This is a genomic window from Lysinibacillus sp. 2017, assembly GCF_003073375.1.
Taxonomy (GTDB): Bacteria; Bacillota; Bacilli; order Bacillales_A; family Planococcaceae; genus Solibacillus.
The window spans coordinates 576,715-634,385 of the sequence record NZ_CP029002.1 but is presented as its reverse complement, the minus strand read 5'-3'; the positions used below and the strand labels follow the sequence as shown (position 1 = coordinate 634,385).

The following is a 57,671-nucleotide window of genomic DNA, read 5'->3' as shown; positions in this document are numbered from 1 at the left end:
CTATATGATTGGTGAACATGATCATATTCAAAAAGCCAATGATGATGGGGAACCTAGTGGCACTGCTGGCGTCCCTATGTTAGAAGTTTTAAAGAAACAAGGGTTAAAAGACACAGTAGTTGTTGTTACCCGTTATTTCGGGGGCATCAAACTTGGTGGAGGCGGATTAGTCCGTGCTTACGGAAAAGCCACAACAGAAGGCATTGCCGCTGCACAAGTTGTCGAACGCAAATTACATTATGTAATGAAAGTGAAGATTGATTATATTTGGCTCGGAAAATTAGAAAATGAAATTCGCGCTTCTGAATTTACATTACGCAGCATTGAATACGCAGAAAATGTTGAAATTTTTGTTTCCGTTTTAAAGGAAAAAGAAACAGAATTCGTCTCATGGATAACAGAATTAACGAATGGTCAAGCGATTACTACGAACGAAGAAGCGCTATTTATCGAATTTCTACGCAAATAGCATTTTTCAATTTACGACATAAGTAGATAGTAGTATAATAAATAAGATTGCAAACTTATCTTAAAATTCATGATAAACAGATAGACAATTCCTAACTTAGAGGAGAATTTTAATGGAAAATAAAAAAGCAAAGAAGAAGGGATCTTCGAAGTTTAAGCTGTTTTTAAAGGTAGTATTATTACTCGCTGCTTCCGTAATGATATGCGCAACTGCTTATGGCGTTTATTTAACGAAAAAAGCCGAACACGCTGCGGGTGTCGCTTATGAAGAAATCGAAGAACGAGAAATCTCCGAACAACGTGATGTAAAAGCCGAGGCAGCTACTGACAATGTTTCCATTCTATTTGTCGGTGTTGACGATAGCGAAAAACGTGGTCAAGGTGCCGACAATTCGCGTTCTGATGCATTATTACTTGCAACATTAAACAATAAAACAAAAACAGTAAAACTAGTAAGTATTCCTCGTGATTCATATGTTTACATTCCTTACATTAGGGACGAAGACAAAATCACGCATGCTCATGCTTTCGGTGGTACATTAGCAACAATCGAAACCGTTGAAGAATTATTTGAAATTCCAGTAGACTATTATTTCCGTTTAAACTTTGAAGCATTTATCGATATTGTTGATGCTCTTGGCGGTGTTGAAGTAGATGTCCCTTACAAGTTAAATGAATTAGATGAAAACGATAAACGTACGGTTAAATTAGACCCAGGCTTCCAAGAATTAAATGGACGTGAAGCACTTGCATTCGCACGTACACGTAAGCAAGATAGTGACATTGAACGTGGTAAACGTCAGCAAGAAGTTATTAAAGCCATTGCCAGCAAAGCTTCTTCATTCACATCGATTACCAAATACGATGATATTCTTGAAGCAGTCGGTAATAACATGAAAACAGATATGTCTTTCAAAGAAATGAAATCATTCTTCAGTTATTTAACAAACGGTATGCCTCGTATCGATACGCTTTCATTAAAAGGCTATAACGATATGTCAACAGGCACATATTATTACAAATTAGATAACGGAGATTTAGAAGAAATGAAACAAGTATTACAAAGTCACTTAGGCTTAATTCCAGATTCAACAGATCTTTCAAGCACAGACTCTTCATCAAGCTCAGCATCAAATGCTAGTGATGATGAGGATAGCGTGCAATAGATTTTAGTGATTGATGGCTATCGCGTTTTAAAAACCATAAATTTGACCTCAGTCAAATTTGTGGTTTTTTGTTGTACAATGGAATTGATTTCCGTTTCGGCGGACGCGTTTCGCGGGCACGGCTCCAACTAACTTATTTCAGGACGTGTCCTGAAATAAGTGGATTTTCCGCCCGCGCTGTTCCCGCAGAAGTCGCCGCCTACACTACAATCAATTCACAAAGCATATTATTCGCGTATAGATTTTATTTGTTGATAAAGACTAATATCAAAAGACATTTATCGTCTTGTATGAATTCTTAAATAAATGTTCTACTGAATCTTCACTTCATTCATAGAGAAACTAATTTAAAACTCAAAGTCGTCTCAATAATATATTGAGAATGTTTATTTTTCACTGAGATATCCATTGATTTAGATTGAGTTGATTGGAATGAAGAGGTGGCGACTCCTACGGGAAAAGCGGGACAGCCGATACACCGCAGGAGCATAGCGACGAGGAGGATTGGCCCCGCCCGTGGAAAGCGTCCCCCTCGTAATGGAAATCAACGGACTTTATTATAGAGAAATTCAAAATAATATATATTTCTTTAATCCACCATGATTAATCCAAAAACCAAAAAATAAAACCGCCCACCATATTCGCGGTGGGCGGTGAATGTTAATCGTTATGATTTCTTGTTAATAAGTTGAGTAGTGGCTTATAGTTTTTACCAGCGAGGCCGATAACTTCTACAAGTAACTCAATTGCTACAAGTAATACAGTGATAATGAGGATTGCGCCCCATACTGTTGACATTGAGAATAGAATCGAAACAATCCCAAACACAGATGCCATTGCATAAATAATTAAAACCGTTTGACGATGCGAGAATCCAATATCTAATAAACGGTGATGTAAATGTGATTTGTCTGGATCAGACCATTTTTTCTTCATACGTAAACGACGAACAATCGCGAAGAATGTATCTGAAATTGGAACACCTAAAATGATTACTGGAATGACGAATGAAATCACTGCAAGGTTTTTGAATCCTAATAGTGCAAGCACTGAAATCATAAATCCTAAAAATAAAGCGCCCGTATCCCCCATGAAAATTTTTGCTGGGTGGAAGTTGTAGAATAAGAACCCAATTGTTCCAGCAGCTAAAATTGCAGCCATCGCAATAACAATCCCGTTCCCCATAAGCATTGCCATGACAGCTAATGTTATTAAAGCAATTGTAGATACACCGGCAGCTAAGCCATCTAAACCGTCAATTAAATTAATCGCGTTTGTGATCCCTACAATCCAAATAATTGTTAATGGGATACCTACCCAACCGAATACAAGCTCGCCTGCACCGAATGGTAAGTTAATGACGTCAATTTGAATACCTCCGACAAAAACTACGATACAGGCAGCAACGAGCTGACCTAACATTTTTGCCTTTGCAGAGATTTCGCGCATATCATCAACGATACCTGTTATAACAATGATTGTAGCCGCAGCTAAAATCGCATATAAATAATCACTTTGGAAATTTGTGACAACTTTCAAAAATATAATACCAATCATGAACGCAAGATAAATTGCTAATCCACCCAGTCGCGGCATAATGCGAGCATGGACTTTTCGATAGTTTGGGGCATCTACAGCGCCAATACGAAACGCTAATCGTTTCACTAGCGGAGTAAGTACAATAGCGGCAATAAATGCCACAATTAAAGACACATAAATCATGTCTGTCCTCCTTAATTGCGTAATCTATTTGCTTCATTCACTTCTATAGAAAGCAAATACGTATACATTTTTATTCAAGGTAAGTATAGCATGAACACTTCATAAAATATAGATATAAATCCTTCAAGTAAATTTCCAGGTTGTTCAACATCATTTTCTATCGATTTTTTAATAGTATTTTTCCAAAATTAAATTTTGTATCAAATAAATATCAACTTTTTGTTATGTTTTCATCCAATTTATTTCTAAAATTCCTATGTTTTCCCTATTGTCAGGTAGTCATAACGCTCAAAATTTGATAAAATAATTGAGTGTCTACTATATTAAAGTCGACCAATTTAAAGGAGAGTAAAATTATGTTCTCAATTTTTAATCGTAACAAAGAACAAACGAGTGCTCGAGAGCTAAAAAGATATTATAAAACGGTAGAGCAGATTAATAGACTTGAAGCGACTTACAGCCCAATGTCGGATGAAGAGCTTCAAAGTATGACTTTTAAATTTAAAGAACGTTTAGAGAACGGCGAAGAATTAATTGCAATTATCCCTGACGCATTTGCAGTTGTTCGTGAGGCTTCTAAACGTGTATTAAACATGCGCCATTTCGACGTTCAGTTAATTGGTGGTCTAGTATTAACAGAAGGAAACATCGCCGAAATGCCTACTGGCGAAGGGAAAACATTAGTCGCTTCCCTACCGTCTTATGTACGTGCATTAGAAGGTAAAGGTGTTCACGTTATTACTGTTAATGATTACTTAGCAAAACGTGACTTTGAATTAATCGGTCAAATCCACCGTTTCTTAGGATTAACAGTTGGTCTGAACGTACCAATGATGGAGCCAGACGCGAAAAAAGAAGCCTACAATGCAGATATTACATATGGTGTCGGAACTGAATTCGGATTCGACTACTTACGTGATAATATGGCACACACAATCGGTGATAAAGTTCAGCGTCCTTACCACTTCGCGATTATCGATGAAGTCGACTCTGTGTTAATTGACGAGGCAAAAACGCCGTTAATTATTGCAGGTAAAATGGGGGCTAATGAAGAATTGCACCGTATTGCAGCCATGCTAGCAAAACGCTTCAAAATTGATGAAGATTACGATTTTGATGATGAAACAAAAGCAACTTCACTAACAGATCAAGGGATTGAAAAAGTAGAAGCTGCCTTTGGTGTCGACAATCTTTATGATTTAGAGCACCAAACACTTTATCACTATGTCATTCAAGCCGTTCGTGCACACGTAATGTTCGAGCGTGACGTAGATTACATCGTACGTGAGGACAAAATCGAATTAGTCGATATGTTCACGGGCCGTATTATGGAAGGACGTTCACTTTCAGACGGTTTACACCAAGCGATCGAAGCAAAAGAAGAAGTGACGATCACTGAAGAAAACAAAGCACAAGCACAAGTTACCATTCAAAACTATTTCCGTATGTACCCGAAATTATCAGGGATGACAGGTACTGCGAAGACACAAGAAAATGAAATTTTAGAAGTTTACGGCATGCGCGTACTTCAAATTCCAACAAACCGTCCGCGTCGTCGTATCGACCAAACGGATATGGTATTTGAAAAGATTGAGCAAAAATATGAATACGTAGCACAAGAAGCGCTGCGTCGTCACGAAAATGGTCAGCCCGTATTAATCGGTACAACTTCTATTTTACAGTCAGAAAAAGTCGCAAGTTACTTAAAAAAATACGGCTTAGATTTCCAACTTTTAAATGCCAAAACGGTAGAACAAGAAGTGGAATTAATTTCTGGAGCAGGTCAAAAAAATCGTATTACCGTTGCGACAAACATGGCAGGCCGTGGTACGGATATCGTATTAGGCGATGGTGTAGATGCACTTGGCGGTCTTTTCGTAATCGGTACGGAAAAACACGAATCTCGTCGTATCGACAACCAATTACGCGGTCGTTCTGGACGTCAAGGTGACCCAGGTGAAACGCAATTCATCCTGTCAATCGAAGACGATATGTTCAAACGTTTCGCCAAAGATGATGTAGAAAAATTCCGTAAAAAAATGACGGCTACCGAAATCGGTCGTATTGAAAATAAAGAAGTCAATGAGCTAATCGAACGTACGCAACGCATCGTAGAAGGTGCACACTTCTCAATGCGTGAATACAACTTAAAATTAGATGATGTTATTAACGACCAACGTCGCGTTATTTACAACTTACGTGACCGCGTATTACGTAACGAAGAGTTACTTGCTTTACTCATCACCATGATGAACGAAACAATCGACTTCGCAGTACGTGATAATGCATCTGAAGACATAAACGTTCTTGAATGGGATTTCGACAAAATGGAACGCACAGTGAATTCCCTATTTTTAACACCAGTCACAGTTAACCGTGAAGAAACAAAAGTGAAAAAAATGTTAGAGGCAATGGATCCAGCAATTAAAGAACTTGCGGAAGTGATCGAAAGCTTCGAAGAAAACGAACAAATGATGGCCGTTATTCCAAAAGTAATGCTTGGCTTCATCGATCAAACGTGGGTACGTCACTTAGAACAAATGGCGCACTTAAAAGAAGGTATTGGCTTACGTCACTACCAACAAGAAGATCCAATGCGTATTTACCAACGTGAAGGCTTAGAAATGTTCGGCAAAAACTATCAAGAGCTTCGTCGCAAAATCGTAGAAGAGCTTGTTACATTCATGAGAAATCTTAAGTTAAATACGGAGGAATAGAAAATGGGATTATTTGATTTATTTAAAAAAGGCGATAAAGTCGGGAAAGATAGTGCCGTTGATTCAGCTTCGGTTGTAAAATCATCTGCCAAAACTTCTAAAAAAGATGCAAATCGTGATGTTGACACAAAATTATCATTCCACCCAGAATGGAATGTGCCACAAGAACAAAAATATGTATTTAACTTCTTAGCAAATGATTTAGCGCCATTAAAGCCAAATCAATTATCATTATCTGCGATTAATATCGAACCAACAATGAACGGTTCTTGGAACGTAAAAGCCTTTTTCCGTTCTTCACTAGCAGAAGCCATCGAACTTGGTGACATCGAATTATTAATTTTAGATAAAGACGATAACCGTGTAGCTTCACACTACTTCGACTTTAAAGAATTAGGAGTGATTCCAGCTGAAAGTGCACGTCCTTGGATCTTCACATTCCCTAAATCATCTATTAATGTGGAAGATGTACCTGAAGAAGGCTGGAAAATTTCATTTAACTTATTATCATTACGTGGTCACCAATTAGACCTTGATGATACTTGGAAAAAACAATTACCAAAATCAGAGCAAGAAAAACTAGCTGAAATCGTGAAAACTTTACCGAAGTTAGGTAAAACAGAAGTAAACTTTACTGGTTTACAAGCAAAACTAAATGAAGATGGCAGCATGCACGCGTCGATCTTCATCCGTAACGGTCATGATAAAGCGATCAACTTAGCACAATTACCACTTGAAATTGTAGATGCTCGTGGTGAAATCGTTGCGAAGGGTTCATTTAAATTGAACCCCGTGTTAACCGTTCAACCGAACACAACAAAACCTTGGACATTCATCTTCCCTGCTGAGTTAGTGACAGCAGAAGGTATTGATCTATCTCGCTGGACTGCTCGCGTACCACAATAGTTTAATAAATCCGGCTATACGGGAAAAATCACATAAATTTAGCGCATTACTTGGAGTAGATAACTCAAGGTAATGCGCTTTTTTTGTCGTAGAGAGGAAATTGAGTGTGTACCTACGCGCTTATATAAACATTTTTTAAGCGATAATCGACTTCCCTTTCCGTTCAACACATAAAAAATCCTCCACCCTTTTATAAAGGTAGAGGATTTGAATAGTAGTGTGTATTATGCTATGTATTATTCACCTTCTGGAGTGTTGTCTACATCGCTTTGATCGTCAACTGCTACAGCTGATGATGAGAAACTTGCGACACGTTTAGCGCCTACGAATTTATTACCCCAGTAATATTTGTCGTTAATGTCTGTTTTAATTACACCTTTACTTGTAGAAGCATGGATAAACTTCCCTGATCCGATGTAAATCCCAACGTGTGATACGCGGCTACCTGATGTATTGAAGAATACTAAGTCGCCTGCTTGTAATTCACTTTTCTTAATGGCTGTACCTTGTCCATACATACCTGAAGAAGTACGATCTAATGAAGTAATGCCTAATTCTTTATATACTTGGCGAACATAACCTGAGCAGTCAAAGCCACTTGCAGAAGTTCCACCGTATGAATAGCGAACGCCGATATATTTTGAAGTAATTTGATTTAACTTTTCGACTGAGTAATTATTTGATGATGCAGAAGCTTCATTTTCATGTACGGGCATGAAGAAAATGACGAACGCTGCTGCCAAAGTTAGTACTGTATTACGTATTAATTTAAAGTAGTTCATCGTGTTCCTCCAAACATCTCAATTAATTTTCTGAAAACTTAACTGTTATTAGATTAACACGATATTCCACTTTATAACATTACAGTTGCGTAACAATAAAGTTACATAAATACTTTATTGTAATTTACATACAAATATATATAATCCCCGTAAATAAGGGTTTTCAAACCTATAATAACCTTACTAAAGTGTAATTTATTGTAATATTAATCCTATTTAAAGTTAATTTTGTAACATTTGTAATATTTATAGAGGTAATGTTACGAATAAAGAGGCACAATCAAAGGGGAATTCACTAACAAGGTCCGTTAAAAGAGGATATCTAGCTATTGGCGTGCTATGGCATGACCGCATTATGGTCACGTGGTACGTGTCCATACTACTGTCTTTAATGCCGTATGCAAGGCCCGCCAATACAATGTGTTGTACTTTTTACAAAGTTAAAAAGCGTTTAATCATACCGCTTGCGCTTTCGCGAGGCGGCGGGGATTGACCGGAATAATATCTTATAATTGAAATGAAAGTGAATGCCATTGTTTTATTTATGATTAACATACTTTCTATTAAACTAGTTTCGCTTTTATAAAAGATACTTTATCGAATAAACCTTATCCAAAACACCTTATTCGAAAAAATTTTCCATTCCAAATAGAGTGACGCGGAGCGCAGGGGGCGACTCCTTGGGGATTAAGCGTGCGCGGAATATCCACTTGTAGCTTGCCGCCGTAAAGGCAAGCTATAAGTTAGATGGAGCCACGCCCCCAGGAAAGCGTCCCCCGTAGCGTAGCAGAACGGACTTAATTGAAAAGGAATCCCTTTGAATACTAAAATGATATTCTCCCCAACTTATGGTGATGATCCCGTTATCTCCATATTAAAAGCCATTTGATAAGTAATCTTCATTACTCATCAAATGGCTTTCTATGATTTATTTAATAGAGTTCAATCGTTTAAATGCGACGAAGCGTTCTGACCAGTATTTTGTCGTAACGTCGCCGATTGCGATGCCTGTTGAACCCGCGTGAATGAATTGGTTGTTTCCTATATAAATACCCATATGTGAAATGTTTGGTATGAATGTATTTTTGAAGAATACTAGGTCACCAGGGACAGGGTCTTTTACTTTTGTTGTGTCTTGCTCAAAATACATTAAACTACTTTTTCTTGTTTGCTCGATGCCGACTGCGTTATATACAAAGTTGACGAAGCCGCTGCAGTCAAAGCCTTCGATTGTCGTTCCTCCATATTTATATGGAATGCCAAGCGATTGCTGTGCGATTTGAAGGAGTTGTCCATATTTTGAAGCGGTCTCATTACTAATCGTTGCTGTAATCTCTTTTTCACTTGCTAGCACTTTAGCAATCTTTTCATCGGCAGTTTCATTAAATTCGATAACCGCCTCTACCTTATCTGCTACTGTAGATTCGATTATTTCTTCTTTCACCACTGTATTCGGTTTTGTCGTTTCTTTAGTTGGAATGGCTGGAGCTACCGCACTTGTTGGTTGTTCAATTGTTAGCTTTTGGCCAACAAATAGCGCATCCGTTTTCAGTTTGTTCCATTGTTTTAGAAGAACAATGGTTGTATTATACTTTTTCGCGATGTTTGTGAGGTTGTCCCCTTTTACGACAGTATGGGTAATGGATTTGCTCACTTCGACTTTGTTATCTTCGGTTTTCTTTTCTTCAACCTTATTGGGGCTCGTCGTATGATTCATTGATGCGACAACCAGCTTTTGGTTTGTGTAGATCAAGTCGCCTGTTAGTTTATTCAATTGTTTCAGCTGCTGTGCTGTCGTGTTGTGAGCTTTCGCAATTTTAGTCAATGTATCTCCTTTTTGCACGGTATACGATGCGGCTTCGACATTTGCAGAAGTTACTAATATCGATGAAATTACGGCACCTGCAATTATAGTTTTCCATACATTTTTCATTTTGAAAACTCCTTCCTTATCTGTGAAACTTATACTCTATACCCATTTTACTTAACAATCTACCTGCTTATCAACATGCCATTTGGTCGATTCTTTTGTGAAAATGCAGTAATAACCGTTTTTAAGTAGTATTTGAAAGAATTCTGGCGAAAGTACTTAAATTCTGACGATTACTTTCTTTTTTACAACAACTACTGTTTGAAGTTTAATATTTTTATGATAGAATAATCCCTTGTGAACAGTTTAAGTTTTTAGAAATTTTAGTATTTTCAAATATAAAGGAGTTTAGTTCAATATGAAGAGCAGTAAAGGTTTTTTCCGCGAGAATATCGCAGTAGGTTTCATGTTATTTGCGTTATTTTTAGGTGCAGGAAATATCATATTTCCACCACAGTTAGGTCAGATGGCGGGTGAAAATATTGTCTGGTCGATGCTAGGATTTTTAATTACAGGGGTAGGCTTACCTCTTTTAGGGATAATCGCCGTAGCGAAAAATGGTGGAGATTTAGAAGTTTTGGCGGGACGTATTAATCCATATTTCGGGATTATTTTTACTTCTATTATTTATTTATCAATTGGACCATTCTTTGCGATACCTCGTACAGGTGCCGTTTCTTATTCAATTGGTGTTGCCCCATTCTTATCAGAAGCAACACAAGAAAGTTGGATTCCATTACTCATCACAACACTTATTTTCTTTAGTTTCACATTCTACTTGGCTTATAATCCAACGAAAATCGTTGACCGTGTAGGTAAGATTTTAACGCCTGCCCTACTTATCGTTATTTGCTTGCTTACAATTAAAGCCATTATTACGCCACTGGGTGAAGTTGGTGAAGCGCAAGGAACTTATATCGACAATGCATTCGGTGAATCGTTTATCCAAGGTTACTTAACGATGGATGTGCTGGCTTCATTAGTATTTGGGATCGTTATCATACAATCATTAGTCGCACGTGGTGTAACAGAAAAAGCAGCTCAAATTAAAATTACAATTTTCGCTGGTATTGTTGCGGCATTAGGTTTAGCCTTTGTTTATATTTCTCTAGGTTATATCGGTGTAACAAGTACGACTGCCATTGGTTTCCATGATGATGGAGGGACAATCATTTCCCTTGCAGCACAGCAACTTTTTGGTCAAGCAGGTAACATTATTTTATCTGCGGTTATTATTTTAGCTTGTTTAACAACTTCGGTTGGATTATTATCTGCGAACGCAACGTTCTTCCATAAAATCTTCCCGAAAATTTCTTATCAAGCGTACTTAGTCATTTTCGCGCTATTTAGTTTCGGTGTTTCAAACTTTGGATTAGCTGATTTGATTAACATTTCATTACCTGTATTAGTAGCGATTTATCCAATTGCGATCGTATTGATGATTTTCGCTTTATTCGGTAACCTATTCAACCATGCACCTAGCGTGTATGGCATGGCGTTAATCTTTACAGGTTTTATTGCTCTATATGACGGCATTAAACAAGCTGGCTATAAAATTGAAGCTTACGACAATTTCCTATCAATCTTCCCGTTTTATGACCAAGGAATTGCTTGGGTTGTCCCCGCTTTAATCGGTGGTGTAATCGGCTACTTTATGTATCTTGCTAAACGTAACAAATAATCTTTCATAAATTATGTAAAGGGCATTGAATGGAAAAATACATTCAATGCCCTTTTTTTAATAGCGTCTTCTTAATTGTCGCTGCTTTGAATATAATAATTATTTTAGAAATCATGACAAAAAATGGACATTTCCAAGTGGATTTTATAAACTTACATACATGACCTAATCAACAAAATTCATTTACTACTTTATTACTTACAAATTCGAAGAGGTGAACTCATGATAAAAAAACAGCTAGCTACGATGCTTTTTTTCATTTTATGCTTAGCACTTCCTTTTAGCGTATTTGCATCGCCATTAGATGAGGCGAAGCAGATCGTAAAGGAAAATTATGTTGGTGATGTTGAGGGGACGATCAATAACGCAACGACTATTCCTGAGCTAATGAATATGCTCGATCCGTACTCAACCTATTTTACAGCAGACGAATTTAATTCCTTTTTAAATGCAGTCGACTTAACTTCAGTAGGCATTGGGATTGTCATTGAAAAAGTGGACAGTGGCATTAAAATTACGGACTTAATCGACGGAGGTAGCGCAAAAAATGGTGGTTTGAAAACGGGCGATATTATTACAGCGGTGGATGGTACATCTACAACCGCTTTAACACTCGATCAAGCTTCTTCTCGTATTACAGGGAAAGAAAACACGTCTGTGACATTAACCATTTTACACGAAGATGGTTCTATCTTAACGAAAACGTTAACACGTAAAGCTTTTTCTTTACCGAATAGCTCTTCGAAATTACTTTACGGAAATGTAGGTTACATTTCACTTAGCTCTTTTTCAAATGATGCAACTAGCTTACTGTCAAAAGCCGTTCAACAATTGAAAAATCAAGGAGCGACTTCGTTTATTTTAGATTTACAAAATAACGGTGGTGGTTATGTAACCGCTTCTGAGCAAATTATCGGCATGTTCCCCAATGCTAAAAATGCTTACAAATTAAAAGAAGCTACTGGCACAACAATCGTTCATGCCTTAAAGCAATCGACAACCTTCCCTGAAAATACGAAGGTATTAGTTAACAAATCAAGCGCAAGTGCCTCTGAAATGACTGCTGCGGCGTTACTAGATCAAAAGGCGGCAACCTTATACGGACAAACGACGTATGGTAAAGGTGCGATGCAAGCATTTTATGAACTGGAAGATGGAAGCTATTTAAAATTAACAGTCGGTCATTTTTACGGTCCGAATGGTACAGAAATTAACCATATCGGTGTAAATCCTAATGTAAAAACAACAGCAAACCCTTTATATCAAGCACATTTTGATGCGATTGCAGCAGGACTTTCAAATTCAAAAGAGCTAGCTAGTTTGAAAAATGTCGCTTTAACTAAAACTTTTACAATTACCTTTTCAAAACAGCTCGCTGCAAGTATCGACCCACATTCTGTTCAATTAATTGAACTTGGAAGTAATGCAGTGGAAGCTACGGTGAAACAAGATGGGCAAAAGCTACTGGTTACACCTAAAGATACGTTAACAGCTGGAAAAGAATATATGCTTGTTATTCAACCTCGTATTAAAAATAGTACGGGTAAATCATTAAAACAAGGTGCATACTTGCACATCACTACTGTTTCGAAATAAAGTTAAAAAAGAGAATGGGTCTTCTAATTTAGAGGCTATTCAAGGATAATCATATGGAGGGTTCTTCGCACGCAAGCCGCACAGCCATGTTGCACATGTCTGTACGACTCGCCTTTGTGCTACGTGAAAGACCCGCCAATACAAAGGCATATTCCACTACATTTACTCGTATTCACGTGGGGCGCTTACAGTGGTAGGCGCCCTTTTTCGTATTTGGAGAATCTTTTTATAAAATAGGTAAAGTCATAGTAAATTAGCTCTTTATTAAAGTGGTTATTCAGGTGTACCATTTTGGCGGGCAAAGCACAAATTCACAAAGTCACTTTGCAGTGTCTCTGCGAATTTTCTTCGTGCTTTGTGTAATGCTCGCCAATACAACGTGTAATCCACTATACTTACTCGTATTCACGTGGGGCGCTTACAGTGGTAGGCGCCCTTTTTCGTATTCGGAGAATCTTTCTTATAAACTAGGCAAAGTCACAGTAAATTAGCTCTTTATTAAAGTAGTTATTCAGGTGTACCGTTTTGGCGGGCAAAGCACAAATTCACAAAGCCACTTTGCAGTGTCTCTGCGAATTTTCTTCGTGCTTGGTTAAGGCCCGCCAATACAAACGTGTAATCCACTATACTTACTCGTATTCACGTGGGGCGCTTACAGTGGTAGGCGCCCTTTTTCGTATTTGGAGAATCTTTCTTATAAGGGTGGGAAAGCTATTCGTACGGGTGTTTCTATTTAAAATTAACATGATCAATCATAAAAATATATTGCAAATACCTTAAAAAGAGTGGCTAGAATAAATAGCTAGCCATCCATTCATAAAAAGCAAAACCGTGATGATTGCTTATCCTAAAATATTCAATCGGTGCACTTTATTAGAAATCGGTGCCTGCCACTGCAAGCACCGCACCTTATTAGAGAAAATTTAGTGGACTGTGCTTTGATATGGTGGGCATAGCCCAAGGCGCAAAGAAGAGTCGCATAGACATGTGCAACATGGCTTTGGGACTCTGGGCGCCCAGCCCGCCATAACCCAATACACTTTAATAGAATCCTTATTAGAAGAAGTTTAGCTATGCATTACCTTTCCATCAATATATTCATCGGTGCCCTTTATTAGAAATCGGCGCCTTTTTTAGCGCCGCACCTTTTGAGAGAAGGTTTGATGGACTACGCTTTGATTGGTGGGCCTAACACGTAGCACAAAGATGAGTCGTACAGATTTGTGCAACAAAGCTGTGCTGCTCATGTGCTGCGCCCAACAAAACACGATACCCTTTATTAGAATCCTTATTAGATGATGGTTAGCTTTGACAATCCCTTTGCATCATTATATTTAATGGGTGCACTTTATTAGAAATCGGCGCCTTTTTTAGCGCCGCACCTTATGAAAGAAGGTTTGATGGACTACGTTTTGATTGGTGGGCCTAACATGTAGCACAAAGATGAGTCGTGCAGATTTGTGCAACAAAGCTGTGCTGCTCATGTGCTGCGCCCACCAAAACACGATACCCTTTATTAGAATCCTTATTAGATGATGATTAGCTATGACTCTCGCCTCAATAAATATAATGAACTAATAAAAAAGACTAGAAATAGGTCATATCATCTGACCCGTTTCTAGTCTTTTCATGTTCACAAGCTATGGATTTTATTGATGAACTAAATTGCGTTCTTCAGCAAAATAAATCATACTAATTTCTTTTGCTAATTGTTGTGGAGCTGTTTTTTTCGTTAATAGCTTCGTTAACGTTAAACGTTCCATCGAACCAACTAAACTCTCGGCAAGCACATTTTTATCAACACGTTGCACGATTGGATAGTCTTTCAAATCATTCGAAATCACATTTTCTATTTTGGAAACAAGCAATTGTTTCACTACAGAAGATTGACTCGATTCATAAAAACCGATTTTTGTTAAGTTTGGATTTTCTACAAAGTATTCAAAAATTTGATTTAAATTTTCCTGGATGGCTTCTTTTGCTTTTGGTTCACTAGATTGTTCATTTTTTGATTTTGCAAAAATTTCAATCAATTCATTTTGGAACTTTTCATTCAAATCATTATATAACGTTTCTTTACTCTGGAAGTACAAATAGAATGTTGGTTGTGTTAAATCTGCTGATTTTACGATATCACTAATTTTCGTTTGATGAAATCCGTGAATTGAAAACAATTCAACTGCCTTTTCTAATAATAACTTTTTACTCTTTTCTCCACTTGAATTTACTCGACGTCCTCTTGCCATACTTCTCCACCCTATCTCTATTTTAGATGTTTAGTACTCTGTAATTACCAATTATTTCACACTCATTATATATTAATTTTTTCTCAAAATAAAGGTTTCTGTCATAAAAATAACATTTTACCTTATTTTTGGTAGTTTGATTATATTACTATAGAGTAATATTTATTTTTATTTTTCATATGACCAATTTGTTTAATATCAACTATTACTAATAATAGTTTGCAAGTCTATTATTATTGTACCTATTATTATTGTTAAAAAATTGCTAAAATAACAAGAGAATGAAGGGAGTGTGAAATTTTGATAAAAAAAATAGTCGTTTTTGCAATTGCTATGCTCGTAACGATGTCCATCACAACGCAAACAACGTCTCATGCCAATGATATAAAGGGCCATCCTTTGGCTGAAGGGCTTACATACTGGGCCGATTTAAATGTAATTCGTCCAGATGCAAAGGGCAATTACAATCCGAATCGTGCAGTAACTCGTGGAGAATTTGCTTCTTATTTATCTCGAGCATTTGATTTACCAGCATCGAATTCGATGACATTTAAAGATTTAAAAGCTGATGAAGAGCGTACAAACGAAATTCAAGCAGCTGCTGGGGCAAGCATTTTAAGCGGTTATCCAGATGGTACTTTCCGTCCAAATGATAAAATTACACGCGAACAAATGGCTGCATTATTACAGCGTGCACTTGTATATTCTAAGATTCCTCTAAACGGTGCCCCACTAACATTTAAAGACAATGATAAAATTCGTAGTGAATTTAAATCTGCTGTTGCGACAAATGTTTATTACAATATTATTGCGGGATCCTTAACAGCAAAGGGTATTTATTTTGAACCAAAAAGCTCTGCAACAATCGCACAAGCCGCTGCATTTTTATATCGAATGGACACAACAATCGATAAATATAATGCAGAACAAAATAATGAAACACCTGTTACACCACCAGTATCAAATCCGTCAAATTATTACATCGGTAAAATTTCAAATGGTGTCGTAACAAAAAATCCAACTATCTACTATAATTATGAGCAAGCAGCGGCTGCACAAAAAGCAGCTTCACTAAACCTTATATTTAAAGGCGATAAAATTATTCAAATGCCAGCAGGTTTAGCATCTGCTGCTGATACAACAGCAAATACGACAACGATTTACGCTGACTCTAGCTTCAAAACAGCTTTAACATACGCTGCTGAGGGCAATGAATTTAAATACTATTCTAGTAACGATAAGTACGCCATCGTTCGCTTAGCCGATACGAAAGGCTATGCAAAAATCGATGAAGTGACATTAACTCCTTCAAGTTTACTCAAAGGGGAAAACTATTATTATGTTGCTGGTGGTTATTTAACACATAAACTCTATAACCATATAACAGAAAAATATATTGGCGAATATGTCGTTAGTGCGGCACCAGCCTTTATGAAACCCGGAGTCAACTATTACAGTCAAGATGGTGTGAACTTCTATAGCGACTTCCTATTAACAAATAAAGTCGGCACCAATTATTCGTACTTCCAATTCGCATCGGTTCGTCAGCCATCAAACTATACAGCTGAAGAATTAGATCACATCATTACAACAATGCTTGAGGAACGCCAGCAATTGGGCGGTAATTATAAAAATGCTCCAATTGATTCTCGTTTAATCGGTATGGGTACCTTACTGAAACAAGTAGAAGCTAGCCATCATGTGAATGCGCTCTTCATATTAGCTGCGGCTATGCATGAAAGTGACTACGGCATTAGTACAAACTCAATGCAGAAAAACAATATTTTCGGTATTAAAGTTTATGATGCCAACACAGCACTAGGTACATCCTTTGCTTCACGTGATGATAGTGTTATGGCATTCTTAAACCAATATGTGAACCTTAACTATGTACCTCAATCAGGAGGATATGCAAAAGGCGCTGCTCCAGGTAATAAAACATCTGGTCTGAATGTTCACTATGCATCCGATCCTTTCTGGGGTAGTAAAATTGCGGGTCATATGTACCGTCTAGACAACCGCTTTGGTAAAAAGGATTACAACCAAGCTAACTTAGCGTTCGTCGTAAATAACGGTGACTTAGTCAATACGCGTGCAGAAGCTACAACAAACTCTGAAAAAGTATTTACGTACAAAGCTAAAAATGTTGGAGAAACGAATTCATTCGGTTATCCTGTCGTAATTACTGAAGAAACAACAGGCTCAGATGGCTATGTTTGGTACAAGCTATTATCAGACGCCAACCCACCTAGCGAGTATGTTTGGGTACGTTCAGATTTAGTACAGAAATTTACAGCGAATTAACGATTCATTAAATCCTATCTATTTTACATTTGTAAAATTAGATGGGATTTTTTTGTTGCACTTGTCTTTCTTCTAATATAGTGGGATACGGTGTACCAGTTGGGCGGCTAAGCACCAAGGCGCCTGTCCTTTTATATGGGGGATTCCTTTTATAAGGTTAGTAAAGCTACTGGTGAAGTAATTCTTTTTTCTAATAAAGCGGGATTGGGGTTAGTCATTTGGCTGGCGCAGCACACATTCACAAAGCCTCAATGCAGAGTCTTTGCAAATGTTCTTTGTGCTGTGTGTAAGGCCAGCCAATACAAGGTGTATCTCTTTAAAACTTTTTTAAAGACGGATTGGCGCTATGCTATCGCAAGGCGCCTGTCTTTTTATATGGAGAATTCCTTTTATAAGGTTAGTAAAGCTACTGGTGCAGTAATTCTTTTTCTAATAAAGCGGGATTGGGGATTGTCATTTGCTGGCGCAGCACACATTCACAAAGCCTCTATGCAGAGTCTTTGCAAATGTTCTTTGTGCTGTGTGTAAGGGCCAGCCAATACAAGGTGTATCTCTTTAAAACTTTTTTAAAGACAGATTGGCGCTATGCTATCGCAAGGCGCCTGTTTTCTTATATTGCGAATTCCTTTTATATGAAGCTACTGTCTAAGTAATTCTTTTGGGTGTATCGTTTGAGCGGCTAAGCACAAAGTCACCTAGATCCGTTGCACGAATCTAAGCGACTTTTCTTCGTGCTTTGTGTAAGGCCGCCCATATTAAGTGTATCTTTTCATACCTTTTTAAATCAGGAAGGCGCTGTGCTATCGCAAGGCGCCTGTCTTTTTATATGGAGAATTCCTTTTATAAGGTTAGTAAAGCTACTGGTGAAGTAATTCTTTTTTCTAATAAAGCGAGATTGGGGTTAGTCATTTGGCTGGCGCAGCACACATTCACAAAGCCTCTATGCAGAGTCTTTGCAAATGTTCTTTGTGCTGTGTGTAAGGCCAGCCAATACAAGGTGTATCTCTTAAAAATTTTTTAAAGACGGATTGGCGTACAAATGTCAATTAATCTATGTACAAAAACGCTCACTTAACTGTGTATAAAATTACTCACTTTCTGGAGCTAAATGGTTTTTCAAACGATAAGAATTACCGATGATTGTTACAACCGTTGCGTGATGTAAAATGCGATCTAAAATCGCATTGGCTAACTTAGGCTCCTGAAACACTTCGTCCCAAGATTTAAAGTTAGCGTTTGTTGTAAAGATTGTGCTTCGTTTTTCATAACGCATATCGATTAACTGGAAGAAGAGTTTTGCATCCTCCGGATCAATGGGTAAATAACCAATTTCATCGATAATAAGTAACCTATATTTTGTGTAATGCTTCAAGCGGCTCTCTAGACGATTCTCTAGGCGAGCCCTTTTTAAGTTCTGAATCAAATCATGACATTTTATAAAATACGTACTTGTACGTTTTTTTGCAGCCGCAATCCCGATAGCGGAGGCTAAATGGGTCTTACCCACACCACTAGGGCCTAAAAATACGATGTTTTCATTACTCTCAATAAAACGTAATGTAAGAAAATCATGAATCTGTTGCGGGTTGATTGACGGTTGGAAGTCGAAATCATAGTCCTTTATCTCTTTTAGATTTGGGAAGGCACCCACTTTTACCATCGCATGAATCATATTGTGTTCACGTAAATCAATTTCATAATTTGTTAATTTAATCAACGTATCGATAAATGACATTTGATTGTGGATGCCGAAGTCCACGACTTCATCTAAATGTGTAACCATTTGTTTTAATTTTAAATACTCTAAGTTCTTCAAAAGTTGCTGATAATTTGTTTGCTGTATCATGTGTCATACACCTCTCCAATAGCTTTTAGATTGTTTTTCGCTAAAGTATCAATGTCTGGATAACGAGGTGCAGAAATTTGCAAGGTTTCTTTATAATCTGAAGGACGAATATTTAATTTTCGATTCGATATAAGATGCTGTGCAATACACTCCATGTTATAATAAATCCATAATTGATCATCATGTATTTGTATCCCAACTTTTTGGCCAATGTACTTAGTGGGGACTGAATACTGGTTGGCTTTGTAGGAGACCATACTTGATGTGTTTACTTGTACAAGCTGATGCTTGATACGGTAAGAGTTCCTTATCTTTTCTGCGGGTAGCGGAAGTAGGGAGCTCTTTTCTTTTTCTAAAGCAAATACGGGTATTTTGCCTGACCCTTGATGGAAAGATTGATTCAATCGATTCATTAACTTTTCAATGAAATGATAGAGCTCTTCTAAGGTCAATTGACCTTGATATGCATGGATTTCATCAATAAATTTCATCTGTGTTTCTACTTTACCTTTTGTACGAGGACGCCGTGCTATACATGGTCGTACCTTAAAGTCAAAATCCTTCGCAAAAGCGGCGAACCTGCTATTTATTTTTCCTGAACACTGTTCTGTTCGTGCCACATCCATAATTGTTTTTGGGTTATCAGTTACGATCTCTTTTGGAACACCCCCAATTTTTTCGAATGCTTCGGTTAAAAATGAGAACAAAACATCTTGTGTTTTACTCAATGTCAGAGTAAATATACGGAATCTTGAATACCCTAGAACCAGCGCACCTACGTTTACCTCTACTTTTTCACCATCACTTGTCTCAAAAGGAATGCTTTCCTTCCAATCAAACTGTGCCTGTTGACCTGGTGGTGTTTCAAATCTTGTCGTACCTTTCGGTGAGGGAATACGCATTTGATCTGTAAAATAAGCTGCGAATTCGGGTGTCTTTGCGATATAGCGACGGAATGTAGAAGCACCACATTCTAAACCGTGATTGTCTTTTAAATATTGCCAAAGTATACGGCGGTAATAAAACACCTGCTTTGAATCCTCCGACAGTAGTGCAGCGATTACCTCATAATAATCATCTAAAATAGATGCCTTTTCTTTTGTTTCTTTTGGTGTAAATCCATTTAGGTACTTATCAACTGTACGTCGATCCACACCCATTTCTCTAGCCAACTGGCTTTTGTTAATTTTCATTTTTAAATTCTCCATTAACTGTTTGAATTTTGGTAAGTCTGAAAGACTATTAATTTCAAAATTCGTTTGAACATCTAGCGTTATGTACATACTAATCACCTCATGATTAGTATGCTAGAAAGTGAGGCAAAAGTGTACATCTTTAAGTGAGTGCGATTGTACATGAACATCGTAGCATTTGTATTGGCGCTATGCTATCGCAAGGCGCCTGTTTTCTTATATCGCAAATTCCCTTTATAAGGTTAGTAAAGCTACTGGTGAAGTAATTCTTTTTTCTAATGGCTCTGTTAAATTTTATTGTTGTTTTTCCATCTGTACAAAACAGGGTATAAAAATGTTCCCAAGAAAAGGCACGAAACGTTGTTAAATCAACGTTTCGTGCCTTTTTAAACTGTCCCCGAACTTTTATTTTGGAACGTTATAATAAAATGAATAGTTTATTCAACGTGTAAATCTCCTATATATTCTGCAAAGTTGCCATTTGAAGTAAATTCGACTTCAAGAATGTATTCACCCTTTTCAGTAGGGACAGCAAAAGAATGTATTTCTTCTAACATACTGGATTCTATTTCACTTTCATATAATAATTGTTTATCACCATTTTTAGTTCCTGAAATTTTGATTTTAATATCAGTATATTGCCCTTCATCTTCAATGCTATCTTCAAATGTAATTTTTAAAATTTGTCCACTACTTACAACAATTTTTTCAGATTTGCTTAATAGCGATTCAATATCATTTTCTTTCAAAGAAGTCGTATCTCCCTGTGTATTCCATCCTATTTGAGAGGGCTGTAAATTATATTTTGACTTATTTACTTCTAATTTAGTAATAGGGTGTCCAACACTATAATTTTCAGCAAAACAACCTGATAAACAAACAATTGCAAAGCATAAATAGATTAATTTTTTCAATATTTCTTCACCTCGTCTTTTGTAGATTAAATTCGATATGAACTTTAGTATTCCTTTGAAGTTATCATAAAATTGAACTCATTAAGGATAATTAGTAAATTATATGCAGCACTTTTGCTAAAACACTCCCAAAGCGATGTTTGGTAACTTTAATTCGTCTAATACTGTAAGTCCTCGCAGTCAGGTGAAAGCCCTAATAGTCAAATGAGCATTACAGATTGAATTTCGATAAACGTATTGGGGATAGTCATTTGGCTGACGCAGCACACATTCACAAGCCTCTATGCAGAGTCTTTGCAAATGTTCTTTGTGCTGTGTGTAAGGCCAGCCAATACAAGGTGTATCTCTTAAAAATTTTTTAAAAACGGATTGGCGCTATGCTATCGCAAGGCGCCTGTTTTCTTATATCGCGAATCATTTTATATGAAGCTACGGCACCTGCCCTTTTATATGGAGAATCATTTTAATATAGATTTAATCATCAATTTATATTAAAAGTAAAACCATGATAATCTCTTTTCCACAAATCTAATGGATTCGCTTTATTCCAAAAATGGCGCCTTTGCTTGCAACAGCGCCTCCCTTTTAAAAGACATTTAATGGACTGTCTGTGATTGGGGGGCCTAGCACAAGGCGCAAAGAAGAGTCGTACAGATATGTGCAACATATCTTTGCGACTCTGGGCGCCCAGCCCACCTAAACCTGAAACACTTTCAAACAACTATGTTAGAAAACGATTAACTCTGATAATTCACTTCCCCCCTCCAAGTCTAATGGATTCGCTTTATTCCAAGATTGGCGCCTTTGCTTGCAACAGCGCCCCCCTTTTTTAAAAGACATTTAATGGACTATGCTGTGATTGACGGGCCTAGCATACCGCAACAGTATCAGTAGTAGGGACACGTACCACGTGACCCTGCTGCTGATATGCGGTAAGCCCGTCAAATTACCATACACTTCCTTAGCCCCTATGTTAGAAAACCATTAACTCTGATAATTCACTTCCCCCCTCCAAATCTAATGGATTCGCTTTAATCCAAGAATGGCGCCTTTGCTTGCAACAGCGCCTCACTTTTTTAAAAGATATTTAATGGACTGTGCTGTGATTGACGGGCCTAGCATACCGCAACAGTATCAGTAGTAGGGACACGTACCACGTGACCCTGCTGCTGATATGCGGTAAGCCCGTCAAAACCCCATACCCTTCCCTAACCCCCATATTTAAAAGACAAATACCTACCTATACAAAAAAAACCACCAGCTTCAATTAAGAAGCTAGCAGTTTGGTTAGATTATGATTATTGATTAGTTGTTTTCAGCGCGTGTGATAAATGTTGCTAAATCTACTAATTTCACGTTGTTATTAACACCAAATTCACCATTACCAAGACCAATTGTAATGCCATTTGAAGCTAATGTTGCAATATCATTATGTGCCCAGTGAGTAGATGGAGCATCGGTGAAGTTTACTGCCGATTGTTGTTGCTCTAATTTAAATGCAGCTACTAACACTTTTGCCATTTGAGCACGTGTTAATGGAGAGGCTGGATTGAATTTACCGTTTTCATCACCTGAAAATACGCCAATTTCATATAAGGCTTTTGCAGCACCTGCATGTTTTGAAGTTGATTTCACATCTGGGAATACTGAAGTTGTATCTGATGTATCAAGACCTAAAGCTTTAGCTAATTGAAGTGCTACCTCGCCGCGAGAAGCATATACGCTAAAGTCGATTGCTGAATCCTTAACTTCTGCATTGTCTACTGCTGCGACAACTGTACCACTGTTGAAGCTTGCGATACGTTTTGCCCCTACATATTTAGGTGACCAGTAAGAAGTGTTTAAGCTTGCAACCGTAACACCTGTGCTTACACCCGCATGGATGAATTTAGAACCGCCAAGTGAAATACCAACATGTGATACGCCACTACCAGATGTACTAAAGAACACTAAATCCCCTGCTTTTAAGTTGGCCTTCGAAACGGCTGTACCTTGTTTGTATTGTGCTGCAGATGTACGATTTAACGTATACCCCAGTTTATTAAATACTAATTTAGTAAAACCTGAGCAATCCAGTCCGCGTGCTGTTGTTCCTCCGTATACGTATGGAACACCGATATAGTTTGAAGCTGTTGCTGTTAATTGAGCAACTGAAGCTGCTTCTGCTGTATTTGTATCCGTCGTTACGCCTGTGAAAATCATAAAGGCCGCAAAGATCGGTAATAAAATTCGTTTTTTCAAGTTAGTTGAAACTCCCTTCAAATAGGTCTCCCAGAAACAATGAGAATAAACAGATGCTTTTTTTCTAATGTGGTTCTGTTTATTTAACCTATAAATAGGGTAACATATATTGTTGCAGTATAACTTTTCACTTATGTGACAGATACAATGAAATGGCTAAAAAAACAGAAAACACCAAATTTACTACATAAAGTAGAAAAATGGCGTTTAAAGTAGAGTATTTTTATATTCTGGTTTTGATGTGTAATACTACTGTAATATAACAAACTAGTATCTTCCAAATTATTTACTAGAAAAGTCCTGAACTAGATAATATTTTCCATTTTTAGCTTTTTCGATGCCGATGCCCATATGCGTATAGCTACTTTTCAGGATATTGGCGCGATGCTTCGGAGACTCCATCCAAGCAGTGACTGTTTCTTCTGGCGCTGTAAAATTACGCGCGATGTTTTCGCCAAAGCTCGTATACTCATAATCAAATAGTGTCGCTAAATCCCAAGGGTTGCCATAAAATGGAGAGTAATGGTCAAAGTAATTACGTTTCACCATATCCTTCGCTTTAATAATCGCAATTTGTGTTAACTGTGGATCAAGCTCCAGTTTTGCTAAATTATTTTTTACGCGAATGTCATTTACTAACACTAGAATTTTATTTTCCCACTCTTTATAAGCATTTACCGTCGAAATGTAATCCTTTTGTAAATAGTCGTAGGCAACTTCTAATTTTTCAACTTGTCCTTTAAATGCCATACCGCGCTTTGCTAACAGAGCAATTTGTGCACGTGTTACATATTGGTTTGGCTCAAAAGTAGTTGCAGTGAAGCCCTTGATAATTTCTACATCCGCTAACGATTCAATATAAGCTTTTGCCCAGAAGTTACTCGCTAAATCCTTGAACGCAGATTTGTTTTGATTGTCTACTTCCACCCCATAAGCAAGGGCGATAATTTTAGAAATTTCCGAGCGTTTTAAAGGCGCGTTTGGATAAAAGTAAGTTCCATCAGCAATAACCCCGATTTCCGCCAATTTACTAATCACTTTATAATAAGGATGTGTTTCATTTACATCTTGAAATTTCGGTTTGTAATCGGTTGTTAAGTCGATGCCCATTGTTCGAGCAATAATGACAACCGCTTCCCCACGTGTTGTGAATTGATTTGGCTTAAATGTGCCGTCTTCATAACCTTTCATATACCCGTAATTCACTAAGTCATAAATGGTTGAAGCCGCCCAATGTGTGCTCGTTAAATCTTTAAAAACTGGAGTCGTTGCTGCTGCCTCTGCAACAGAAGGAGCTGGTTGCATGAGTAATGCAATCATGGATCCTGCTATTAAAATTCGTTTCATCTACAACCTCTCCTTTCCACTAACCCTAACAAGTGATTGGTCGCTTACTATGTATGTCTATTTTACATGAACCCTTACTTATTCCCAATGAAAAGCAAAGCATTCTTTAAAACAGAAAAATAAGCCTCTTGCTATAAACTTAGCAAAAGGCGTTTAGTCATTCGATTTTAAAAAGGAGTGTCCATTAAGACACTCCTTCCATACTATCAAATTATTACAGGAACACAAGTAGTTATTCCTATAAATTTAATTCATTTACTGCGCTTTGTAAGCGATCATAATTGGACACAAGATCTTTTTGTTCTTCTGTTAGTTTTTGATACGCTTTTAATGCTGATTTGGCTTTTGATGCATATGTTTTAGCGGATGGATCAATCGTTTCGATTTGAGTGATGACTTTTTTAACAGCCTTCATATCTTTTTCAGCTTGCTTTAACTTATCATAGTTCGTTACTTGTTTTTTCAAGCTTGACGGTATTTCTTTATAAGCTGCTAAAGCTCTTTCGATGTCTACAAAATACGTGCTCGATTTTGATGATAATGTCGCGATAATGCTAATAATATTTTGCGATTCATCTACATTTAATTGAGCCTCTTGTAATTTGTAGTAATTCGTAACTTTTAATTTTTCATCTTGTGATAATTTATCGTATGACAGCTTAGCTGCTGCTAGATTTCCTTGATAGTAACGGTCATTTGGCTTTAATTTTTCGATCAAATCGTAGACATGCGTTACATTTGAAAGGTTCGAATATTTTTCTATGTTCGTAATATACGATCTTTGTTTGTCATCTAATTTTTGTAACGATGTATTTACTTTTGCAAATTGCTTACTTAAATTGTTTTTCGGATTCGTTAAGCCTTCAATTTCCGTAATGACTTTTTCAACCGGCTTAACGTATTTTTCCTGTGCTTTTAGTTCAGCCTCTAACGTCACCGCTTTTTTATTAGCAGAGCTTAACGCTTTAAAAGCTACACGGGCCTCTTTTACCTTCGTAATAAATTGAGTTGGTTCTGTTGAGCCAAGTGCTTGAATCAGCTGATCTACCTTTTGACCACCTAAAACATTTAACTCATGATTTTCTAAAACCGATAAATTTGAAATTTGTGCTTTGTATTCTGGTGATAAGTCATCATATAGTGCACGTGCAGCCTTCACATCCGCTACAAATGTTTTGCTTGAAGCTTTCACAGAATTAATCGCATCTGCTACTTTATAAATTGTACGTAATTCGCCTGTGAATTTTTCCACATTTAATAGTAAACCACGCTCAGTTATCGATAGCTTATCATATGCTTTTTCCGCACTTTTAAATTTCGATAAAAACGTCTTAGCATTTGATGGATCTAGTTTTAAGATGTCATCATCTAATTTCAAGACCGGTTTTACTGCTTTTTCATGTGTTGTTAAGTCTTTAATATTCGTTACAAGCTTTTTCTGAGTAGCATCTAACGCATTATAAGCTGCGCGTGCTGCCGTTAGTTTGGCAATATATTGTTCCGCATTCGGTACGGCTTCATTAATAAGTGCGACTACTTTTTCAGCAAGTACACGGTTATCTTCCGCTTCTGTTAATTTTGAAGCGTTATGCACTAACGCTTTTTCATCGGCAGATAAAGCATCATATTCTGAACGAAGCTTCGATAAATCCGCATCAAATGTTTTTGACCCGACTTTTAATTTTTCGATTCGGGCGATCAAATCTGCCGCCTTATAAACATCTTGTAGCTTTTTATAGTTATACACATCATCTTTTTGCTTTTGCGTTAAGTTTTGATACGCCTTTTCAGCAGCCACTACTTTTGAAGCAAAGTTTTTATCTTTGTTTGCTGGTAACTGTTCGATTAAATTGAATACCTTTAATGTACTCTTATAATCTTTTTCAAGGTCAGTTAACGTTTTTGCGTTTGTTACATTTTTCTTTGTCGCTGAGTCGAGCGCTTTATATTGTGCAGATAAAGCTGTCAGCTGGTCCATGAACTCTTGACCTTTTTTTGTGCCTAACTGTGTGATACTGGCAATCATTGTGTCGGCGGTATCCAATACTAGTTTGAATGCATCTAGTTTTGGACCATACGTAACAAGTAATTCTTGTTTCGCTGCTAATACTTTATCGTCCGTTGTTGTTCCTTCAGCAGGTGCAGATACACCCGTTGTTAACGTTTTGAATGTCGAACTTGCCGCTTCATATTCTGTACGGAACGTTGTCGATGTTGCTTTTAATTTATTGATGTCTTGCATTAAGTTTGCGATTGGTAATAAGCTTTCAAGCGTTGTGTAATTGCTTACAGCAGATTTTAATGTGCTTGTTAAGTTGTCGTAGGCAGTTTTTGCTGATGTTGTTTTGCTCGTGAAATCCTTCGCTTCTGGTTTTAAGTTATTAATCGAGTTTATAACATTTAAAGCGGATTTATATTCTTTGTCTAAGTTTTGTAAATACGTATATTCTGAAACATACGGTTTTGCTTCTTTCGATAAAGAATTATAAAGTTCTAGAGCAGTTGCTAAATCTTCAATCTTTACATTCGTTTTTAAGCTAACAATTAAAGTATCAATTTCTTTAATGGTTGCCTGCTCGGATTTTCGTTCTTTTAAATATTCGATTAGGAAATCTTTTAATTTTTGTAAATCTTGTTTTTCAACTGTTGTAAATACATTATATGCTTCGTTTCCTAAATCAAAAGTACTTAAGTTTGTTTCTACATTCTCTACTGCTTGTGAATCACTTGATGAATAAGTAGAAAATGAAACGACATTTTTAGCTAACTCTGCAACTTTATTTAGGGCGATGATTCTTTCACTGCTTTGAACAAGCTTTTTCGGATCAATTTTTCCTTCTCCTGGCGTTGCAATCTTGTTATATTCATTATGGGCATTCGTCACATTTTTAACGAAAGTTTCGACTGTTGTCTTTTTCGTAGCTGGCGTACTAGTTCCCATTTTTGCAAATGGCTCAGTTGAGATCGCTTGAATTTGCTTTTCGACTGTAGCCGACGTTGTAACTGCTGATTTCCAACTGTCTAATTCAGCCTTTACATCTGTCAAAATATAATTTGATTTTGAGTTATTATAGTCGTTTACGATAGTAGGAATTTGATTGACCGTTACCGTTGGATCTTCCACTCGCCCCTCCAGTTCTTTAACCTCTTTGATGATTGCTTCGATTGCAACTAGTCTTGTTAAATTGTAGACAAGGGGTTGTTGATTTTCTTGAGTTAATGCTGTGAAATCCTTTCTTGCATCTTCAACTTTAGTGCGATATTCCGCAGTGTTATAGGCAATTTTTGCATCGAGACCTGCAATAAGGGTAACAACTTTCTCCGCAGATAAAATGTTTTCCACGTCTTTATAATTATCTACAAATAACTTTTGATAATCCGCTAATTTTTCTACAGCTGTCCCAAGATTTTTGGCATCCTTAGTATATATCGTAGCGGAAGTATACTTCTTATTTGCGACATCTGTTTTAAATTTTTCTATATTGGACTTTAAAGTAGCTAAATCATTTAATTCAGTTTCAGCTTCTTTAATGATATCGTAAATATATTTGCTTGCTGCATCACTTATTGGAAGTCGATTATTTTTTGCTAAAGTACTCGTACTAGTAACTTTTATCGCATTTCCTGCATCCGTAACATCATCTTTATATGCTGCTATTCCTTCAGATGTTAGTTTTGCTTTATTCACAGGTAAAAGAGGCGTTGCTAAGTCTTCTAATATTTGTAACGGGGATTTTGATTGTTCTTCCGTTACCATTCCAATCCCAGTGTCTGTTTCACCTGGTATTATTTCCTCTGCCTGCACTGCTCCTGCTTGTGCGACGATTGCTGGTGTTATTAATAAACCGGCCATTAAGCCTACTTTTATATTTTTCTTCATCTTGTCACCCTTTCCATTTATGTACCCGTACATTTCCCACAAAGTTCTACCCTTACTATCGGTAAATTTCTATAATTTTCAAGTTACATAATTGTAAATTTCCAGTAAATCGGACTACTTCCCTCTTACAATAAAAAAAGAAAAGTGAGCCAAAAGTAGATACAGTTGGCTCACTCTCTATTAGTTACGTGCGTAGTATTCAACAATTCCGTTGTAAATTGATTGTGCAAAAATTTCAATATACTTATCGTCTATCAGCTTCGAACGGTCTTCGGCATTTGTTACAAAGCCTAGCTCAACTAGAACTGCCGGGATTGTTAAGCCTTTAACAACCACATAATCCGCTCGCTTCACGCCACGATTGTTCATACTGGCATTTTTGACAATTTGGTTGTTAATATTCGATGCTAACACGAAATCTTCTTTTTCATTATCATTTGATGTAACGCTATAAAATGTTTCTGTTCCTTTTGCAGACGTACTTGACGCTGCATTGGCATGAATACTAATAAACATTTCGCCGTAATTTGCTGATGCAAACTTTGTACGATCATCAAGTGATGGATACGTATCGCCTGTACGTGTTAATAATACTTTGGCGCCGTCCGCTTCAAGTTTTTGCTTCACCAATTGTGTTACTTTGAAAACAATTGATTTTTCAACAGCTTGTCCACTTACCGCACCTGGGTCTTTCCCACCATGACCTGGATCAATTACGATAATGCGATCTTTTACCGCAGTACCCGTTGTATTTTTTAAACGTAAATAACGCTTATCGACATAACCAATCGTACCTTCATAGTTCACTTCAACCCAGTAACCATTTTGAGAAAGGACATTCACAACTGTGCCACGATTAATTTTCCCCAGTGAGTTTGAGCTCGCAGAATTTTGCTCACGGATGTTTAAATTATTAACTGTCGCAATTCCAATCGTTGCCGCTTCCATCACAGGTACTTCAATTGTCGGTTGTTCAGCTGGTTTTTCAGCTTCTATTGGTAATGCTGGCTGTTCAGTTGGAGTTTCTGTCTCAACAGGTGCTGGTGTCCGCTCCTCTGTTGGATTTTGCTCGACCGGCTTTTCTTCTACAGGTTTTTCAGCTTCTTGTTGAAGCTGTTCCTCTGTTTTTGTATATTCCTTCGCAACGAAAGCGAACTGACCGTTGTAAGCAACTTTCAACCAATAGCCTTGATCCTCAAATACTGGTAACTCCTTACCTGCATTGACTTTCCCCAAGATATTCGATTGGTTTTCGCTTTTCGCAGTTGAACGTATATTTAAACCGTCCACCGCTACAAATACTTTTCCAATTGCTTCTTTCTCAATGGGTTTGACTACAGCCACTGGTGCTGCTGGTTGTTCTGGTAATTTCAAACGATATTTTTGTGACTGAGCACGCGCTGCAAATGATGAAAACTGTGCACGTGTCACAGGATCCTTCGCGCTGTATTTAATATCTTTCCCTATTAATGTCCCGCTTGTGATGCCATTATAATAAATGGCTGAAATGTATTTATAATAAGGATCACTTTTGGCTACATCAGGAAATGGCAATGCTAAATTTGCTGTTTTTTCAACATCCAAATTAAACGCCTTTGTTAAAACAACCGCCATTTCATTACGAGACAGCGCAATCTTCGGTTCAAATTTTCCTTTAGCGTATTCATTCATATACCCTAGCTGTACCGCGCGTTCAATATAGCCAGATAATGTTGCGTTTGTTTTCAAATCGATATCTGAAAACGATGATTTTTGAACAACTAATGGTGTTTGCCCCATTGCCACAACAACCATTTTAGCTGCTTGTCCACGGGTAATTTGTTCATTTGCTTTAAAATAACGTTTACCATTTTCAATCGAGCCTTCTAAAACGCCAAGCTCTACTAAATGCATAATTTCACCGTACGCTGGGTGCGATGAAGAAAGATCGGTAAACGTAATTTTTGCTGCTTGTGTGCTTTGTGCTGTGATAACCGAAAAGACAAGTACCATGATCATAAAGCTGATTTTTCTAATAAACACGTTGTGATCCTCCCTCAGCTGATAGTTATCTTCCATTTTAACAAAAATTGTACAAATAATACATAAATTTCAGACATATTCCTCTTTTATTCTATAAATTCTTGTTTTTTTCTTAATAGATATAGCTAATCTTGTTTTAATATAAAGACTAAGGAAGTGTACGTGGTTTGGTGAGCTTACCGCATATCAGCAGCAGGGTCACGTGGTACGTGTCCCTACTACTAATACTGTTGCGGTATGCTACGCCCGCCAATCACAGCGTAGTCCACCAAACTTTCTCTCATAAAGTGCGGCGCTAAAAAAAGGCGCCGTTTTCTTATAATAGGCACCGATTAAATATATTGATACACAGGCATTGTCACAGTTATATTTTTATAGATGCATTATTAATTCAAAGAAGCCTAAGATAATCATTCTATTTTGAACACGCTATAATGCTGTTTTTCTATAAATAGAACAAACTATGATAATCGATTTCCACCCATATAAGAAAGTTCCTCTAAATACGAAAAACAAGAACTGTGACTGTCGCTTCGCTTTCGTCACAAAACAAATGTCCCATCATTAGGAATGGGACATTTGTTTGCCTACCACTGTAAGCGCCCCCCGTGAATACGAGAAAGTTTGGTGGATACACCGTGGATTGGCGGGCATTCCACAAAGCACGAAGAAAATTCGCAGAGACACTGCAAAGTGGCTTTGTGAATTTGTGCTTTGCCCGCCAAAATAGTACACCCGAATCGTATCTTTATTAGAAGAAGATAGAACAATGCCAGTAACTATTACCAGCTATTTTAGAAATGGCTAATCCCTTTATTCCACACTAATAATCGTAAAGTCATCCGAAACAGCAGTCATCGAACGTTGTAAAAATGTTGCTAATTGACCGCGCGTTAATGTTGAAAACGGACTAAATGTCGTTGCTGTTGTACCCGTTGTAATCGAAAAATCGATCAATGTTTGGATATAACGTTTTGTATTCAAATCATTAATCGCATTGACATCGGCGAATTTTGTTGTCGTCACATTGGCAACATCTAATTCAAACGCCAGCGTTAGCATCTTAGCAATTTCAGAACGTTTTAATGTCGCATTTGGTCGGAATGTGCCGTCTGTATATCCACCAATAATCCCCATCTCATGTAGTGCAGCAATTGCGCCATAATACGGGCTAGTTGTTGCTAAATCTTTAAAGTTAGGATTGGTTACGGCAGTTTTATCCAAACCCAGTGCATTGGCGATAAATAGTGCCGCTTCCCCACGCGTCGCTGCTTTCGTTGCTTGGAAAAGGGTTTTCGTCACCCCTGACACAATCCCCTGTTCTGTTAGTTCAAGGATGGCATCAAAATGACCATCTTTTATCGTTACATCCGAATATGGATTTGTTGCCGCTGTTGCGGGTGCTTCTATTACAAACGCTGCTGTTACTGGTAAAACTAACATCGCAGTTGCAAATTTTGTTGCATTTTTACTGAATTTCATACAATCATCCTCTCATCATGCTTGGTCCTAATATATGAATTCCAGCTACTTTCATATCACTTTTTCTGAACCTACCAAATCCACTATTGTTTTTGTAAAATCTTCGTTAGGAATGTAGCAAATTCGGCGCGCGTAATACTATTATTTGGCTTAAATGTATTATCTGGATAGCCGCCTGTTAATTGATTTTGGTACACGGTTTGAATTGCTTCATATGCCCAGTGTGATGACGGCACATCTTTAAATGGAAGTGCTGTTGTGCCGGCTAAATTGTAAGCGCGTTTTAAAATCGTTGCCATTTCAGCTCGTGTTAACTTGCCATCTGGACTAAACTTACTTGCTTCACGCCCCGTAATAATACCTTTTTCCGCTACCGCAGCAATCGCATCATATGCGAAGTGTGTTGTTTTTACATCAGTAAATGTCGGTGTTTTCGTTTTTGAAATACCTAATGCGCGTGCAATGATTGTTGCGGCTTCTGCACGAGTAATCGTACTTTCAGGCTTGAATGTCCCGTTTGGATAACCCTTTGTTAATTCATGTGTGTTTAAATATTCAATCGTTGAAGCTGCCCAGTGTGTCGGTTTTAAATCCGTATAAACAGGCTCTTTGTAATTATCTTTATACACCGCTTGTAATTGATCAAAATACAATACACCTTTATTTTGGTTCGTTGCATTCGGCTCTGTTACATAAATACGATCAAATTTAATCGGTAACGGTAAGTTCTGCGGTACGGCCATTGTGACATACTTCCAGCCCGACCAATCTAATTTTCCTTGCTGTGTAAAGTCAATTGTATGCTTTTCACCGTTGCCATCAGTAATGACACCACGTAACCAATGTTTCGATGCATCCCCGTATACCCAAACCCCAATTTGCTTCGGTAAACCTTCAATTGCATTTGATGATTGCATAACGGCATAAGCTGCTTTTGTTCCTGTTTCAGCCGTTGTAAAATCATAGCTTAATTTTAATGATGATTTTCCTTCACGGTATGGTTCTGCTTGTGTTGCCCCCGCAATTGTTGCATTCGCTTTTGCCGTTGTTGAAGACCAGTTTGATAATACATCAAATGAGTCGATAACTTGTACAGCTTCTGGTGCTTTTGTTACTTGAATCGGAAACTCTGAACGAACACCGTTATAGGTTGCAATGATTTTTCCTGAACCTGCTTTCGTTGCTGTAAAACTTGCACCATTCATCGTACCAATGCCGCCTTCAACTGACCATTTCACATTTTCTGCTTGAATCGTAGCTGGGTTTAAAAATTCATCATACGCCAACGAAATTGTTGCTGTAGCTGTTGTTTCAAGAGCCATTGTGCTCGGTAAACCTTTAATTGAAAAGGCTTTTAATGTTCCAGCAGGTGCACTATTAATCACTTGTAATGTAGCCGATACACGTCTTTCGTTACCTTCAGATGGACGGTTGACTAAGCGTGGCGCTTCATCCCCAGGATTACGCACGACCATCGTTGTTGAGCCGCCACCATCTAAATTAATCGCGAATTTCGCACCCTTTGAAATTAAATACGAAGCTAAATCTGTAAGCGATGTCCCGTTACTATAGCCACTTTGACGACCATCTACTGTTACTAAAAATACTTTTTTGCCTGTCGCATCAACGGCTACTGCAGTACGGTCACTACGCGTTTTTACAAATGATGAGCTTTCAGGCATTGAAATATTCACCTTGCCGTCTTTCACAAGTAAAGGACCCGCAGCTAAAATATATTTCGCATCTTTCCATTTATCATCAATCGCTAAATCTACTTGAATCGGTGCACCCACTTCAATCGAAGCCTTTAACTGCTCGGCCGTTGCTTTATCCTGCACAGAAAGCACGAACCCATCTTCAGGAATAATTGAGTTTCCAGCTTGTCCGTATTCTGTTACGCTCGAAACTGTACCTGTAATCGAATCTCCGAAACTTAATGATTTTGTACTTTTTGATGCACCTGTTACGACAATTTCAATACCCCAGTTATTGGTGTTCGTCGATGCTTGGATCGCTGTATATAATACGTTTGTTCCAGCAGTACGTTCATTGTTAACGCGGTCGATCGCCACTTTTTGCCCTGCTACTGTAAACGATAAATCGGTTGTATAGTAATCTGCAATCGCTTCACCTGATTTAGTAATACCAAATGCAACGGGTTGCTGTGTCGGGCTGTCATTATTTTCACCTAAAATACCATAATTGACGATGACATTATTATTTACTAATAGATTCGCTGGATAGCCATTTCCGAGGAAATAAGAAGCATTTGTTGCACCAACTACTCGATGTCCTTCACCGTTATGTATTTTCGAAATGGCCGATGTTGTTTTCAGTGAATTAATCGGATCTGGCATGCCGATTTCAAGGGATGTATAGCGATTATTCAAGTCAATACTTAGTAAATTTACCGCTTCCGTTGTCGAACTAGATTGGTATTTTTCTTGTAAGTATTGAACTCCTGGTGATACCGCTTTTTCACTATTATCGATCTTTTGATCAAATGCTGCAGAACCTTCTGCTATGTAAACTGCGCCTTGTAACGCTACTAATGCCGCACTTGTGACTATTATTTTTTTGTACATGTAATTCTCTCCCATTCTATAAAAAAATAGACGTTCTCCAACGAATATATCATACTCTCACGTGAAATAGATTGAATTCTCTTAAATGAAATAAACGTAATAGAAAATTAACAAAAAAAGAGATTACCACAAAAAATCCCTGGGCAATCTCTTTGAAGAAACTTATTAAATTATCTTGTCTCTACATACACAGCTATTGGTAAGTTACTACCGCCTGCATGGATGAATTCAAGATTAATCGTATCATTATTCTTTTTAGAACGGAAAACTGGTAATTGTACATATTCTTCGCCTGGTTTTAGTGTTGGGATTAAGAAAGTTGTACCGTTCATCTTCACTGCCCCACTATAAAGACCACCACGACCTGCAATTTTCACTAATACATACTTCAGCTGACCTGTCGTATTAGCCACTGGAATATCAACTTTATACGTCATACCAAAATGTCCTGGATTTCCAACTGTTCCATTCATTGGGTCAATCGAATTTTCGGCAGTTAGGAAATTGTCTGTTTTGCCGTTTGAAATATTATAGCCAATTTGAGATTCGCCAACTGTATACTTTGGTAATGTTACTTTAATTGAAGAGCTTGGCCATACCCCGCGTGGATGTGCTGCATATTTATTGATTTCCACTACTGGCGATTGGATCGTTGTTAAATCTGCATCTTCCTCTAAGCTAATCACTGTTCGTAATGTATAGCTTGCTGTTTGACCATTCGCAGGTCGTACATCGAAATCATGTGTAAAGCCTAATAAATAATTTTCACCGATATCAAATGATTGAATTAATTTTGTTTCGCCTGGTGCAATCGTAATCGATTTTTCTTTTGCATCACGTAATGTACCTGTTAAAACGGCATCTGATAAAGGTAAGCCTACATCAAAAGTACTCCAGCTATTACTTGATGTTTGAGACATTCCTTTTGAGTTTGTAAGCTCTAACGTTGCATTAGATGTGTTTTGAATTGTAATTCCAATTTCTGCACTTTCGCCGAGCTTATTAATATGCCATGCATAAATACGTTGCTCTTTTGTTGTTGTTAAGTTTGAAACCTTATATTCTGCTAATGTTTCATATGCGCCTCGAATAATCGTTGGAATTAACTCTTCCGGATTATCACTGACAAATAACTCGCGATTGCCATCTAATGCGGCATTTTCGACTAATTGCGGTACTGGTAATGAGCCATATGATTTTTCAAGGAAGTCACTCGTCATGATGTAGTCATAAAGCGAAATATAAACCGTTTTTGTTTCCGCGATATAACGTAATGTTCCTCCATTTTTAAATGAATCCACAATGAATTTCACTGGTACATACATGTCACCTGACTGGATAAATGGTTTTTCTGCACCACTATATAATTCACCATTTACGTAAATTTTGTTACTGTTGTTCGTAAAGGTGAAGCCTATTCCTGAAATCGTTAATTCTAATCGTTCATTCGAAGTCCATGATTCATAGCTATCTTGTAAATAATCTTTAAAATATGATGATGGAATATACATACGTCCGTCTTTTGTAATAACTTGGTGGTCCATCATAATTTTTTGATTGTTCATATATAACGTATGTTTTGCTATTGGTGCTTCAATGACTGGTACTTCCACAGATGGGCTTTCTTCACCAGGATCTGGACTTTGACCGTCATTTGTTTCTTCATTTAAAATAACTTCTACTATTTTATTTTGTTGGTCCCAAAACACTTGGCCATCAGAATTTTCACTAACAAAACGCATTGGAATATATGTACGGTTTTTGTACACAATCGGTGCCACTGAAACTTGCACTTTGTTGCCATTGACTAGTGCAGTTTTCGAATCAATCGTTAATTCAACTGTTTGATTGTTTCGCACACTGCTTGCAACTTTCGTTTGTTGATTCCAGTATACTTTCGCTCCAATTGCCTCATAAAAATCACGCATTGGTAATAGTAGCGAACCTGAATTATTTAAAATTGGATCATTAAATGTAATATGCTTGCCATTAATAATGACCGTTACATTATTTTGTTCAATCATGTTTTTAGTAGTAGTTGCTGCGGAACCTGTCTCCGTATTGATCGCTGTTGCTATGAATAGTGATAAAAGTAGTACTGTAAACCATTTTTTCATTGTAACGCCCCTCTCATTTAAAACTCTTTCCTATAATAGCATAATCTTTCTAGTAGATGGAGTGAAAACCTTAATATTACAATTGTAAAAATTTCGGTCCACCTAAAGTATTATTAAATAAACTTCCGCATGCATGTACCAAAAAACTCCAAGCAAGATTTCTCTTACTTGGAGTTCCCCTTAATTATTCGATTAACGAGTAATCAAATTATTTAAGTTGAATTATGGTTTAACGATTTCTAAAGCAGTGAATGCTTCTAAAGCGTTACCTTTACCATCAACAATTGCAAAGTTAGTAGTATCAACTTGGCCGTTAGCTAATTTAGCAGGCTCTAATACAATTGTTTCTTTTAATAAAGTACTTAAATCTTCTGTTGTTGTAATTTTAACAATTTCACCTGATGCAGTAGCAGTTGTAGCTTTTAAAGCTGTTGTTCCAGCAGTTACTGTGAATGCATGAGATTTTGCAGTTACTGATTCTGTGAATGTTACAGTAATTTCTTTAGCACCTGTAATTTTAGCAGAAGCAACTGTTGGACGTACGTTTTCTTTTAAGTTAACTAACATAGTGAATTTTTCCATAGTTACAGTAGAGTTTAATGCTTTTACATTTTCAACTGTTACAGTACGTTCAAATGAATCAGCTAATGAATTCTTTTTGATTTTAAGAACAACTTGTTTAGTGTTTGAAGCTAAGATTTGAGCTGATTCTACAGTTGTACCAGTTACAGAGTAGTTTGATACATCAGAAGCAGTAGCTTTGTCAATTTCTTGATTAAATTCTACGATTAATGTGTCATTATCTTTAACTTTGACATCTTTAACTGTTGCAACATCTTCGTTAGTTGATGTTGGAGCATTACCATCAACTGCACCAGTGAATGTAGCATCTACATCTACCATAGCTACATCTGCATCAGAAGTGATATCAGATGATTTTAATACTAATGTGTAAGCAGCGCCTTCAACTTTTAATGCCGCTGTATCTAAAGAAACATGGACAACTTTTTTGTTATCGCTGTCTGCATATGTTGCAGTTTCAGTAGCAGAAATACCAGAAGTAATTACATAATCTTTTACTTGAGAACCAGTAACAGTTACTGCTGCATTGTTAGCTAATTTAACATCTTTATCAAATGTTAATTCGATAACTTGTTTACCTAATTTGTTAGTCACTAATTTAGATGTTGCTTTTGGTGCAACTTTATCTTGAGCGAATGTTACTAATTTAGTTAATGATTTAGTATTGTCACCAGCAGTTTGCGCTAATTTGTTAGTTACTTGATCTGCAGCAATTTTCACTGTAGCCAAACCATTTAAGTTGTTAGTTACAGTTACTTTGTACTCAGTATCAGAAACTTTTTCTAACTTAGTAACAACGTTTGACGGATCAAGTGTAATGTTAGTTGGAGCAGTTGTATCTAATACCACAGCTTCAGAGAACTTGATTGAGAAAGTTTTTGCACCAGTTTGAGTGATAGAAGAAATTGTTGGTTCAAATGTAGCTAAGTCTTTTTTCACAAGTTCAACAGTAGTTGGTTGTGGAGAAATTAAGTTACCAGCCATATCTTTTGCGTTTTTAATAGTAACAGTTACTTTTTCGTCAGATTTAACATCTTTTAAGTTGATTGTTACTGATGTAGCACCTGCTTTGTAAGAAACAGCTGGAATATCAGAAATTACTTCGCCTTTAGCATTTGTAAATGTGAATGAACCACCTACAGCCATTGGTTCAGAAAATTTCAATTCAAAGTTGTTAGCATCAACTTGAGTAGAAGAAACGATTGTTGGAGCAGTAGTATCTGCCGCAAAAGTAATTACTTCATCAAAAGCTTTTACAGTTTTTGTAGTAGAATCTTTTTCTAATACATTAGCAACTTTTACTTGGAAACGTTTTTCAATTGCTTTGTCCATAGTAATTACTACAGTTTTTTCATCTTCAGAAAGAATAATTGAAGAAACTTTTGCAGTTTGTTTGTCTAATGCACCTAATTTATAGTTAGCAGTTGCTTCTGCAGATTTTGCATCAACAGCTTTAGAGAATTTCACTTCAATTTGAGTAGCGTTGATTGCTTTTACAGATTCAACTGTTAAGTCTTTAGCAGCTTCTTCAGCTTTAGCGATTACAGCTTCAGTAGCTTCGATTGCTTTGTTTGCAGTAGCGATTGCTTCTTTAGTAGCAGTAGCTTGTTCTTCAGTTACTACTTCTTTAGCAGCTTCTACAGCACTTGCTAAGTTGGCAACAGCAGCTTTAGCAGCAGTTACTTCTGCTTTTGCAGTAGCGATTTCGTTAGCTTTCACTTCTGTGTTTAATGCTTTTACAGCAGTATCTAAAGCAGTAGTTGCTTTTTCAACGTCAGCTAGTAATTCAGCAGAGTTATCAACAACTTCAACGTTCATAGCACGTGTTAACATTACAGCGAACTCTTGACGAGAAATTGAATCAGTCGCAGCTAATTTGTCGCCTTTACCGTTAATAACGCCAGTTGCTACAGCAGTTGAAAGGTAAGATTCAGACCATTTACCTTCTACAGTTTTTGCGTCAGCGAAAGTAGAAAGATCTGCTTTACCAGTTAAACCGTAAGCTTCAACGATCATTTTTGCAGCTTGTTCACGAGTTAAGTTAGCTTTTGGTGCAAATGTAGTAGCACTCATACCATTTACGATATTAGCATTTACTGCTGCTACTACGTATTCTGCGAACCATTCGCCGTTTACGTCAGTGAAGTTTTCAGTACCTTCAGTAGATAAATCTAAAGCAACTGTGAACATTTTTGCAGCTTCTGCACGAGTTACGTTACCTGTTGGGTTGAATGAACCATCTGGGTTACCAGCGATTACACCTTGTGTAGATAAAGCTTCTACAGAATCTTTAGCCCATGATGCTACTTGATCTGCATCTGTGAATTCAGCAGCTGAAGCTACCGGTACGATTGCTGATGCTACTAAAGCAACTGTTGCAGCCGTTGCGAAAAACTTATTTTGTTTTGACATTATTAATATCCTCCTAAGACAATTGCGATGTAAAAACACGTTGATTTCTACATAACATCGGTTCTTGAGACTTAGCTTAATTTTCCCTTTATATGTACTTCCAAAGAATTTTGCAGCTTTTATCCCGAATTATATACCTACTAGAAACCCAGATAAATAATTCCACTTGATTATAACATACTGAATAGTAATTTCTATTGGAAATCTATAACAAAACAGTATTTAAAGGTTTAATTGTTATTATTTTGATATTTAATTAATTTATATTAGGTAATTAGATACTTATATTGGATCAATTTGAATTCTATGTGTGCAATGCTTGGGGGGGCTTCTGCTTGGCTTCCTCGTACTAACGGTGCACAGTATTTTTCTTTTGGTTTTCTTCTATTTGCATGTCCTCCTTCTCTCTATTTAACTATCACTATTTGATGGTTGAATTATTACGGCTCTGAACATAGCGCAAACTGCAGGATAAAAATAAAAGCTCTACACAGCCAAAGCCGTGTAGAGCCTTTCGTTAAGTCTAGAGTTGTAGCAAAATGTCAGAATTGTTTATGCACCGGGTGCAGGTTAATCACTCTTTTAAAGTTCTTCATAATAATACCATAGTTTTAATTGTAAATCGTGGAATCCGCTAGAGTATAATAACCATTTTTGTATATTAGAAACAATTATCACTATTACTAAAACATTTAATAGATTCAATCGAGTAGGAGACTAGCCATTAATTGGCTAGTCGACCTCTCACACCACCGTACGTACGGTTCCGTATACGGCGGTTCAAAAGTTTTATGTTGGATTTATGATTGTAGCGAGGTTCTTCAACTTGAGTTTTAACCAATATTTATTGTCTAATGCTCGATTGACGATTGGATTGTTCGAGGAGCGCCAGTACCCTTTGCGGGTATTGGCCATTTTATAGGCATCGTTATGGCTGATTCCTAATCTTTTGAGGTTTCTATATTTTGATATGGTTCTTTTCCATTCTTTCCATCGACATGCCCTTAATCTTCTTCGAATATGGCCATCTATTTCCTTTGCGTAGGACTGTATGTCGGCAACTTTGAAATAGTTTCCCCATCCTTGAATTAAGTAGTTAATTTTCTGAATGCGCGATTCCATATCAATTGAGTAATTACGGTTCGTAATGTACTTCAGCTTTTCTTCGAAACGCTTCTTTGATTTCTTTGGCACGTATACCTTGATTTCACCTCTGTATTTATAGAAGCTCACACCCAAAAATATACGTGCTCTCGGCTTTCCCACTGCTGATTTCTCTTCATTTACTTTTAATTTAAGTTTCTTTTCGATAAATGATGTGACGCCTTCCTTAACTCGTTCTCCCGCTTTTACGCTTTTGACGTAAATGTTGCAGTCATCTGCGTAGCGCACGAATTTATGTTGGCGTTTCTCTAGCTCTTTATCCAGTTCATGAAGAATCACATTACTCAATAGTGGACTTAATGGTCCACCCTGTGGTGTTCCTTCTTTTGCGTAAATAAACGTTCCATCTATCATGGTTCCTGCATTTAAGAAGCTTCTTATTAATTTCAAGGTTGGTTTACATAAAATATATTTCGCCATAAGTGACATCAGCTTATCATGTTGAACTTTATCAAAGAATTTCTCTAGGTCTATGTCTACGACATACGTATAGCCTTCTTCAATATAGTTTCTTGCTTGTTCGATTGCTTGATGAGCGCTTTTGTTCGGACGAAATCCATAACTAAAATTACTAAACTTTGGGTCTAGTATTGGGGTTAATACTTGCACGACTGCTTGTTGAATGACACGGTCTGTAACCGTCGGGATTCCTAGAAGTCGTTTTCCTCCATCAGGTTTTGGGATTTCCACCCTTCTAACTGGTTGAGGTTTGTATTTTCCTGCTCGAATTGCTTCGATAATTTGGACTTTATTTTCTTTTAAGTATTGGCGGGTTGCCTCTATATCTTTCGCATCGACACCGGCTGCACCTTTGTTTTTACGCACTTTCTCAAAAGCATCATTCAAATTATCTCTGTTTACTATAACGTTGATTAATCCATTCATATGTTCGCGTGTGGGTAAGGAATGCACATGCAGAATTCCACGCTATTCCTACTCCTGGGGTATTCCGTACCTTACTGTAGGATAGACTTTCCAGTTCTGTGTCATCATTCGCATGTAATACCCTTATACACGTTCACTCCTTTCGTTCAGCCCTTCCCATTACTGGTACTATGGCTTCTGCTGACTTCTAATGATTCAGTTGTACATCGCTGTACAGGTTCCCTCTATGGGTTATTCATCAGATCTCCCGGGGTAAGTCTGCCCACTTTCCTCTCATCCATCTGCCGCATTTATCGCCTCATCTTTCCGAGGATATTTTGGACTTCAGTTTGTTTTGCAACCTTATCCAGGTGAGACAACCTCATGCGATTCGTGTTCCTCAGACCAAGATTTTGCCTCGAACTTCCTTCAGATTCCGCGTCACCACGGACACCCTTGTTTTCAGCTAGTGGTTCGCATATCCTGACGCCCACAGTGAACTTTCATCACCTAGTTGACAGACATGCCCGGCACACAAAAAAACCGACCTTCAAAAAATGAAGGTCGGAAAAATCACTTTTTATTTCGTCTAGATTCAAATAATCAAAGAATGATTATTCAGCAATTGTAGCTTTTACAACTTCAAATTTTTCTAGAGCGTTACCAGCAGCATCTTTAACTACAAATTTTGTAGAAGTTGATGTTGCAGTTGGTTCTACAGTAATTGTTTTAGCAAGTTCTTCGTTAGTTAAAACGTCAGCTAAAGTAATTACTACTTTACCGTCTACTACTGCTGCAGTTGCACCAGTTTTAACACCACCGCCGATTTTAACATCGAATGCTGCTGCATCAGTTGATGTGATTGCTTCAGAGAATGATAAAGTGATTTCTTTACCGTCTGTAACTACTGCTGAAGATAATGTTGGGCGAACGTTTTCTTTAATTACTGCGCTCTTAACTGTAGTTGCTTTCATTACATCAGTTGAACCAGCAATTTTTACACCTTCAACTGTTACATTACGAGTACCAGTGAATGTGTTTGAGTTCTTTTTAAGTGTTAATGTCACTTTTTGAGTAGTTGTACCAGCAGTGTTTAGTGTTGCTGATTCAACTTCAGCACCATTGATAGTGTAGTTAGCTGCGTTAGTTGCAGTTGCACCATCTAATTGGAAACCGCTGTTGAAAGTGAATTCTACTTCTACTTTATCGTTGTTACCAGAAACAGCGTTCACAGCTACACCAGTAACTACTTCTGTGTTTGTAGTTGCAGTTGCAGTGTCTTCACCACGAGTGAATTTAGCAGCTAATTCTTCGATAGCTACGCCAGCTTCACTTACGATACCGTTAGTAGTTGTAGCTTTGTTTACGATTGTTACATCATAAGCAGCACCCTTAACAGCTAATCCAGTTAATGGTAAAAGAACAACTTTTTTGTCGTCACCTTTAGTATCAGCATATTGAGCTACTACATCAACAGCAGCTAAAGTTTTTGTTACGTAGTTTTCAACGTAAGAACCTTCGATTGTAACTTCTTTAGAACCGTTTAAGTATACATCTTTGTTAAAAGTTAATTCGATGTATTCAACGCCTTCTTTAGTTACTAATTTAGAAGTAGCCGTTGGAGCATCTTCATTAGTTGTAAATGTTACTGTTTTTGTTAAATCAGTAGTTGTTGGAATTGCATCGATGTTTGCAGCATTACCAGTTAAAACAGTTACTTTTTGTAAACCTTTTAAGTTTTCATTTGTTGTAACTTTATAAACAGTATCAGAAACTTTTGCAATAGTTTTTACTGTTGCATTTGAAACAGTTACTTCAGAACCAGTAGTACCTAAAGTAGTAGCTTTGTCAAATGTTACTGTGAATGTTTGTGCACCAGTTTGAGTTACAGCTGTTAATGTTGGAGCTACAGTGTCAACAGCATCTTTTTTAACTGTTACAGTTGCTGGTTGTGGGTTGATTAAGTTACCAATAGCATCTTCAACACCGTTGAAAGTTAATTTAACTTCTTTACCAGCTGCGATTGTAGCATCTGATAAATCAACTACTACTTCAGTTACACCAGTTGCAGCTAAATCATTGATTGCAGCACCAGCTGATTTTACGTTAGCAGTATCTGCAGTTACAGCACCAGCTGTGAATGTTACAGGTTCAGAGAAAATAACTTTTACTTGAGTAGCTGAAACGCGTTCAGTACCAGTAATTGTTGGAGCAGTTGCATCTTTAGCAAATTCAACTGTTTTTGCTTCGTATTTAGTTACTTCTTTGTTGTCTTTATCAGTAGCTTTTGCGATTGTAATGTCATAACGACCTTCAAAAGTTTGGCCAGCTTTAGTAGTAATTACCAAAGTTTTGCCGTCTTCAGAAAGAGTAGCAGTTAAGTCAGCTTCTGTAATTGTTGATGCTGAACCTAATTCAGCAAAGTTAACTACACCAGAAACAACTTTACCAGCTGCATCGATTACAGAATCTTCATCTACAGCTTTAACGAATTTAACTTCTACTTGAGTAGCGTTTAATAATTTTACTGATTCAACAGCTAAAGTTTTAGCATCTTCTACAGCTTTAGCAATTACAGCTTCAGTAGCTTCGATTGCTTTGTTAGCAGCAACGATTGCTTCTTTAGCAGCAGTAGCTTGTTCTTCAGTTACTACTTCTTTAGCAGCTTCTAATGCAGCTTCTAATGTTTTTGCAGCTTCTTTAGCAGTTGCTACTTCAGCAGTTGCAGCAGCGATTTCATCAGCTTTAACTTCTGTGTTTAAAGCTTTAACAGCAGTATCTAAAGCAGTTGCTGCTTTTTCAACTTCAGCTAATAATTCAGCAGCGTTATCTGTAGTAGCGTCCATAGCACGAGTTAACATTACAGCGAACTCTTGACGAGTGATTGAATTAGTTGCAGCTAATTTTTCGCCTTGACCTTTAATAACGCCAGTTGCTACAGCAGTTGAAAGGTAAGATTCAGACCATTTACCTTCTACAGTTTTAGCATCAGCGAAAGTAGAAAGATCTGCTTCACCAGTTAAACCGTAAGCTTCAACGATCATTTTTGCAGCTTGTTCACGAGTTAAGTTAGCTTTTGGTGCAAATGTAGTAGCGCTCATACCGTTAACGATGTTAGCATTTACTGCTGCTACTACGTATTCTGCGAACCATTCGCCGTTTACGTCAGTGAAGTTTTCAGTACCTTCAGTAGATAAATCTAAAGCAACTGTGAACATTTTTGCAGCTTCTGCACGAGTTACGTTACCTGTTGGGTTGAATGAACCATCTGGGTTACCAGCGATTACACCTTGTGTAGATAAAGCTTCTACAGCTTCTGTAGCCCATGAAGCTACTTTATCTGCATCTGAGAATTCAGCAGCTGAAGCTACTGGTACGATTGCTGATGCTACTAAAGCAGCTGTTGCAGCCGTTGCGAAAAACTTATTTTGTTTTGACATTATTAATATCCTCCTAAGACAATTGCGATGTAAAAACACGTTGATTCCTACATAACATTATTTCCTGAGACTTAGCTTAATTTTCCTTTATATGTACTTCTAAAGAATTTTGCAGCTTTTATCCCGAATTACATATCTACTAGAAACCCAGATAAATAATTCCATTTGATTATATCATACATTTTTACGATATTTAACGTTTATTGTTACATTTTTATTAATAAACGATTACAATTCGCAATATTTATATTATAATAGAAGGGAATTTAATACATTTTATAAATCTATTAGGTAATTACATATATTTATTGTAAATTATACATCAAATTCTTATTATACATAAAAAATACTCAAAAGTATAAAAAATTGAATTTTTACTAAAACTTTTTTTGAGTTTCTTCTATTTAAATACTTTTGATAAATAAATTATTATATTTATTAAAACTCAAACAAAAAACATGCAAGTCCTTCGATAGTTGGAAGGATTGCATGTTTCTAATGATATATCTTATTATTGTTTCTAATGTAAAATTTTTCATTATTTATTCTTAGCGTCCGGCGAACTTTTTACGATACACGGCGATAGAGGACGCAATTAATATGCCTACTGCTAAAAAGATAACCCAAGTGTTGGATTGTTCTTTTGGTGTGATAGGTTGTTGAACGGGTTCGGATTCTTCCTCTACTCCATTAACTTCTTCTGTTGGATCTATTTTATGTTCGCCAATTAATTTTTGAATGCCATCTAGTGAGTTTTCATATGTAGCGTATTGATTGGTGTCTAAATAATCCAACTGTTCCACTGTATCGATGTATGCCCATTTCACTCCTGATTTAAAAGGTAGGCGTTTGAAAATTACATAGCCACTATCCTGCTTCGTCCCAGCAAGTATGGCACTTTCATTTGCATTTGAAATTTTTACTTCTTGTGGCATTTCATAATCAGTGAATTTCAGTGCCACGTAATTGCTTTCAAATGTTTCAATCCCTAGCAACTGACGGTATGTATACGTTTCAACTTCTGGCTGTTCTTTTATAATAGAATAGTACTTTTCATCATCTACTGAATAGCCTTCATCATTCGCTAAATTATTGAATTGTTCACTATTCATTTTTATGCCGAAAAAATCATAAATAAGCGCATCGACTGCAGATCGGTTATATGTCGTTTCTAAGTCACTCGAGACAATACCAAAGCTAATAGAATCATAGCCAGGTAAATTTTGTCGTAGAATTCCCTGCTCGACCATTTTAAAATAGGTCGTTGCATTTTTAGAGACACCTTCATTAAATGGTATTTCTAACACAACGGATTGTGCGAGCTTTTCTTGTAATACTTCCTTCTCCGACGCGTCCCAATCAATTTGCTTCGTCGGCATTGTGGCTGTGGCTAAATCGAGTAGCTCTTTTTTGACACGTTCTAAATCAAATGAAAAGCGGTCTGACAATGCGGCAGAATTATAATCATCCTCGTAAATAACCTTTACGATTTTCGACTTTTCATAGGAAGCAAACAACTCATTAAAGTCACGCTCTGCTATATTTTGCGCTTTACCAGCTTTGGATAGTGAGAAATTTTCTAAATAAATGGATTCCTCATAGTCGTTTTTCTTTTCAGCTCCGTAAAAGTCTTTTGACGCCACTTGCTCTTGCATCAATGTTTCCTCACTTATAGATCCATTACCAGATTGCAAGGTTAAATACGATTTCAAATAGGCATTTGTGGTAATTTCGTAGCTACCTTTGCCCTCACTTGCTTCATAATAATCGGTCTTCGCCTGCCCATTGAGCTCGGAAAGCTTGTACTTTTTATCGGAATTGGTTTGGGAATGATGCCATGCTATGTAGTCGGTCGAATTTTTTAATACCGTCAAACCACTTGTATTATTTTTTTGATATATGATTTGATCGCCACTGTATATGAATTCCTGATACTGTCCCTTTTCGGGATTTGAATCGAGAATCATATATAAATCCTCCACACCGTCCTGCGTTAAGTCTGAAACTAATGCATAAATAATATGGTCAGTATTTTGCAATAGCTTATAATAGCTCGAATAAACGGGTAGCAATTCCTTTGTAAATGGTCCGATTAATTCACTACTGATCCAGCCAAGGCGCCCGTTATAATCGACCTTCACCCAATTATCCTGTTGGCGAACAAATTGAACGCGGGCACCTTTTTTTAGCTTGGCGACAACCATACCGTTCGCATCCGCGCTGGCCGTCATCTTTGCCCCGTCCTGTGATGTAACTATATATTGCTGATTGTCTTGCTCCTCTGCTGCTCCATGAAACGTTGGTAATAGTGCCATGAGCAGCACAAGCCCAATGATCGTTTTTAAAATTCTCATATGCTTCCTCATCTCAATTAATACTTACCTTCATATTAACAAATTCAAAGAGCTGTTTGGGAAGCTGAGTCAAATAAGTGTGAAATTTTTGAATCCAACTATTTTACTAATAAAGCGACTGCAATATCGCGACCCGGCGTTGTTAAGTAGCTGCCATTTACAAAAAGACCACTTGAAGCGCCGCCATCAGAGTTCATCGCATCCACCGCGCCCATTTGCTTTAGGACAGATGCGAGCTGTTGAACTGTTGCGCCAGAAGTTGTAACAAATACAAGCTGACGATTTGGTAAAATCCCAATCGCACTTCTCGCACCTGGTGAACTTAATATTTTATGACTTGAAAAGCCTTCTGCAATTGGATCCACTGTAACTGCACTATTCGTTACTAAACGTGGCCCTACTTGGAATGCCTCTTGTACATTTCCTTCATTAAATAGCTCCATAAACTTCGCGCCTGGTAAAATACCGACATCACCATCTTTTAATACATAAAAAACGGAAAACTTCGCATCGAACACTTTTACGCGTTCCCCGTTCATAACAAGTCCATTGTAGACGGTGCGGTAGCTATTATTTGAGTACGCATCGAAGTAATTCCCATTCATCGCAACTTTTGCATTATGTGCTTTTGCAATGGATGAAAGGGATGCAACAGAACCTAATTGATTTTTTGCAAGTTCGACGTGTAGCGACGTATTCGGTGCTAGTAAATTGACGTTTACAACATTTACCGAAATATTCTTCCCACCTGCATTCATGCTCTTTTTCGTCACAGATACTTTTGGCTTATTAATAGTGCTTTCCGGATACACCGAAACCTTATATGTATGCGCCCCTACTTGATAAGAAATCATTTTTTTCACTTGATCCCAATTCATCGGAACATTAAAAAGGTAAGCCACTTCGCGAACTGGCACGTATACGGAGTTTTGCAGCATTTTCGGCTGTGTATCCATTTTTTTAATGACTGTAGCGCCGTCCTTAATCATCTTACTGCCCATCGTCAGCTTATATTTTTTGTCGATCGTTACGGTTTTACTTACATTATCCCACTCAACAGGTACTGAAAAAGTCTCAGCTACCATACGTAACGGGACAAGTGTGCGATTTGTACCGTTTTCAACTACGCCGTATGAGCTGGCTTCGGTTTTGAGCACGGGTGCTGTCACACTTATTAATAGTACGAACAATAATACGGATAAACATTTCTTAAACATTTTGACACTCCTTTTAATTTAGTTCTTATTTATTATAAAGGATTTCCAGATTAATTCCAGATAATGAAATACTTCAACATAAAAAAGTCCCATACAAGATTGCTCTCATATGAAACTTTAGAGTATTTCAACTCACTATACGTATTTTTATCTACCTACTTGAGCTAATCGTGCTAATAATTCCGATTTCAATGGTGAATTTGGCAACTGATTAATCGCTGCTTTTGCTTGTGTTTGATAGTTCTTTGTTGGATTTTTTTCGTAACGTTCCAGTTTTACAGTTGCTGGTTTAGCTAGTTCTTGAAGCGCTGTATATACTCGTTCCTCTAACTTTGTTTTTGCTGCAATTGCCGGTAGTGTTTGCAGTGCTTCACTTGCTTTCATGTAACTGATTTTCGTTGGCTTGCGTTCAAAAGTTACGATAACCTTCTCTACATTTTTACTTAAAATAGCCGTCACCTTGTCAATTTCACTTAGCTGTACTTGCTTAAATTCAGTCGCTCGGATATGATTTAGTTTTTCCATAATAGTTGTGTAGTTAGCAGCAACTGGCTTTTTAATAAATGCCTGTACTTCTTCTTGCACTGCTTGTTTTTTGGCTTCGTTTTGTGCCGTAAGCTTCGTAGTCTGCTCACCGTTTTGATATTTTGGTAAACCAAAGCCGTACCATTCATCAAAACCGGGTGTGCCTAAGTCTTCTGTGTATAACTTCATCGCTGCATAAAGCTCATCTGCATTGAAATACGGAAATTGCTCCATTAATAATGCAAATAACCCGACGATATGTGGTGCTGCTAGTGATGTCCCTTGATAAGTGGCATATTGCCCATTTAAATACGTACTATAAATTTCTTCACCTGGTGCTGCGAAATCGTTGGTAGCACCTGTACTACTAAAACTTGAGCGTTGTAAATTTTTATTGACCGAAGAAACAGCAATTGCTTCTTCATGACGTGCTGGATAAATCATCGTATTGCCTGTCCCCTGCACATTTCCTTCATTACCACTTGCAGCAATGACCAAAATGCCCGCTTGTTTTGCTTTTTTGATGGCCTCATGTAGCGCATCACTAGTCTCTAAATCTCCGAAGCTCAAATTAATTAAATCCATGCCATTTTGAATGGACCAATCGATCGCTTGAATAATCGTATTAACGTCGCCTAAACCGTCATCTTCAATCGCCTTTACTGCATAAATCTCTGCATTTGGCGCAATACCGGCAACGCCAAAACCGTTATGCTGTGCAGCAATAATCCCTGCAATATGTGTGCCGTGGCCGTGACCGTCTGTAAAACTATTTCCGACAAACGAAACGCCTTCTGTAATTTTCAAATCGGAATGCATTGCTACCCCTGAATCGATAATGGCTATTTTAATTCCTTTGCCAGTAAATCCATCTTCCCAAGCTTTATTCGCATTGACCGCCTTTAAGTTCCAACGATCCTTTTCAGTTGTATCATCCGTTGCCACTTTAAATAAGGCATGCGATTGAATAGAAAACGTTTGATTTTCTTCTATTAAAGAGATTCCTTCCTGCTGCTTTAATTGCTCTAGCTGCTCTGTTGAAATTGTTATTGATAGCATATGTACATTTTCTAAATCACTTAGCACTTCTGTCGCAGCGGCTTGTGCAACCTTTTTCCCTTCAAGCGAGCTGTACTGAACAATGACATTTTTGTCTCCCTGTGCCTGTACTTGCGAAGTAAACATGACTGTAAATAGCAAAACAGTTAAAAACATCAGAAAAATATTCTGAACTTTCATATGACCCCTCCAACGATTTAGTTTTTAATTACTTTTATACCATTAATTAGTTTTAAATGCATTAAAAAATCTCTATGTCTTATATTAATTAAGATTAAAATGGGGGGTAAATTGTAGAATTACCAAAATAGATTACTAAAAACCCACTGTTTGAATTTAACTAGAAATAGGCTGATCACCATAAGTTGGGGATGACATAATTTTAGGATTCAAAGTGATTCCTTTTTAATCTAGTCCGTTCTGCTACGCTTCGGGGGACGCTTTCCTGGGGGCGTGGCTCCATCTAACTTGTTACTTGCCTCTACGGCGGCAAGCAACAAGTGGATATTCCGCGCACGCTTAATCCCCAAGGGGTCGCCCCCTGCGCTTCGCGGCACTCTATTTTGGAATAAAAATTTTTTCTAATAAGGTGTTTTAGATAAGGCTTATTCGATAAAGTATCTTTTATAAACGTGAAAATAGTTTAAATGAAAGAGTGTTCATCATAAATGAAACCATGGCATTCACTTTCATTCCATTAATGAAATAGGATTCAATATCCCCTAAGAATAGAGGATAAACTTGATCAATCCCCGCCGCCTCGCGATAGCGCAAGCGGCATTATCAGACGCATTTAACTGAGTAAAATGTACAACACTTTGTATTGGCGGGCCTCGCACGTAGGCCGCCAATAGCTAGACAAACTGATAAAACAATAATCAACCCCATGTTACGGTGATGAACCTAGAAATATACATTTTTTATTTTTTAACCTATTTTTAACCTTTATAAGTTACTATTCATTAAATATAGAATTCTGATGAAAGAGGGAGATTTAATGAAGCGTATTAAAAAGAGTTTTGTGCAGTTTTTAGTTTTACTTATAGTGTTTGGTACGATTAATCTGCAGCCACGGGTTTTTGTTTATGCGGATGATGCTGATAGCCCAATAGAAAACCCTGACGTTGATGACTCTGGTAACCCAGTAATTCCTGACATTCCTGGTGACACTGGTAACCCAGTAATCCCTGACATTCCTGGTGACACTGGTAACCCAGTAATCCCTGACATTCCTGGTGACACTGATGATAACGACGATTCCTCATACGATGATGCGGTAGATACATCTACACCACCAGCCCTTACTGAACCAGCAGATGAGGGAAATTCAGAAATGCCTTTACCAACTTTACCTGATGGGATTACTATTGATTCAGCTAGACCTGATGGCATAACAATTAGCTTTGATCCATCTATTGGAGCTCCTAATGAAGCGGGCCGTTTTGTGATTCCCGACACTATTTTAAATGATTTAGTAAACTATTTAGATTCAGTTTATGTAGAGGGGACACGTCAAACAATTGAATTTCATGTACCGTTAGAATCTAACATTGGCAGTGGCTTTAACCTTGAAATGAATAACTCTATATTAAGCGAGTTAAAGAAATCTCATCCAGGTTTAACGTTAAAATTCAGCTCAAATCATGGAGAAGTTAACTTTATGGTAAATAATTTGAATACCCCACCTGATAGTTCGTTGAATATTGAATTCAATAGTTCTTCATCAAGCAATGACGAAGCGGGACTTGCGCTATTGCTAAATAGAAGTGGTTTCAATATTCCTTTCAATACAAGCGGTTTGATAAATCTAGTAGATATTAAAGTAAATTTACTATTTAACGATACGAATACTAATCTACCACTGAATCCTCTAACAAACTTTGGGGTTCGAATTCCGATTCCGAATTTGGCTAATTTAAATAATCTGGGCATTCGTCGCTTCGATGATTTCTTAAATAGCTGGGTTCCCGTTGGTGTTCCAACGCTTCCATTTTCAAATGATTTAGCATCTAATCAGAAAGTTTCACTAGCGTTTGATAGCTCAAATAATCTACAACCCGAAAATTATATCGAATTCTCTGCCTCTCAATCGGGGAAATTTGCAATTGGACCTATTGAAATCCCATCCTTTAAAGATGCAAATGCACTGACTGAAAGTGAAAAGGCTCTACTCTTATATGGCATTGTTAAAGGAACAACTGATGGAAAATTAAATAGAAAAGAAGATATGAAATATACAGACTTTATCGTCATGATTCTACGTTCATTAGGTTTAGAACAAGGATCGGCTAATGGGTACAATCCACTTCAACTAGCTCTTGACTACAAATTAATCGATAAACTACCAGACAATCCGAAGGCCGCTATTACCATAGGAGAATCGGTAACAATTTATAATAACGCATTACGTTACGATGCACTGCGAACAATTGGTTCCAACGAAAATTCAGCTCAAGCAAATGGTATTAGCCAATACTCTGTAGCAACGACAGCAGCGATTGCTCCAACAACAATCAAATCAAAAGAAACTTTAGCTACGAATAGTATAAACTCACTGAATACATCAGGTATAAGTATGAGTAATTTACAAAGTATGGATATAGAAACTGCTTTAATGGCCGTACAAGGTCAGCGTGCATCATTACTAGAAAGTCAGCTTCAAGATCAGATAAGCGCAGTACAAGCTAAAAATGATCAAGTTTCGAAACTGAATAATTTACTTTCAGCTGTTCGAACTATTCAAGCTAAAGGTGAATTAAATGATTCAGATGGAGGTATTACCTTAACAGATGATGAATTGAATTTACTACAGAATAGATTACAGGAAATCGGGGCTAGCTACTCAATTAGCCAAGAAATGCAGAAAGCTGATTTAGATAAACTAATTGAAAACATAAAATCTCAAATTGACGGATTAGCAAATTCACAGCAAATGGACATGCTACGTTTACAATCTTTATCGAACAAACGAAATGAAGCATTTGATGTAATGACAAATTTCGTTAAAAAAATGCAGGATAATCGCTCGTCTATTATTGGAAATATGAGGTAGATTTGATATTGCAGAATAACTGAGGAAGGTAAATCGATTGTATTCATCACAAGTTCTCAAGCAGATTCCGAAAAAAATTAGAGTTTCTAATAAATAGGATTCTCTACAAATATGAAAAACGAAGCAGTTTCCCTTTATTGGTGAGAGCTGCTTCGTTTTATTTGTATTATTTTATACAAGTTACACGGTATTTAGAGCAGCCAGATTTGGTGCAGAAAACTTATGGCGCTGTTTGTACCGGTACAATATATATTGGAAGATTTTCTATCACAACTGTTTTCCCAGAGCTATCTTCTACGCCGGTTATTGTTACAGTAGGTTCTGAAATTTTCTGTTCCGATGAAATTTGAATTCTCATTGTTTTTTCATCCGTTCCAATTTCAAAACCATTAATAACTTTTAAATCTCCACCAAATGAAACATATAAATCCGTCGCTTGAATTGCTTCAGAAAATGTCAATAATAATTCATATGACTGTTCATCAGCTTCTGTTTTTATAAGTTGGGCATCAAAGACTGTCGTTCTTGAAACATTTTCATTTTCTTTATTAACAAGTATTACCAAATCTTTAATTTGCTCTGGCGTTACTGTACCTTCTAATTCAGCAAGCTGATTTATATACTGGATTAATAAGGATTGATCTACTAATGAAGTCCTATAATAATTTTCATCTATTTGATAAGCTGCATTTTCTAAAACTTCATTAATTATAATAAATAGTTCCTGTTTTGTAGTAAAATCATTAGTATTTAAATATTCCCTCGAAATTGATGATATTCCATGAACATTATTTCTATGTTCTAAATATTTTTTTGCTTCGGCTATTGCATAAAAACAATAAGTTTTTTCATCCGATTCTTCTAATTGTTCTACTAGCTTTTCTACATCAGTTATATCTTCAATTGTTATTTCTCAGAATTGTTTGTGTTGCGAAACAAATGTGGGTGCCTTCCCAAATTTAAAAGAGATAAAGGACTATGATTTCGACTTCTAACCGTCAATCAACCCGCAACAGATTCATGATTTTCTTACATTACGTTTTATTAAGAGTAATGAAAACATCGTATTTTTAGGCCCTAGTGGTGTGGGTAAGACCCATTTAGCCTCCGCTATCGATATTGCCGCTGCAAAAAAAACGTACAAGTACGTTGTATAAAATGTCATGATTTGATTCAGAACTTAAAAAGGGCTCGCCTAGAGAATCGTCTAGAGAGCCGCTTGAAGCATTACACAAAATATAGGTTACTTATTATCGATGAAATTGGTTATTTACCCATTGATCTGGAGGATGCAAAACTCTTCTTCCAGTTAATCGATATGCGTTATGAAAAAAGAAGCACAATCTTTACAACAAACGCTAACTTTAAATCTAGCCAATGCGATTTTAGACCGCATTTTACATCACGCAACGATTGTAACAATCATCGGTAATTCTTATCGTTTGAAAAACCATTTAACTCCAGAAAGTGAGTAATTTTATACATAGTTAAGTGAGCGTTTTTGTACATAGATTAATTGACATTTGTAGTTTTTTTGGCTCACTTTCTTATGAGTTTCAACATAGAAGAGAAGCTTCTCAACTTCTTCATCTGACAGTGCTGTTACCATCTGTTCGCTACCAGACGCTATTTTCACTCGGTCATGTTTTAACTGAATATGACTTTCATTTACTAATCCTTTTGTCTGCAAGAAATCATTGTAGACTTCTAGGCTATTGATTTTCTTATTGATCGTGGCAATGGCAAAGCCTTCATCCATTAGATATTTTTTATAGTGAACAAACGAAAAACGAGAAAGCAGCTTATTTTCACCAACTGTCTTCTCGTCCAGGTAAGTTCTAAATCCATCAACATCTCCTACATTTGCCCTTCCTTCTTCTACTAACCATTTCTCAAATTCTATTTGTATCTCCACCTAATCACCCCTAAATACAAAAAGTCCATTGATGCCTTCTACACCAATGAACTTTACCTTTTGACAATACCAATGATTTTTTTGATTGTGCAAATAGTACACGAATGACTGCATGGACAAGGACAAATTTTCAATCTTCACACCTCCTTTCTAATTATCAAGCAATTGTTAATTATTTACCTTTTATAATTTCTTTTATCACTTCGTAGCCACTGTCACTAGCACTGGTACAACAATTTTATCCCACATTCGTTACACCCCCTTTCAAGTTAACTCATGGCAGTAATATAATTCTGTCGCTAGTTTTTAGGCACACAAAAATAGCTCATGCCTTGTGTCGCATGAACTTCGCATTTGTGCCTCTGTACATGTTTAGTTTTGTCGTCAGATTTCATTTAGTTTTGTCGTGAGCTGCTTACTCCTCACCGTCAATTCGTACTGCGTAGTTGTAGAAGTTTTGCAGAATTTGACGGTCAAATACATTTGGGATCGTTTGAATAATCGTGTTTACCTGCTGTAAATTCACCATGTACTCTTCTTCAATGATGTCGCTGTACACGGCATCTAAAATTAGATTGTTGAACTCGTCCTCTGCCATTCTTTCGCCTAATACATCGTCTACACCGATTTCACGAAAATACGTTTCGTTGTTTATTGTGACACGTACATAACGCTCATTTAAGATGCTCATTGTCATTCCCCCATTTCTGTAAAGTTAGGTATTATCTCATCATTTATCATCCACACTTCATACGGTTCTACCTCCCCTGTTTCAATGTGCATGACTAAATAATAATCGCCATTGGCATCTGTGTAGCTTGCACTTTCTGTTGTAATTGGTTCAGCTAAGTGTTCAATTACGTATTTTGGTACGAGTGCTTCATCGATTTCCTCAGCGTAAAATTCGTGGCTTTCATAGCCTATTTCGCTAATCGGAACATAGTAACCGTACTTTTTAAAAAGTACATCTGAAATCCGAATGATTGTTTTCATGGCTTCTCCTCCTACATGTAACCAGATTCTTTAAGTGAGCGGAAATTATCATCACACAAAATCAAATGATCGATTACTTCAATGCCTATGATTTCACCTGCTTCTACTAATCTTTTCGTTACTGCAATGTCCTCTGGGCTTGGTGTACTGTCGTTACTGGGATGATTATGAAAACAAATTATGCTTGCAGAGTTAGAAAGTATTGCTGGTTTCAGCACTTCTCTAGGATGCACGACACTAGCGTTAAGGCTACCTATATGAACTGTCTGGATACAAGTTGGCTGATTTTTCGTGTCCATACATAGGACTACAAAGTGCTCACGATCAACTTCACCTAAAAATTCCTTCATCAATTCATAAGCATCATGTGGAGAACGAATACGACGGTTCTTGTACAACATCGTTTTCTCCCTTACTAATTTCACTTGTACAATGTCGACACGTTTTGCAGGTACTTTCTTTTGATTTTCTTCCATCACCAATTCCTTCTAAAATAGAAATAGCCCTAACTCCACAAAATAGGAATTAGAGCTTGATATTAATATTCAAGATTATAATATATGATTATTTTTCTATTTAGTACGGTTTTAGGTTAGAAAACAAAAGAAAGCTCTGTAGAGATCTCTCTCCACAGAGCTTTCTGGATAAGCGCGAGAACCGTCCCGATGGATCATACACGATTACTTTCGCTCATCCGAGTGAACCGGGACATGGAACCTTTCCCCGCGTCCCGAATTTCTATCCACTATTAAAAACAGAGTGATTCAACTAGAATATTTGTTTTGAAGGGGACACCTAGTTTTCTTTAGTATAGATCCCAGTATAATGAATATTTTCACCTTTACCTGTTGAATCGACACCGGCTTTAGATGGTTGTACTACAATTGCTCCACCGCCCTGAAGGTTTTTCGTTCCTCCAGTGGATAATTGAGGTTGGATTTGATTTAAAACAGAATCTCCTTTAAAACCATATAAGCCTGTGTCCTCTTTAAAAACTAAAGCAATTCGA

Annotated in this window: 34 protein-coding genes and 1 pseudogene (2 of these 35 only partly in view); 9 read left to right on the top strand and 26 right to left on the bottom strand. The window is 37.2% G+C overall.

Annotated elements, in window-relative coordinates; all coding sequences use genetic code 11:
- Both DCE79_RS02780 and DCE79_RS02775 read left to right on the top strand, forming a co-directional pair.
- Nucleotides 1-469: the 3' portion of a YigZ family protein gene (locus DCE79_RS02780; protein ID WP_108711603.1), read on the top strand. Its footprint begins 167 nt before the window's first position; 469 of the gene's 636 nt are visible here — the last part of the coding sequence; its start codon lies beyond the left edge, outside the window; the stop codon is at nucleotides 467-469.
- A 112-nt stretch (nucleotides 470-581) separates the two neighbouring features.
- On the top strand, nucleotides 582-1,634 hold the full coding sequence (locus DCE79_RS02775) for an LCP family protein (RefSeq protein WP_108711602.1): 1,053 nt from the start codon (nucleotides 582-584) through the stop codon (nucleotides 1,632-1,634).
- Between the two features lie 660 nt (nucleotides 1,635-2,294).
- On the opposite strand, the gene DCE79_RS02770 is transcribed toward DCE79_RS02775, so the two are convergent.
- On the bottom strand, nucleotides 2,295-3,356 hold the full coding sequence (locus tag DCE79_RS02770; protein WP_108711601.1) for a glycosyltransferase family 4 protein: 1,062 nt from the start codon (nucleotides 3,354-3,356) through the stop codon (nucleotides 2,295-2,297).
- Nucleotides 3,357-3,712: 356 nt separating this feature from the next.
- Between DCE79_RS02770 and secA2 the strand changes: the two genes are divergently transcribed.
- Nucleotides 3,713-6,073, top strand: coding sequence for an accessory Sec system translocase SecA2 (gene secA2 / locus DCE79_RS02765; RefSeq protein ID WP_108711600.1), 2,361 nt, complete (start codon nucleotides 3,713-3,715; stop codon nucleotides 6,071-6,073).
- A gap of 3 nt (nucleotides 6,074-6,076) precedes the next feature.
- Nucleotides 6,077-6,979 carry an accessory Sec system S-layer assembly protein gene (locus DCE79_RS02760; protein ID WP_108711599.1) on the top strand — a complete coding sequence of 301 codons (903 nt, stop codon included), beginning with the start codon at nucleotides 6,077-6,079 and terminating at the stop codon, nucleotides 6,977-6,979.
- 236 nt (nucleotides 6,980-7,215) lie between these two features.
- On the opposite strand, the gene DCE79_RS02755 is transcribed toward DCE79_RS02760, so the two are convergent.
- Both DCE79_RS02755 and DCE79_RS02750 read right to left on the bottom strand, forming a co-directional pair.
- Nucleotides 7,216-7,761 (bottom strand): C40 family peptidase, encoded by a 546-nt coding sequence (locus DCE79_RS02755; RefSeq protein WP_108711598.1) that lies wholly within the window; start codon nucleotides 7,759-7,761, stop codon nucleotides 7,216-7,218.
- 928 nt (nucleotides 7,762-8,689) lie between these two features.
- Nucleotides 8,690-9,694, bottom strand: coding sequence for a C40 family peptidase (locus DCE79_RS02750; protein ID WP_108711597.1), 1,005 nt, complete (start codon nucleotides 9,692-9,694; stop codon nucleotides 8,690-8,692).
- Nucleotides 9,695-9,989: 295 nt separating this feature from the next.
- Between DCE79_RS02750 and brnQ the strand changes: the two genes are divergently transcribed.
- Together brnQ and DCE79_RS02740 are read left to right on the top strand one after the other, a co-directional pair.
- Complete coding sequence (gene brnQ, locus DCE79_RS02745; RefSeq protein ID WP_108711596.1) at nucleotides 9,990-11,312, top strand: branched-chain amino acid transport system II carrier protein; 1,323 nt, start codon at nucleotides 9,990-9,992, stop codon at nucleotides 11,310-11,312.
- A 222-nt stretch (nucleotides 11,313-11,534) separates the two neighbouring features.
- Nucleotides 11,535-12,908 carry a S41 family peptidase gene (locus DCE79_RS02740; protein WP_108711595.1) on the top strand — a complete coding sequence of 458 codons (1,374 nt, stop codon included), beginning with the start codon at nucleotides 11,535-11,537 and terminating at the stop codon, nucleotides 12,906-12,908.
- 1,649 nt (nucleotides 12,909-14,557) lie between these two features.
- On the opposite strand, the gene DCE79_RS02735 is transcribed toward DCE79_RS02740, so the two are convergent.
- On the bottom strand, nucleotides 14,558-15,154 hold the full coding sequence (locus tag DCE79_RS02735) for a TetR/AcrR family transcriptional regulator (RefSeq protein WP_108711594.1): 597 nt from the start codon (nucleotides 15,152-15,154) through the stop codon (nucleotides 14,558-14,560).
- A 300-nt stretch (nucleotides 15,155-15,454) separates the two neighbouring features.
- On the opposite strand from DCE79_RS02735, the gene DCE79_RS02730 reads away from it, so the two are divergent.
- Nucleotides 15,455-17,458: an S-layer homology domain-containing protein gene (locus DCE79_RS02730; RefSeq protein WP_108711593.1), complete on the top strand. Its 2,004-nt coding sequence runs from the start codon at nucleotides 15,455-15,457 to the stop codon at nucleotides 17,456-17,458.
- A 1,087-nt stretch (nucleotides 17,459-18,545) separates the two neighbouring features.
- Here the strand turns inward: DCE79_RS02730 and istB (DCE79_RS02720) are convergent.
- The 16 genes from istB (DCE79_RS02720) to DCE79_RS02640 form a co-directional block, all read right to left on the bottom strand.
- A complete protein-coding gene (istB, locus tag DCE79_RS02720) occupies nucleotides 18,546-19,304 on the bottom strand; it encodes an IS21-like element helper ATPase IstB (protein ID WP_108711591.1) in 759 nt (252 codons plus the stop codon).
- Nucleotides 19,301-20,587 (bottom strand): IS21 family transposase, encoded by a 1,287-nt coding sequence (gene istA, locus DCE79_RS02715; protein WP_108711590.1) that lies wholly within the window; start codon nucleotides 20,585-20,587, stop codon nucleotides 19,301-19,303. Before istA ends, istB (DCE79_RS02720) begins: the two co-directional genes overlap by 4 nt.
- Nucleotides 20,588-20,934: 347 nt before the next feature.
- Nucleotides 20,935-21,411, bottom strand: coding sequence for a hypothetical protein (locus DCE79_RS02710; RefSeq protein WP_108711589.1), 477 nt, complete (start codon nucleotides 21,409-21,411; stop codon nucleotides 20,935-20,937).
- Between the two features lie 1,305 nt (nucleotides 21,412-22,716).
- Complete coding sequence (locus tag DCE79_RS02705) at nucleotides 22,717-23,652, bottom strand: C40 family peptidase (RefSeq protein WP_108711588.1); 936 nt, start codon at nucleotides 23,650-23,652, stop codon at nucleotides 22,717-22,719.
- A 282-nt stretch (nucleotides 23,653-23,934) separates the two neighbouring features.
- Nucleotides 23,935-24,999 carry a CAP and S-layer homology domain-containing protein gene (locus DCE79_RS02700; protein ID WP_108711587.1) on the bottom strand — a complete coding sequence of 355 codons (1,065 nt, stop codon included), beginning with the start codon at nucleotides 24,997-24,999 and terminating at the stop codon, nucleotides 23,935-23,937.
- A 238-nt stretch (nucleotides 25,000-25,237) separates the two neighbouring features.
- On the bottom strand, nucleotides 25,238-28,879 hold the full coding sequence (locus DCE79_RS02695; RefSeq protein ID WP_108711586.1) for a hypothetical protein: 3,642 nt from the start codon (nucleotides 28,877-28,879) through the stop codon (nucleotides 25,238-25,240).
- A 180-nt stretch (nucleotides 28,880-29,059) separates the two neighbouring features.
- Nucleotides 29,060-30,901 (bottom strand): N-acetylmuramoyl-L-alanine amidase, encoded by a 1,842-nt coding sequence (locus tag DCE79_RS02690; RefSeq protein ID WP_108711585.1) that lies wholly within the window; start codon nucleotides 30,899-30,901, stop codon nucleotides 29,060-29,062.
- Nucleotides 30,902-31,714: 813 nt separating this feature from the next.
- Complete coding sequence (locus DCE79_RS02685; RefSeq protein WP_108711584.1) at nucleotides 31,715-32,383, bottom strand: S-layer homology domain-containing protein; 669 nt, start codon at nucleotides 32,381-32,383, stop codon at nucleotides 31,715-31,717.
- Nucleotides 32,384-32,466: 83 nt separating this feature from the next.
- Nucleotides 32,467-34,968 (bottom strand): S-layer homology domain-containing protein, encoded by a 2,502-nt coding sequence (locus DCE79_RS02680; RefSeq protein WP_159083040.1) that lies wholly within the window; start codon nucleotides 34,966-34,968, stop codon nucleotides 32,467-32,469.
- A 170-nt stretch (nucleotides 34,969-35,138) separates the two neighbouring features.
- Nucleotides 35,139-37,085: a stalk domain-containing protein gene (locus DCE79_RS02675; protein ID WP_108711582.1), complete on the bottom strand. Its 1,947-nt coding sequence runs from the start codon at nucleotides 37,083-37,085 to the stop codon at nucleotides 35,139-35,141.
- 222 nt (nucleotides 37,086-37,307) lie between these two features.
- Complete coding sequence (locus DCE79_RS02670) at nucleotides 37,308-40,079, bottom strand: S-layer homology domain-containing protein (protein ID WP_108711581.1); 2,772 nt, start codon at nucleotides 40,077-40,079, stop codon at nucleotides 37,308-37,310.
- 789 nt (nucleotides 40,080-40,868) lie between these two features.
- The gene (gene ltrA / locus DCE79_RS02665) at nucleotides 40,869-42,128 is read right to left on the bottom strand and encodes a group II intron reverse transcriptase/maturase (RefSeq protein WP_108714406.1); all 1,260 of its coding nucleotides are present in this window, start codon (nucleotides 42,126-42,128) and stop codon (nucleotides 40,869-40,871) included.
- A gap of 593 nt (nucleotides 42,129-42,721) precedes the next feature.
- Nucleotides 42,722-45,547, bottom strand: a complete 2,826-nt coding sequence (locus DCE79_RS02655; RefSeq protein WP_108711579.1) for an S-layer homology domain-containing protein — start codon at nucleotides 45,545-45,547, stop codon at nucleotides 42,722-42,724.
- 548 nt (nucleotides 45,548-46,095) lie between these two features.
- Nucleotides 46,096-47,901, bottom strand: a complete 1,806-nt coding sequence (locus DCE79_RS02650) for an SH3 domain-containing protein (RefSeq protein ID WP_159083039.1) — start codon at nucleotides 47,899-47,901, stop codon at nucleotides 46,096-46,098.
- Between the two features lie 98 nt (nucleotides 47,902-47,999).
- The gene (locus DCE79_RS02645) at nucleotides 48,000-49,118 is read right to left on the bottom strand and encodes a phosphodiester glycosidase family protein (RefSeq protein WP_108711577.1); all 1,119 of its coding nucleotides are present in this window, start codon (nucleotides 49,116-49,118) and stop codon (nucleotides 48,000-48,002) included.
- Between the two features lie 147 nt (nucleotides 49,119-49,265).
- Nucleotides 49,266-50,882: a S8 family peptidase gene (locus tag DCE79_RS02640; protein ID WP_108711576.1), complete on the bottom strand. Its 1,617-nt coding sequence runs from the start codon at nucleotides 50,880-50,882 to the stop codon at nucleotides 49,266-49,268.
- A gap of 817 nt (nucleotides 50,883-51,699) precedes the next feature.
- Between DCE79_RS02640 and DCE79_RS02635 the strand changes: the two genes are divergently transcribed.
- Nucleotides 51,700-53,754, top strand: a complete 2,055-nt coding sequence (locus DCE79_RS02635) for a C20orf96 family protein (RefSeq protein ID WP_108711575.1) — start codon at nucleotides 51,700-51,702, stop codon at nucleotides 53,752-53,754.
- A 220-nt stretch (nucleotides 53,755-53,974) separates the two neighbouring features.
- Here the strand turns inward: DCE79_RS02635 and DCE79_RS02630 are convergent, their stop codons facing one another.
- Nucleotides 53,975-54,319 (bottom strand): hypothetical protein, encoded by a 345-nt coding sequence (locus tag DCE79_RS02630; RefSeq protein WP_108711574.1) that lies wholly within the window; start codon nucleotides 54,317-54,319, stop codon nucleotides 53,975-53,977.
- A gap of 349 nt (nucleotides 54,320-54,668) precedes the next feature.
- Here DCE79_RS02630 and istB (DCE79_RS18710) point away from each other — a divergent pair.
- Nucleotides 54,669-55,229 (top strand): annotated as a pseudogene (istB, locus tag DCE79_RS18710) (IS21-like element helper ATPase IstB); the annotation flags it as partial.
- A 2-nt stretch (nucleotides 55,230-55,231) separates the two neighbouring features.
- Here istB (DCE79_RS18710) and DCE79_RS02615 read toward each other — a convergent pair.
- From DCE79_RS02615 to DCE79_RS02595, 5 genes are all read right to left on the bottom strand, one after another.
- Nucleotides 55,232-55,669 (bottom strand): hypothetical protein, encoded by a 438-nt coding sequence (locus DCE79_RS02615; RefSeq protein ID WP_108711573.1) that lies wholly within the window; start codon nucleotides 55,667-55,669, stop codon nucleotides 55,232-55,234.
- A 415-nt stretch (nucleotides 55,670-56,084) separates the two neighbouring features.
- Nucleotides 56,085-56,360: a hypothetical protein gene (locus DCE79_RS02610; RefSeq protein ID WP_108711572.1), complete on the bottom strand. Its 276-nt coding sequence runs from the start codon at nucleotides 56,358-56,360 to the stop codon at nucleotides 56,085-56,087.
- 2 nt (nucleotides 56,361-56,362) lie between these two features.
- The gene (locus DCE79_RS02605; protein ID WP_108711571.1) at nucleotides 56,363-56,662 is read right to left on the bottom strand and encodes a hypothetical protein; all 300 of its coding nucleotides are present in this window, start codon (nucleotides 56,660-56,662) and stop codon (nucleotides 56,363-56,365) included.
- An 11-nt stretch (nucleotides 56,663-56,673) separates the two neighbouring features.
- Nucleotides 56,674-57,138 carry a JAB domain-containing protein gene (locus tag DCE79_RS02600; RefSeq protein WP_108711570.1) on the bottom strand — a complete coding sequence of 155 codons (465 nt, stop codon included), beginning with the start codon at nucleotides 57,136-57,138 and terminating at the stop codon, nucleotides 56,674-56,676.
- Nucleotides 57,139-57,457: 319 nt separating this feature from the next.
- On the bottom strand, nucleotides 57,458-57,671 hold the 3' portion of the coding sequence (locus DCE79_RS02595; RefSeq protein WP_108711569.1) for a hypothetical protein. The gene runs 1,346 nt beyond the window's last position; 214 of the gene's 1,560 nt are visible here — the last part of the coding sequence; its start codon lies off the right edge, out of view; the stop codon is at nucleotides 57,458-57,460.

Coding starts and splice junctions, on each gene's coding strand:
- istA (WP_108711590.1), bottom strand. CDS start 20,587: ATGTACATAACGCTAGATGTTCAAACGAATTTTGAAATTAATAGTCTT.
- DCE79_RS02760 (WP_108711599.1), top strand. CDS start 6,077: ATGGGATTATTTGATTTATTTAAAAAAGGCGATAAAGTCGGGAAAGAT.
- istB (WP_108711591.1), bottom strand. CDS start 19,304: ATGATACAGCAAACAAATTATCAGCAACTTTTGAAGAACTTAGAGTAT.
- DCE79_RS02650 (WP_159083039.1), bottom strand. CDS start 47,901: ATGAGAATTTTAAAAACGATCATTGGGCTTGTGCTGCTCATGGCACTA.
- DCE79_RS02770 (WP_108711601.1), bottom strand. CDS start 3,356: ATGATTTATGTGTCTTTAATTGTGGCATTTATTGCCGCTATTGTACTT.
- DCE79_RS02605 (WP_108711571.1), bottom strand. CDS start 56,662: ATGAAAACAATCATTCGGATTTCAGATGTACTTTTTAAAAAGTACGGT.
- secA2 (WP_108711600.1), top strand. CDS start 3,713: ATGTTCTCAATTTTTAATCGTAACAAAGAACAAACGAGTGCTCGAGAG.
- DCE79_RS02640 (WP_108711576.1), bottom strand. CDS start 50,882: ATGAAAGTTCAGAATATTTTTCTGATGTTTTTAACTGTTTTGCTATTT.
- DCE79_RS02700 (WP_108711587.1), bottom strand. CDS start 24,999: ATGAAACGAATTTTAATAGCAGGATCCATGATTGCATTACTCATGCAA.
- DCE79_RS02600 (WP_108711570.1), bottom strand. CDS start 57,138: ATGGAAGAAAATCAAAAGAAAGTACCTGCAAAACGTGTCGACATTGTA.
- DCE79_RS02740 (WP_108711595.1), top strand. CDS start 11,535: ATGATAAAAAAACAGCTAGCTACGATGCTTTTTTTCATTTTATGCTTA.
- DCE79_RS02670 (WP_108711581.1), bottom strand. CDS start 40,079: ATGTCAAAACAAAATAAGTTTTTCGCAACGGCTGCAACAGTTGCTTTA.
- DCE79_RS02685 (WP_108711584.1), bottom strand. CDS start 32,383: ATGAAATTCAGTAAAAATGCAACAAAATTTGCAACTGCGATGTTAGTT.
- ltrA (WP_108714406.1), bottom strand. CDS start 42,128: ATGAATGGATTAATCAACGTTATAGTAAACAGAGATAATTTGAATGAT.
- brnQ (WP_108711596.1), top strand. CDS start 9,990: ATGAAGAGCAGTAAAGGTTTTTTCCGCGAGAATATCGCAGTAGGTTTC.
- DCE79_RS02775 (WP_108711602.1), top strand. CDS start 582: ATGGAAAATAAAAAAGCAAAGAAGAAGGGATCTTCGAAGTTTAAGCTG.
- DCE79_RS02675 (WP_108711582.1), bottom strand. CDS start 37,085: ATGAAAAAATGGTTTACAGTACTACTTTTATCACTATTCATAGCAACA.
- DCE79_RS02695 (WP_108711586.1), bottom strand. CDS start 28,879: ATGAAGAAAAATATAAAAGTAGGCTTAATGGCCGGTTTATTAATAACA.
- DCE79_RS02750 (WP_108711597.1), bottom strand. CDS start 9,694: ATGAAAAATGTATGGAAAACTATAATTGCAGGTGCCGTAATTTCATCG.
- DCE79_RS02645 (WP_108711577.1), bottom strand. CDS start 49,118: ATGTTTAAGAAATGTTTATCCGTATTATTGTTCGTACTATTAATAAGT.
- DCE79_RS02755 (WP_108711598.1), bottom strand. CDS start 7,761: ATGAACTACTTTAAATTAATACGTAATACAGTACTAACTTTGGCAGCA.
- DCE79_RS02635 (WP_108711575.1), top strand. CDS start 51,700: ATGAAGCGTATTAAAAAGAGTTTTGTGCAGTTTTTAGTTTTACTTATA.
- DCE79_RS02680 (WP_159083040.1), bottom strand. CDS start 34,968: ATGTACAAAAAAATAATAGTCACAAGTGCGGCATTAGTAGCGTTACAA.
- DCE79_RS02655 (WP_108711579.1), bottom strand. CDS start 45,547: ATGTCAAAACAAAATAAGTTTTTCGCAACGGCTGCAACAGCTGCTTTA.
- DCE79_RS02735 (WP_108711594.1), bottom strand. CDS start 15,154: ATGGCAAGAGGACGTCGAGTAAATTCAAGTGGAGAAAAGAGTAAAAAG.
- DCE79_RS02610 (WP_108711572.1), bottom strand. CDS start 56,360: ATGAGCATCTTAAATGAGCGTTATGTACGTGTCACAATAAACAACGAA.